Here is a 57,671-nt window from a genome sequence, read left to right as displayed (position 1 = left end):
CTTCAAAACTTCCATGTCAAAGGAAGTTCCATATGGAAGGCGGGTCGCCATACATGGCATGGACGGACGGGATGCAACGGAAATTCCTAAGTCAGCTGCAAATGCCTTGACATCCTTTTTCTCCAGTCCGCACTGTGCAAGTGGACTGACGACACCCAGCTCACGGAGTGCCTGGATACCTGGGCGGTACACATGCAGGTCGCTCTCATTGGTTCCGTCCATCACGCACGGAATCCCCTCTTCTTTTGCAAAATCCAGAAGTGTCGCGAACAGGTGGTGTTTGCAGATATAACAGCGGTTGACCGGATTCGTCCGGATGGCTTCCAGCTCCATCTCATTGACCTGGATAATTTTATGGATCGCGCCCAGCTCCTTTGCCACCCGCTCCGCGATCTCCAGATCACAGGCTGGGTGCAGCATGGTGTGAAATGTCACGGCATAAACCGGCATTCCCGTCTTCTTCGCCGTATCACACGCCAGCTTGAGAATCAGGCTGCTGTCCACACCGCCCGAAAAGGCGACACAGACCGGTGCTTTCGCTTTTTCTGCCATGAACTGTTTTAAAGCTTCTCTTTTTTCTGTCTCTGATATCATTGGTTTATTTTCCATGGTTCTTGATTCTCCTCTTAATTATCTAACGAGAATGCACTGTGCCGTTTTTCAATCTCAAAAGTGCCTACTGTAAACTAATACTTCCGTCTTCCATTACTCCGTGGAATACTTCCATGAAGCGCTTCCCTGTCTCCCGGCAGATCGCGCGCACGCTCTCATACTCCGGATAGCACGTATCCACGCCGCCGCGCTTGCAGATTTTTACCTTTGCTGCCCCGTAACGGGTCTGGATCTCCTTTACTTCCCGTGGCAGTATCGTCCTCTCTACTGGATAACGGCGCACACCAATCGTGGTCGTACAGGAGAATACAAGCTGTTCTAATTCTTCTCGTTTTTCTGCCGTTGTCAGTACATGAAGCACATACGCCGGACGGTTTTTCTTCATATATGCCGGTGTGTACCACACATCTCTGGCGCCCGCTTCCAGAAGCACCTCCATCGCATATCCCAGCGCCTCGCCGGTGCAGTCGTCCAGGTTTGCCTCCATGACCCACATGGAGCTCTCGTCGTGACCGTCTTTTCCGGTTTCTACTTCCACCGTTTTATCCGTCAGAAGCATCGCCCGCAGGATATTCGCGTGCGCGAAATCCTTATTTCCGGCGCCGATACCGATCTTTTCGATCTGGTACTTCTTCGGAAGCGCCGCTTCTGTCCGGAATGCCGCCGCGATCGCCGCGCCGGTCGGCGTTACCATCTCTCCTTCGACATCCCGAAGCGTCAGTTCCAAGCTCTGTGCTGCTGCGATATTTGCCGTCGCCGGAACCGGAACCGGCATTAAACCGTGCTGGCAGCGTGCGAATCCATGACCTTCGGAAAGCGGCGATATCACCACGCGGTGGATTCCCAGATCCTCCAGGCAGAATGCCGCACTGATAACATCCACAATCGAGTCAATTGCACCAACTTCATGGAAATGAACCTCGCTGACCGGGATTCCGTGTGCTTTCGACTCTGCCCCCGCTACAATCTCGAACATCCGGCGCGCCAGGTTTTTAACGCGGTCAGATGCATCCAGACGATCGATGATCTCGAAAATGTCATGGATGTTGCGGTGGATGTGAGGATGCATATGATCGTGGGTGTGAGCGTGATCATGGCTGTGCTCATGGTCGTGAGTGTGTTCATGATCGTGATGATGCTCATGGTCGTGCTCATCATGGCTATGTTCGTGCTCATGACCATGTTCGTGGTCGTGATGATGCTCGTGGTCGTGATGATGCTCGTGGTCGTGATGATGCTCGTGGTCGTGATGATGCTCTTCTTCCTCTAAATGTACATCGAAATCATACGCATCGATTCCACATTTCTTCGTCCGCCCAAAATGCAGATGATACCCGGATACGCCCAGACTGTCCAGTGCCTGTACCAGTTTTTCCCGGCTTGCTCCAAGATCCAACAGTGCGCCAACCGTCATATCTCCACTGATTCCAGACGCACAATCCAGATATAAGATTTTCTCATCCATTTTTTACTTCTCCTTCCAGTCTTCTCTCTTTTGATACATTCCCGCTTTTCCGCTCTCATGCATCTATTGTCCTGTTTATTTCCACAATAACACAAACTTTCTATCACTCTGCCGTCTTCTTCGGCTCCCGCACCGCCAGGCGGTTGATCTGCGCCGCCAGATATGCTGCGCCGTAGCCGTTATCTATATTTACAACCGAAATGCCGTTCGCACAGGAATTAATCATCGTGATCAATGCCGACAGTCCATGAAAACTTGCACCATAGCCGACCGAGGTCGGAACCGCAATGACCGGATTTTCCACCAGCCCGGCGACAACTGTGCCAAGCGCGCCTTCCATTCCCGCCACCGCAATCACGCAGTTTGCCCGCGCAATCGCCTCGCGTTTGGATAAAAGGCGATGGATGCCCGCCACCCCTATATCATAGTAGCGCTCCACGCGGCAGCCGAAAAATTCTACCGTTTTGGCAGCTTCCTCCGCAACCGGGATATCCGCGGTTCCGCCTGTGCAGACTGCCACCAGCCCTTCCAGCTTCCACGGTGTCTCCGATGATTTTCTCGCCTGCAAAATTTTTGAAACCGGATCGTATTCTATCTCCGGGATGCGCGCCCGCACTAGATTCCACTGCTCTGGCGTCGCCCGCGTTCCGAGTACTTCCCCATTTTCCCGGTACAGCGTCTCGAAAATATCCGCCAGATAGGCATCCGGCTTTCCTTGGCAGAACACCGTCTCTGGGAATCCCGAACGCAATTTCCGGTGCAGATCCAGCTTCGCATACCCTAAATCTTCGTAAGGAAGATTCTTGAACGCATTCTCCGCTTCCTCAATACTCGTATCCCCCCGTTTTACCTCTTCCAACAGCTTCCGAACATCCATTTTTCCTCCTCCTTACCAAATCCCGAATTATTAATCTCTTACTATCGCCCATCTTCTTGTCCTTTGGACAAGAAGCATCCCTCGCTCTTATGAGCTCGGTCAATCCCGATTTTCTCTGTCAATATGTGCACTGGCTAAACTGCTGCCATCTTTTCCTGCAATGCCTTTAAATCAATCCGCCGCGTGCAAATCCGCTTCAAAAGAGATTCCGAATGGCTCACAATCACCATTCCCAGCTCCCGCTCCTTTGCCTCCTGCAAAAGCGCCTGCCAGATCTGGCTCTGGGTCACTGCGTCAAACATCGCGGTAATCTCATCCGCCAGCAAATACCTCGGATTTGCCGCCAGCGCTCTGGCAATACAAAACCGCTGCAGTTCGCCTCCGGAAAGCTCCGATGGGAACCGATCCAGCCATTCTTCCCGGATGCCAAGCCGTCCCCGGCTCTCCTCATCCACCTGACCGCCTTCACTGAGAACCTGGCGCATCCGCCAGCGCGGGTTGACCGCCTGCTCCGGGTGCTGCCAGATTAACTGCACCGGCATACAGCCCCGGATATTCTCAATCGGTATGCCGTCAATCTCTACCATTCCCGCCTCCGGTCTCTCATATCCCGCCAGCAGGCGACACAGCGTCGTTTTTCCATATCCGCTCGGCGCCACCAGCCCCACGCGCTCTCCCGGCTCAATTTTCAGGGAAATACGCGTCAGCACGTGGCGCCCGCCATTTTCATATGAAAAAGATAGGTTTTCTGCCTTTAGTGACATCTCATTCTCCTCCAAAAAATTCATGTTCCGGCAGCGCCCGGTAGAGCGCCTGCGTGTATGGCTCTTTCAGATTCCGTCCCTCCCGGAAGTTCTCCGGCTTTACTTCCTCCAGAATCGTCCCGTCATAAAACACCAGAATCCGGTCCGCCATCTCAATCGCCAGTTCCAGATCATGAGTAATCAAAAGCACCGCTGCCCCGTCCTGTGCCATCTCTTTTAAATGACGGATCACATGGCGCGCGGTCATCGCCTCCAGCCCCGGTGTCGGTTCATCCGCCACAATCAGCCTCGGCTCCTGCATCAGTGTCGCTGCCATCAGGACGCGCCGCGCCATGCCGCCCGACAGCTCAAATGGATAACATTTTTCCACTGATTCATCCAGCCCGTACCGCTTCAAAAGCTGGCGGCATTTTGCCCGCGTCGCTTCATCTTTTCTGCCGCCGCAGATCTGATCCCCGACCCGCATCAACGGATCGAGGTAGGAAACCCCCTGCGGAATCAGGGAAATCCCATTGCCCCGCAGCCCGGCAAGCCGCGTCTCATCCAGAACCTCTCCCTGATAGGAAATTTTTCCTTCCATCCGGCAGTTGTACGGCAAGATCCCCAGAATCGCGTGCGCCAGCAGGCTTTTTCCCGAACCACTCGCCCCGACCACCGCCGTCAGCTCCCCACTGAAAAGTTTGCAGGAAAGGTCGCGGAGCGGATGGAGTTCGCGCCGTCTAAGCCCACGCGCGTACTGCGTAAAATATAAGTTTAGATTTTGAATTTTCAATATCGGCTTTTCCATGGAATCACGATTTTCACGCAATCTCCGTTCTTTGAGAACGTCTGTCTGTTCCAAATCTGATAGCCGCATCGTTTTTGATTGTTTCTGTCTTAATCGCATCATTTTATCAAAATATATGTTTTTCTGCCTCATTCCCAGCATCCTCTACTCATGCACGCTCCCCGGATCCATCAGCCGCCCCAGGCTCTGCCCGATCGCCTGAAATCCCAGCGTTACCAGCACCAGTGCCGCGCCCGGAAAGAGCGCCAGCCACCATTTTCCGGTAATCAGGTACGACATACTCTCGGATAAAATAACACCGATCGCCGGTTGCTCGGAGGAAAGGCCGAAGCCCAGAAAGGTCACGCCCGCCTCATGAAGAATCGCATGGGGAAAGAGAAGAATTAACCCGGTTACAAATTGCCGCGATACCTGCGGTACTATGTGGTTCCAGGCAATCCACCAGGGCTTTTTCCCCAGTTTTTCGGAGATCCGCATATACGGACTGTCCCGGATCTGTAAGATTTCCGCCCGCAAAAGCCTCGCCAGGGACGCCCAGTGCGTCAGGGCAATCCCGGCTGCTACACCCCGGAATCCCTTTCCCAGACTGTAGGAAATCAGGATCAGGAGAAGCATGTGCGGGATTCCCATTACCAGATTAATCAGCCCGCATACCAATGAATCCATCAGGCCCCCGCCAAGCGACGCCAGCAATGCAAGCGCCAATGCCACCGCGGCGCTGATCGCCGCGGTCAGAAGCCCCAGCCGGATGCTTAAAGAAAGCCCCGCAACCGTCCGTTTCAGCATATCCCGCCCCATCCAGTCGGTTCCAAACAGCCCGCCGGTTCCCGGAGGCAGGTTTTTTCTCGCAAAATCGACCTGCTGTGCGGCATCCTCCCAGACGATTCCAAGCACTGTCACCAGAATCAAGAAAAGGAGGGAAATTCCCAGCAGCCAGAGTGTTTTCTTTCTCATGCCCTACCTCCTTTCCTAAGTCTCGGATCGACCAGCCGGTACAGCCCATCCGCCGCTGCATTTCCTGCAAATACAAGCACGGCACTGATGAGTGTAATTCCCAGCAGAAGCGGGATATCGCTTCCCAGCCCCGCCGTGACCGCCGCCCGTCCGAGTCCCGGATAGGAAAAGACCTGTTCCACCAGCACCGAACCGCCGAAAATCTCGCTGATCGAGCCAAATTGCAGCGTAATTACCGGGAGAAGCAGGTTGCGGAGTCCATGCCGGAAAATCAGCCGCCAGCCGCTCTCGCCCCGCGCCCGCGCATAGAGTACGTAATCACTTTCCAGAATCTCAATCACTTTTTCGCGCGTGTGCATCGCAATCGAAGAAATCCCTGTCAGTCCCAGCGTACACGCCGGCAGAAATGCGTGATACAGGCGATCCGCCAGGCTGACCTCGTCCGCCGCCATTCCCACCGGGACACTGAACCCGATTGGGAAGATGGGAAGCTGCACTGTAAAGAGAAGCAGCAGCACCAGCGCCAGCCAGAAGGACGGCGTTCCCGCGATCACGATGCAATAGCCCGTAATCAGGCGATCCACCCACTTGCCCCGTTTTGCCGCCGCTGCAATTCCTAAAAATATCCCCACGATTCCCGAAAACAGCCACGCAGACAGAAGGAGCCACACTGACGCAGACGCCTTTTCCGCGATCACCTCCAGCACCGGTCTGCGGTACAGAAGGGAAATGCCAAAATCACCATGACAGATGCCCGAAATCCAGCTAAAGAAGCGCTTCCAGACCGGCACACCAACGCCCCAGTACGCCTGCAGCTTCTCGATCTGCTCCGGCGCCATCGAGCCGAGCGCCGTCTGCCCGACATTCGTCTGCAGCGGATCGACCGGAGACATCGACACCAGCAGAAACGATACCAGACTGACTGCCAAAAGCAGCAGAATCAGGTGCAGCAGACTGCGCCCAAACCATTTCATCCTACTCATAGTACCACCGATCGACATTGTTGACGATGGACCAGCCGTGACCGTGCGGATGCACCTTCTGCTCTGCGACATGAAGCCCGTCTCTCACCCAGTACAGATGATCGACATTTACCAGCCAGATCCACGGAAGATCACCCTCGGCTGAAACGCCCGTCTCGCCGTCCCACTGCGCCGTTTTCCACAATTCATACGAACTTTCCAGATCCGGTGCTTCCAGGGCCTCATCCATATAAGCGTCCACGGTCTCATTCGCATACGGCGAATATTCTGCCAGCCCCGTATCTGCCTTTGTATGGTAAATATTATAAAATTCCATCGGCGTGTGCGCGCCCCAGCCCCAGAGAAGCGGCTGCGACTGTGCCTCGTCATACGCAGTATCCCAGCCGGTGCCGCGGATCGATGCGTCAATTCCAATCTCTTTTAACTGCTGTGCCGTATCGGCTGCCAGCGCCTGACGCACCGAATCCCCGGTCGGATAGAGAAATTCCAGAATGGCTTTCACTCCATCCTTTTCGCGGATGCCGTCAGCATTTTTCTTCCATCCCGCCGCATCCAGCATCTCTTCCGCCTTCTCCACATCATAGGAAATTTTCTCCATTTCATCGTTGTACCACGGCATCTTGTCACAGACACTATATGCCGGGCTGCCGTAACCATTTAACACATGATCGATCATTTCCTGCCGGTCAATCGCCAGGTTGATCGCCCGGCGCACCTGCACATCCGCGGTAAAATCATTGCCGATTTTTACGCCATCCCCCCGTACCGTCTCCGGCACTGCCGGGAGGTTAAATCCACGGTTGTCCACCGTCTCACAATCCAAAAGACTGAATTCTGGAACCGACTGGTCTGCATAGGACGCCGCCGTGTACGCCACATCCACCTGCCCGGCGCGCACCGCCACAAATGCCGCATCCTCTTCCATAAAGAGAATCGTGACCTGCCGCATCTTCGGCGCATCCCCATAATAATCCGGGTTGGCTTCCAGAATCACCTGCTGCCCCTTGTCCCACTGTTTCAGGATATATCGCCCGGAACCGATCGGATGTGTGCCGTAATCCGTTCCATATGCATGCTCCGGCACAATTCCCGTCACCGCCATCGTGTATGACCAGATAGCAAACGGGCGTTCCATCTCAAACACAACCGTCACATCATCGATCGCCTCCGCCTGTTTCAGCATTGAAAAATCGTTGACGGAACTCGTCTTTTTCAATGTGTTATAAGTGAATGCCACATCCTCCGCGGTCAGCGCCTCGCCATCCGTGAATTTCGCATCGTCGCGGATCGTCACCGTCCATGTCATTCCATCCTCGGAGGTCTCCACATCCGTCGCCAGATCATACCCGATACTCAAATCTGCTTCTGTCACCGTCAGGGTGCTCTGGATCAGCGGTTCATGCATATGCTCGCCCGCGCCCCAGCCATATGCCGGATCAAAGCCCGCCTCCGGCTCTGAAGTCGGCGGCATCGCGATAATAACGCTTGTTTGGGTATTTTCCGTCTGTTCTGCGCCGGAACCGCCTTTCTGTGCCTGATTTCCAGCGTTTCCGCATCCGGAAAGCATGACTGCCGCCGCTAAGGCAGTAACGCCAAGTTCCCTGGCTTCTCCGAACACCTTTCCAATGATTTTGCCTGTATTTTCTCGTTTTTTCATATTTTCTGTTGTACCCCTATATTTTTCTTTATGAAACAAAAGGATATCAGAAAAGTGCGATCCCTACTGAACCGCTGTACCTTCCTGGTATCCTTCTCCATTTTTCTTATTTATTTTATGTGCGGCTATTTAACTCGCTTCTCTGCCAACAGCATAGACACCTGATTCCTATTTTTTCGTTCCCCCGCTTCTGCAAGGCAGCATCTGCTTGTGCAGCGCTGTTTTCTTTTTCTTATATACATTTAGACTCATTTTAGATGTCTGTTATCTTATTATTATTCCGTCGGCGTCGTCTTTCTCACATTCGTCTCCAGGAAACGGTTATATCCGAGCCAGCCCGGATTCTCCCCGCCGCTCTTTAAGACTTCCAGCATCGTCTCCATCTTCGCATCGGTATTGTCCGCGAAATTCAATGCCAGCGCCTCCAGAAGCGCCGGTTTCTTCGGGGAACCGTACTCTAATTCGCCGTGGTGCGCAAGGATGCAGTGCTTTAACTCCGCCGCTGTCTTTGCCGGGAATCCCGGAATCTCCTTAATACGGTCTGCAACCATCATCGTGCCGATCACGATATGACCTAAGAGCTGACCGTCGTCCGTATAATCATTTTCCGGAAACGCGGATAATTCCTGCACTTTTCCGATGTCGTGGAACAGCGCCGCCGTCAGAAGCAGATCGCGATTCAGCGCCGGATATGACTTCGTGTAGAAATCACAGAGTTTCATAACACTTAACGTATGTTCCAAAAGTCCGCCCACAAAACCATGATGCACACTCTTCGCCGCCGAATGGAAGCAGAATTTCTTCACAAACGCCTTATCTTCCAGGAAACAGCTGGATGCCAGCTTTTTCAGGTACGGATTCTGGAAAGACTGCACCAGAGCCGTCAGATCCTGATACATTATCTTGATATCCTTTGAGCTGACCGGAAGGTAATCACTTTCCTGATACTCGCCCTCGTCTGCCTTGCGTATGCGCTTGATATTTAACTGGTTGGAACCCTGGAAAACCGTCACATCGCCGTCCACATAGACGTACTGCAGCGGCTCAAAATCATTGATGCCCGGAGAACTTAAATCCCAGATTTTGCAGTCTACCGTGCCTGTTTTATCCTGAAGCAGCACGGAAGCGTACTCTTTTCCGTTTTTCGTCACCGCGTGCTGTTTCGTCTTACATAAATATACGTCCGAGACTCTCATTCCTTCCCGGAACTGTTCAATATATCTCATTCTGCCTATATCCTCCTGAATTTCTATCTGGCGCGCAGAGATACCAAAAATGGAATTTCCGTGTATCCGTCGCGCCCTTTCCGCATCACATTTACCGATACAGACACGCCGCTCGCGGAATTTTCAATCTGCGCCTGGAGATCTTTGAAACTTCCGATCTCCTTTGTGCCAAATTTCACAATAATATCGCCGGGCTGGATGCCAGCGTCATATGCCGGGCTGCCGGAGACTGCCTCCGTCACGTAAACGCCCGCCGGAATGCCGCTCCCCTGCATCGCACGGCTCACATCCTGTCCCAGGATGCCCAGATATGCCGCCGAAGCGCCATTCGTCAGCCGCTCCAGAATCGGCTTGTAGCTGGAAATGGTGTACGCCGCCGTCCGATCCGTACAGCTCTCGCTGCGGCAGGACTCCGATGTCCAGCCGACCATCTCTCCGGCTGTATTGATCAAAAAGGTACCCGTCTGCGAATTGCTGCTGATATCCGCATACAGGATCCGCGTCAGTCCATCTGTAATCTGCACATTGCGCGCCACGTAGGATACCGTTCCGAACGAAAGCGAATGCACCTGTCCGGACGGACCGCCGATACCTACGAGGACATCGCCTGCCTTGACCGTATATGAATTGGCAAGTGAAAGCACCTGCACCTTTTTCCGCTCTTCTTCCGGCAGATTGCCGGACGGCACCGCCACAACTGCCATTCCGAGCACTTCGTCAATCTGGCGCACTGTACCAGCGATCTTCGTTCCATCCGAAAATCTCACATTGATCGAATCTGCCGCCCGCACCGCATCGGCGTAAGTAAAGATCAGAAATTCTCCATCACTCTCCGCGATGACTGCACCTGCATAATCACCCGTATTTTCCACCGGGTTTCCAAATATATCCGTATCCTGTTTGCCGGAGCTGACCGTCACGATCGACTTATCACCCTGTTCCCCGATTCCACGCAGCACCGACGTCATCGAATTGAAATTGTCTGCGGAAAACTGATAGCTGGAAAGCGCCTCGCTGACCGCCTCATCAATCTCCTGCTCCATTTGTTCCGGCTGCGCTGTCATATCCGCATCTGCACCGTCCGACGGCGAAACAGAGTCCGGATCGTCCTTGGAAAACTCGACTGAGGATGTCTCCTGCATCCCATTTTCCTGAAAACACCGATCCGCAAACGGCTTTACCGCCGCAAACGAAACCGCCGCGACTCCTCCAAATACGGCTGACGCGCATACAAAGAGAGCCACCCGCTTCGCAATCTGTTTTCTGGTCAGCGGCGGCTTCACTATCGTTTCTCTCATGAATTCCCGTTTTTCCTTTTTTTCAAGTTCTTCTGAATCCGGCATTTCACTTTCCCCTTTGCATAACATATCCTAATTATACTTTCCTTCTTAAGGTTATGCAAGAAAAAAGTGCGAATGCTTGGCTAGACAGCGGGGAATGTGATATAATGTGAACACTTGACGAGGTCTTTTCGAGTCTAGTGAGAACTTATACCTGACCACTTAATGAGATCTTTCACGAATTCAGTGGTCACGGTATCATGTGAACACCATTTAAATAAGAGGATTACCACAACATGAATGAAAAAGCATTAAAAACTCTCGAATATACAAAGATCATCGACCAGCTCACGGAGTACGCCTCCACGGAGATGGGAAAACAGATGTGCCGGGAACTGCAGCCGTCCTGTGATCTGGGGACGATCCGGCAGAGCCAGACGGAGACGACCGATGCCCTGACGCGCGTCCGCATGAAGGGAAGTCTCTCCTTCGGCGGCGTGAAGGATGTGCGTGGTTCCATGAAACGTCTGGAAATCGGAAGTTCCCTGGGGATCCCGGAGCTTCTCGCTGTCAGCTCCCTGCTGACAGTCGCTGCCCGCGCGCAGAGCTACGGACGCCATGAGAAATCCGAAGAATTTCCAGATGATTCCCTTGATGAGCGCTTCCGCGCCCTGGATCCGCTGACGCCGGTCAACAATGAGATCAAGCGCTGCCTGCCATCCGAGGATGAGGTCAGCGATGACGCAAGTCCGGGACTTGCCAAAGTGCGCCGCTCCATGAAGATCGTGGGCGGACGCGTCCATACCCAGTTAAATTCTATTTTAAATTCCAGCCGAACCTATTTACAGGATGCCGTCATCACAATGCGCGACGGGCGCTACTGCCTGCCGGTCAAGGCTGAGTATAAATCCCAGGTCCCAGGCATGGTACATGACCAGTCCTCGACCGGTTCGACTGTATTTATCGAGCCGCTCGCGATCGTCAAGCTGAACAACGAACTGCGCGAGCTGGAAATCCAGGAAAAACGGGAAATTGAATTTGTTCTGGCAGCTCTTTCCAGCCAGCTTATGCCTTACACCGACGCGATCCTCTCGGATCTTTCGATTCTGGCAGAGCTCGATTTTATTTTCGCAAAGGCAGCTCTTTCCCGCCACTATAACTGCGTGGAACCGAAATTTAACAACAAACGGTATATCAATATCAAGGACGGACGCCATCCGCTCTTAAATCCGAAACAGGTCGTTCCGATCAACATCTGGGTTGGCGATTCGTTTGACCTTCTGATTGTGACGGGTCCAAACACGGGTGGTAAAACCGTTTCTTTAAAAACCGTCGGACTCTTTACCCTGATGGGGCAGTCAGGACTCCATATCCCGGCATTTGAGGGATCCGAGTTGGCTGTTTTTGACAATGTATTTGCCGACATTGGCGATGAGCAGAGCATCGAGCAGAATCTGAGTACATTCTCCGCCCATATGACGAATATCGTTTCGATTTTAAATGAGGCGGACGCCAATTCGCTCTGTCTCTTCGATGAGCTCTGTTCCGGTACCGACCCGACCGAGGGCGCGGCGCTGGCGATTGCGGTTTTAAATTTCCTGCACAACATGACCTGCCGGACGATCGCAACCACGCATTACAGCGAATTAAAAGTCTTTGCGCTGACCGCGCCAGGCGTTGAAAATGCCTGCTGCGAGTTCAACGTCGAGACTCTCCGCCCGACCTACCGCCTGCTCATCGGTATTCCAGGAAAAAGTAATGCATTTGCCATTTCCCGCAAGCTGGGGCTGCCGGATTATATCATCGACGAGGCGAAAAACCAGATGGAGCAGAAGGACGAATCCTTCGAGGATCTGCTTGCCAATCTGGAAAACAGCCGCGTGACCATTGAAAAAGAGCGCGAAGAGATCGCCTCCTATAAACAGGAAATTGAAACGCTGAAGAACCGCCTCCAGCAGAAGGAAGAACGTTTCTCCGAGCAGAAGGAAAAAATGCTTTCCAAAGCCCGCGAGGAAGCTCAGAAGATCCTTCAGGATGCGAAGGACACCGCCGATCAGACGATCCGCAACATCAACAAGCTTGCCAAGTCTTCCGGCGTCAATAAAGAACTGGAAGCTGAGCGGACCAAGCTACGCGGCAAGATCCAGGATGTAGACAAGAAACTGGCAGTTAAGAAAACCGCCGCACCGAAAAAAGCCGTTTCCGCGAAAAAGCTGCGTCTCGGCGATACCGTGCGCGTTCTCTCGATGAATTTAAAGGGAACCGTCAGCTCCCTGCCGAACGCCAAGGGCGATCTGTATGTACAGATGGGAATTCTGCGCTCCCTCGTCAATATCCGCGATCTGGAAATGGTCGAGGAAGCATCCATCACCGGACCGGGACTTTCCGGCACGCATACGGGTGGTTCCCGCGGATCCGGAAGCGGAAGCAGCAAGATCAAGATGTCCAAGTCCTTCAGCGTATCGCCGGAGGTCAACCTGATTGGCATGACCGTCGATGAGGCGATCCCGGTACTCGACAAATACCTGGATGATGCCTACCTGGCGCATCTTCCGCAGGTCCGCGTCGTACATGGTCGTGGAACCGGCGCTTTGAAAGCGGGCGTACACCGCCACTTGAAGAAATTAAGCTATGTCAAGGAATACCGGCTTGGCGAGTTTGGCGAAGGCGATACAGGCGTTACAATCGTGACATTTAAATAAGAAATATCCATAACTGTGAAGGTACTGAACAGTTACAAATATCCAAAAAAACAGGAGGAATCAACATGGCTGAAAAGCAGCGCATTCTCATCGTAGATGACGACTACAACATTGCTGAACTAATCTCACTTTACCTGACGAAAGAATGTTTTGAAACGAAAATTGTCGGAGACGGGGAAGAAGCTCTCCGGGTATTTCCCGAATTTCAGCCCAACCTGATTCTCCTTGATCTGATGCTTCCGGGCATCGACGGCTATCAGGTCTGCCGGGAACTGCGAAGTACCTCCCAGGTGCCAATCATCATGCTCTCCGCCAAGGGCGAAATCTTTGATAAGGTGCTGGGGCTGGAGCTGGGCGCCGATGACTACATGATCAAACCATTCGATTCGAAAGAGTTGGTTGCCAGAGTCAAAGCCGTTCTGCGGCGCTACCAGCTGCCGGTGCAGATGCCTGCATCGTCCGTGACCGAACAGCATGGCAATTTTGTCGAATATCCGGATCTCATCGTCAACCTGACGAACTACTCCGTCATTTACAACGGACACTCGATCGAGCTGCCGCCGAAGGAACTGGAACTGCTCTATTTCCTCGCGTCCTCACCAAACCAGGTATTCACAAGGGAGCAACTTCTCGACCATATCTGGGGATATGAATACATCGGCGACACGCGGACGGTAGATGTCCATATCAAGCGGCTCCGTGAAAAAATCAAGGGCAACGACAAGTGGGCGCTGACGACCGTCTGGGGGATTGGATATAAATTTGAGGTAAAACGGTAACTGTTAGTAAAGGAACTGAACTGTTACGTGAAGAGGTAACCGGAGGTTTACCATGAAATCAAACCACTACACACATTCTCTTTATTATAAACTGCTGATCGGCTATCTCATCTTCGGTCTGCTTGGATTCATCACGATCGCGACCATCTCATCTGAGATGACCTACCACCATCTGGTGGAACGCGAATCGGAGGTTCTGTATGACGAGGCGACCATGATTGCCGATCGGTGCAGCAAAGCCTACGAGGGCAAAACCATCAATCTCGACTCGGCATACCCACAGCTCGAGGCGGTTTCCGCCTATCTGCAATCGGATATCTGGATCCTGAACCATGAGGGCACCATCGTTGCGGACAGCAGCGACAGTCGTACCGGCATCGCAATCGACGATTTCGACCCGACCGCACAGGGCAACCGGCTCTATTCCATCGGACAGTATTACAACCTGTTTGACAGCAAAGTACTCTCCGTTTCCGCCCCGATCACAGGCAATATGAAGACCTACGGCTACATCGTGATTCATATGCCAATCCAGAACATTGAGGCGGAACAGAACGGATTTCTAAATATTATTTACATAACATCGATCATCCTGTTCTTCCTATCCCTGGTGGTGCTTCTTGTTTTTACAAAAGTGGTCTATTTCCCGCTCAAAAAGATTACGGTCGCAGCCAATGAATATGCAGCCGGAAACCTGGCACACAATATCCCGATTACCACCCACGACGAGATCGGCTATCTCGCCAGCACATTAAACTATATGTCCAGCGAGTTAAATGAAATGGAACAGTACCAGCACAATTTCATCGCGAACGTATCGCACGATTTCCGCTCGCCGCTGACCTCCATCAAGGGCTATCTCGAGGCGATTCTCGACGGCACAATCCCGCAGGAACTCTATCATAAATACCTGCACATCGTCATTTCCGAAACCGAACGCCTCAACAAGCTGACCCAAGGCATGCTGACACTCAACTCCTTGGACAGCAAAGGCTACTTAACCCGGACAAATTTCGATATCAACCGGACGATCAAGGATACCGCCGCAACCTTCGAGGGCACGTGCAGCGCGAAAGGCATCACGTTTGACCTGACCTTTGCGGATAGCATCCAGATGGTCTACGCCGATCTCGGAAAAATCCAACAGGTTCTCTACAACCTGATCGACAACGCGATCAAATTCAGCCACGAGGATTCGATCATTTACATCCAGACCTCCATCCGGTATGAAAAAATCTTCATTTCCGTCAAAGACACCGGCATCGGCATCCCGAAGGACAGCCAGAAGAAAATCTTTGAACGTTTCTACAAGACCGACTTATCGCGCGGAAAAGATAAAAAGGGCACCGGGCTGGGGCTTGCGATTGTCAAAGAGATTATTCAGGCACATGGGGAAAATATCGACGTTGTCAGCACCGAGGGCGTGGGGACGGAATTTATTTTTAGTCTGCCGAAGGCGACGGCGCTATAGCAAATTGAAACTGTCAAATCCCTTCGCAATTACAGCAAATCTTCCATCTGGCATCCCAGTGACCGTGCAAGCGCACGCACGGTTTCTGCGGATGCTTTTTGAATCTTCTTTTTTCCCTGTTCATACTGCTGAATACTCCGCAGCGTAACCCCCGATTGCTCTGAAAGATCCTTTTGGGTATATCCCGCCATCTTCCGGATCCGCCGCAACGCGTTTTTTCCCTGCTCTTTTCTTCGAATGATTCTGTCTGCCGCCTCAACAAATTTATCCTCCGGAGCTTCATGAAGTGCCGGATACATTTCCACAACCTCCCGGACCGGAAGCCCTGCTTCAATTTCCTTAAATTTCTTCTCACTGTACCACTGATAATACGCCAGTATCCAGCCACTCCAATACTCTCTGGAACAGGTAAATTCTACCTGCGGTTCCGGCAGTTCGTCCTTTTTTCCCGCTTTTCGAAGCACTTCCTCCGCAAGCTCCGTTCCAGAAAAGCCGCTCACTACTCTTGGTACACCTTCCCCAAATTTTTCTGCATACCCAGTTGTAAGAAACAATTTCCAAAAATCTTCCAGATCCATCCCACAGGCATTGACCGCATAATCTGTCATTTCCCCCAGATTTCTCATCGCATCATCCAGATATTCAATCCCATAAGCGCTCATCCTCAGCCGACACCTCCCCTCGAATCAAATCCCGCATATAAATACCGTCGATATCATCCTCTTCCACCTTTTTCCGGTATGCATTTCTAGCTTGCTCATCCCTGGCTCTTCGTTTTACATAATATTCCACTGAATCTACTCCTTCATAAGAAAGAAAGTGTATCGCCTGAAATGCCTTCTGACTCTTTAATACATACTGCTCTCCCAATTTTCCCAACCGCATCGCATACGAAAGCTGCTCTAACGATATTTCATTATTTACAAACGCCCTTGCAAATGAAAAATACGAATCATCCGCCCGGTACCCAATCACCACATCATATCCGTCCACATCCGGGAGGAAATGTTCCAGCAGCCACTCTCTTCCCCGTTTCATGACCGCCGAAGAAAGGCGGATTTTCCGGTATTTCATCAAAATCGCCAGCCAATGAAGAACGCTGTAGTGCTTCTCCATCAAATTTAAAATCAAAAGACCGGTTTCATCCATTTCATACTGATTCACATAGCCGTCCTCTCGCTCGGCGCACGACCACTCCTTCGCCAGCTCCAGACTCTCCGTACAATAAAAGCCCTGTCCGTAGTCATTATAGACCTTTCCCTGACCATACATAGGAGTAGAAATAATTTCCAAGGAACCGTGATATAAAATTTTTCTCATTCTGAGGAACCTCCTTATCTATTATGGGAGCAAGTAGAAACATGTGGTATATAAAAAATAGATTCGTTTTAATAAAAATAACTCTATAGAGATATTTTTATTAATATTATATCTCTATAGAGTTATTTAATCAATTTTTATTTCAGATCTTAAAAAGATATGCCACCTTACAGTACGCACCTTACACAAACTGTAACTGTCCTTTCACGATGTTTCGAATTACACCTACCGCGCCTCTTCCCCCGGAAAATGCGCGTCGGACCGCTTCAGAATCTCCCGGGCAGTCTTTGTCTTTCCAAGACCACCAAAGGTACAACGCAGTTCCAGCGGCAGTGACAGACCGATCTCATAGATTGCGCCTATTGTCTCATCCAGCGGGATCACCTTGTCATAACCTGCCAGAATCATATTGGCGCTGGCGAGCGCATTGCTTCCTCCCATGATATTTTTGCCGAGACATGGCCATTCAACACGGTTTCCGACCGGATCGCAGGCAAGCCCTGTGATATTCTGAAGCCCTACGGACGCCGCATCCAGCTCCATATTCAAAAGTCCGCTGGCAAATCCCATATCCGTTCCGTGTCCCGTGTGCGATGCCGCCAGCGCACCATTGACATCAAAATCAACAATCGCTTTTTTCACCGGTGCATCCAGAGATTGCCGGATCATGGAGGCGATCCGCGCCGCCCCCGCCACATGGGAACTGGAAGGTCCGCGCATCACCGGACCGAGTACATCATTGAAGATACTGCAGGGTAGTTTTTCCATGGTTTGTCCTCCTTTTTGTATCAATCATTCCATGTTTTTTATTCATCATTTTTGATTCGTGTTTTTGTAAAGGAAAAGGGAACGTCCAACTTCAACGTCCCCTCTCGTTTCTATCGTCCCATTAAAATAAATGGAATTCTGGATACTACCGGAACATTCGTAATAATCGCTAATGCTGCCAGCATCGCTACCAGGAATGGTATTGCATTTCGAACCGTATCTCCAAATTTACATCTTGCAATATTGGTTGCCGTGTATAAGCAGACACCTACCGGCGGAGTTGCCAGACCGATGGTCAGGTTCAGGCAGACAATCATACCAGTCTGAATCGGGTCAACGCCCAGGCTTGCCATCGCCGGTGCCAGAATCGGCGCTACCAGCATGATTGCCGGAGCACTATCCATAAACATACCAACAACCAGAAGAACCAGATTGACCAGTAACAGTTTCACTGCTAAAGAAGTATGAAGACCAACCAGCATATTCGTTACAGAAACTGCCCATCTCTCATTGGAGATAACCCATCCAAACAGATAGCAGCCGCCGACAATCAGCATAACCGTACCACTGTCGATCGCGCTGTCGATAATCGATTTCCAGAGCTCTTTCCAGCCAACGGTCCGGTATACAAATGCCGACAAAATCAGGGAATAAAGAACCGCTGCCGCCGCTGCCTCGGTCGGAGTAAAGAAACCACCCATGATACCGCCAACAACGATGATCGGAAGTCCGATACATGGAAGTGCCTGTCTGGTTGCTTCCCATTTTTCCTTCCAGCTTGTCTTAGGACCTGCTGAAAAATCACGTTTCACTGCAAATACATAAACAACCAGCATCATGATAATACCCATCAGGATACCCGGTACTACTCCGGCGATAAACATATCGCCAACGGATACCTTCGCTGCCGCACCGTAAATAACGAATGCCAGACTCGGTGGGATAATCGGGCAGCAGCAGGATGCACACGCGGTCAGACCTGCTGTAAACGCCGGATCATACTTTTCATCCTTCATTGCCGGAATCATCAGGCATCCAACTGCCGCCGTACCAGCTACCGCCGAGCCTGAAACTGTACCAAACATCATACATACCAGGATGTCTACCATCGCCAGACCACCCTTGATATGTCCAACGAATGCCTGTGCGAAACGAACCAGACGCATGGTAATACCGCCGTGATTCATAATATTTCCTGCCAGAGCGAAGAATGGAAGACAAAGCATGGTAAAACTATTAATACCATAGATAATTCGCTGCGGAACCAACGCCAGGTTGGCATCACCGGTACTTAAAAGCGCATAGGAGACCGTCGCTACGATCAATACAAAAGCAATCGGAACGCCTAATGCAAGAAACAAGAAAAAGCTTCCAAATAAAATTATACTGCTGAACATATTGACCTCCTACTCTTCATCCCCCGGAAGAGGAATCTTTTTCGCTTCCCCGTAACATATATTTTCAAGAAGCTGCACAAATGTATAATAAATCATAATGAGACCGCTGACCGGAAGGGCTGCATAAAAGAGCGCCAGCGAAACCTTGATCGTCGTTCCCAGATGTGGAATCTGTGCAACTGTATAGTTCCAACCTGAAATTGTAAATAAAACAAGTGCAAATAATAAAATCACATCCGCCAGAACCAGCATAAACTGACGTGTTTTTCCATGGCACAAGTTAATTACCATGTCAACACCGATATGAAGCAGATGACGGCTTGCTACGGCACTGCCAAGCATCGTGGTCCAAACGAAGATATAACAGGAGAACTCCGTTGCCCATGGCATCGTAGCTCCAAACCATCGCAAAATAAACTGGCCGATTACCGCGATACATAAAGCAATTGACGTAACCCCTAATGCAACTCTGGCAACCGTATTGATCACGTCGCCAATCTTGTGAAGTTTTTCAATCAATCCTGCCATTTTTCTCCCCTCTTTGTAAATGTACTCCCGAAAACAGGCTCCGGGAGTACATGATAGTTCAAAAATTATTGTACTTTATTTCGCTGCGCGAACCATCTCAACCAGACCTTCCCAGGTCGGATGTGCCGCGTACATTTTATCATATACCGGAGCAACTTTTTCTTTCCATGCATCAATATCAGTCGGACGTGTTACGGTATAACCTTTTTCTTCATACTCAGCAATCTTTGCCTCGTCATTTTCCAGGAACCAAGCTCTCTGCTCTTCGCCTGCTTTTATAGCTGACTCTTTCACGAGTTTCTGGTCTTCTTCGCTTAAACCCTCATACCATTTTGAAGAAGCAACAATGATACCGCTGGAATAGTAATGATGAATATCGCAGATATTATTAACAACCTCAATATAACCATCTGCTACTGCATATAATGCACTATTGTCTGTTCCATCTACAACGCCATTCTGAAGTCCTGTGAACTGCTCGCCAGATGCCAATGCAACCGGTGTAGCACCAAGTGCTTCGTAGGTTGCCACGCAAACTTCATTCTGCATGGTTCTCATACGAACGCCCTTCATATCATCTACGGTATTAATTGTCTTATCTTTAGTCAGGATATTTCTCCAGCCATCCTCATGGAAACCAAGTCCTGTAATTCCATCAACCGCGCTTAACTGTTCCAGAAGGGAATTGCCAAATTCTCCCTCCAGCGCTTTATTGACATTATCCTCATCCTCAAACAGGAATGGAAGCTCAAAAATGCCTAAATCTGGTACAAATCCGCCCAGTGCACCAGTTCCTACCCAGCCGATTTCCAGGTTATTATTCTGAACCATCTCAACACACTCAACCTCGTCGGTTGTCATATCGCCTGCATAAACCTCTACTTTAATCCGTCCGTTGCTGCCCTCCTCGACCAGCTTTTTAAAAGCATTCGCACCGTAATCATACGGAGAACCGGTTCCACATACATGTGCTACACGGATCGTCATCTCCGCTCCGGAAGTATCTACGCTGGAACCACTATCTGCTGCTTCGGTTCCGGCTGCAGATGCGGATGAAGAAGAATTTCCGCCTGAACACCCCGCCATTGCCATCGCTCCGATTACCAATGCCATCGTACCGCAAAGCCATCTCTTTTTCATAAAGTATCCTCCTTTATACTGTTTTTATGTGAACTCCCGAGGTACTTCTTTCCCTCAGAAGTACCTCCCTGTACCTTTAAACTCTTATTTTGTTTCTATCGATTTAGCCTAATAAGAAACCTTCCGGGAATGGATCGTCCGGATCGAATAACCATGTACTCTCTCCCATTACAAACGCCCGTCCGCTGATCTCCGGTACTACTGCCGGAATTCCTGCCACCTCTGTCTCTTCAACGATATGGCAGTGGAATAAACTTCCAATCAGGCTCTCATGCACAAACGACTGTCCGACTGCCAGCTTTCCTTCCGCATGAAGAAGTGCCATCTTCGCTGATGTACCGGTTCCGCAAGGGCTTCGGTCAATCGCTGCCGGGGGAATGACAACTGAATTTTTTACGTCCGAAACCCCTTCTGTACCCGGTTCGAAAAATTCCACATGCGTTACCTGGTTCATGATTTCCAGATACGGATGCTTGACTGTTACCTGCTCATTGATAAACTTTTTAAGATAATTTCCTTTTTCGACAATCTCTTTTGCATTTTCTTTATCCAGCTTTAAGCCCATTGCCGATGCCGGTACTAACGCAAATACATTTCCACCGTATGCGATGTCTAACGGAATCTCACCATATCCAGGAACCTGTACCTTTACATCCCGATTCATCACAAATGCCGGGGCATTTTTAAAGGATACCCGCACCGCCTTGCCATCTTTCACCTCAATTTTCACTTTTACCAGTCCAGATGGTGTATCTAAGGTCGCATATGTATACGGTTCCTCCGCTTTTAAGAGTCCGCTTTCAATCAGTGCCGTTGAAACTCCGATCGTATCATGTCCGCACATCGGCATCCAGTTTCCAACCTCGTAATATAAAACACCAAAATCTGCCTCCGGATTGCACGGCTTGGTAACAATCGTTCCGGACATTACGTCATTTCCTCGCGGTTCAAAACAAATTGCTTTTCTCATCCAGTCCTGTTCCTGCATCATATAGAGCATCTTTTCTTCCATCGTGTTCCCCGGAATTTCCGGAAATCCCGATAAAATGGTTCGGGTTGGCTCTCCCTCTGTATGTGTCTCGATGCAGGTTACTGCCTTTCTCCCCTTAATCTCCTGCAAACAAAATTCATTCTTTTTTTCCATAGGCTCCTCCGTATTAAAAATTTTGTCCGTTCTCTTTCAGTTTTCTGAAATCTCGTTGTTAAAATCATATCATGACAAAAACTTTCAAAAAACATCATTTTTAATACAAAGTTTTTTGTGTTTTGGTTATTATGATGCATGACGTCAGTTAATGGTAGATACTTTCGGTTCTATCATAGTATACTTTTGGATACTTTTTCTATTTTCAAAGTTTTTCCACTTGCAATAATCATAACAACATTTTATTATGCTTTATATATTATCAGTCTATTAAAAATAGTTTAAAACAATAGTTGGACTATAGTCTAGTATTGATTCCATTTTGTTTTCACTAATTGAATACTCACGGGAAAGGAGGCATCTTCATGAGTGCTGAAAATCTTTTTACAACATCACGAATTGAAAACGTCAATCAGATCATTGCTGAACTTTACGACGATTCAATTCTTCTTGAAAAACGGATGGAGAGTTTTTTCCTGAACCTGAACAATATTGTTTTTTTTGAAAAAGCAAATTTTTTGTTTTACCAAAAGCAGGGACAGAATTACAAAACCCATTCCATCTACACCATCAACTGGAATGATGAACAGAAACGGCGATATCAGGAAGAATACTGCCATATGGACGATGTTCTGTCGATTCTGGACTCCGACAGTAATGTAACTTTCCTGACCAACCAGCTGTTCAATCAGGAGGTTCGAAAAAATTCTCTTTATTTTCAGGAATTTCTACTTCCCATGGGGCTGCATGATTCCATTGAAACGAATTTTTCGATTCGGAACCGGGATCTGCGGGGTGTGTTTTCCATCCACCGATCCAACGATAAAAAAAATTTCCTGCCAGATGAATTGAGCCTTGTCCGGTTATTCCAGCCGCATTTCTGCAACGTATTTAAAAATTACGGGCGGGAGCTCAACATCGGACGGGCATTTCATGTACTGGAAAATTACAACTGCATCGGAATCGGCTGTTTTGACGATAAACTGAATTTTATCGGGTGCAACACAACCTACCGTACATACATGGAGAATCATGGATTTGCAGATTTATCCAACAACCCCATTTCCAACTGTTTTCGCTCTCTTTGCCGTCAGCTGCTCCGTTCTGGAAGCATTACCGGACAAAATATCGAATACAAGATGGAAAACAGCCCTTTGTTTCTGGAGGTAAGCCGCTCCCATCTTAAGGAGGGACCAGACAACGACTGCTTTGTATGTCTGTTCTTCGATTTATCCTATGTGATGGATCGTACTCTTTCCCAGATCAGCCGGGATTTTTCCCTGACGAACCGAGAAGTAAATGTTTTAAGCCTTTTACTGCGCGGCTATTCCAACGATCAGATATCTTCCACCCTCTTCGTCAGCATCCCTACTGTCAAAAAGCATCTGGCTTCCATTTATTCCAAAATGGAAATCAAGAGCCAGAAGCAAATTCTGGAACGCATTCATTTCTACGACAAATAATTTTCGCATTAATCTTGTTTAACCACGAAAAAAGGGAGTCCGCTCATCCTGGGCTTCTCTTTTTTCGTTCTTGAGCTCCCAATGAATCAAAAATTAAACTACCGTCATCTTTTTCTCTCACTTCATTGTCTGATACTCATTTTTATCTCAGTCGAGAAGATTCCCACCTCTTCAGGTGGTGTGTAATAGCAAATTTATCTCAGTGGGAGTTGGGTCTCCGACTGAGATAAACGCTCCGCGAGGATGCGCAGTGATTCTGATAGGAATATGTCAGCTTCGCTGACCAGAATCACGCGCCAAGTCTCACGGACGTTCGACTTGAATCTATTTTCATCTTGACACTGAAACGTGAAACTGCTACAATCCAACTATGCAAATCACATTTGATTTGTGATAAATCCATTTTAATATGTATATTTTATTTCATTCATAAATATTCAGGAGGTTTTGATATGTTATTTCTCAGCGAACAAGAAATGTGGCAGTCCGTCACCTTAGAGGATGTCATGGACGCAATCGAAGATGCGTATGCGATTCACAAAAGCGGCAATTATAAGATGCCGGATCGTTTTATCGCACAGCGTGATAAAAATATGATGCTCTATATGCCGTGTTTTCTGGATTCCGTCATCGGTACAAAGATGTTATCCGAATTTCCGGACAATCCCTCTCTGGGAATTCCGTATCTGAACGGACTTATGATTTTAAATAACGCAAAGACCGGTCTGCCGAAGGCGATTATGAACGGAAGTGTCCTGACCGCAATGCGGACCGGTGCGGTCGGCGGTGTCGCACTGCGCTATCTGGCTCCAGAGGATGCTGCCTCAGTTGGTCTGGTTGGCTGCGGTATGCAGGGACTACACCAGCTTCTCTATGCCTGCGAGGTGCGCCCGATCACAGATATTTATCTGTATGACGCATACGCTAAGGATCTTTCCGGCTTTATCGAGCGCTTATCGGCGCGTCTGGCATCGTTTGGAAAAAACGACATCCAGATTCATACCTGCGCGGATACCCGTGAACTGGCTGAGCACAGCCGCGTCCTGATCTCCGCCACCCAGGCGGTCGATCCGGTCTACCCGGATGATGAAGAGCTGCTTCGCGGCAAATGCTTTGTTGCCATCGGCTCCTGGCGTCCGGAACGGCGCGAACTGCCGGATGCGGTGTGGAAACTCGTCAAGAACGCGTACACCGAGCTTCCGTATGCCTGCGAGGAGAGCGGCGATCTGAAAATTCCGCTGGAAAAGGGCGTTCTGACACAGAAGCGCGTCCACTTTATCGAGGATCTGATCGAAGATACCAAGCAGGGACATCCGCATGAGCAGAACGAGACCCGCTGCTTTAAATCCGTCGGCATGGGACTCTTTGATGTGCGGACGGCACAGCTTATCTATGAAAAAGCATTGGAAAAAGGAATTGGACAAAAACTTAATTTCTAGGAAAAATGGTTGGAATAGAAAAGGCTGTATCACCTACCGCGCGCTTCCATGCGGCAGGCAATACAGCCTTTTTCTTATTGTTATATGTGCATTCATTTTCCAGCATTTTTCTGAATCTATAGACTGGCAAATTTTTCGCTCCATATTCTTCTCTACTTATTTATATAACGGATACTTCTCACACAGCTTCGTCACTTCCGCACGGATGTAATCTGCCTTGTTCTCGAAGTCGGTAGCTGCCAGCCAAATGCACTCTGCGATGACTTCCATGTCTTCTTCTTTGAGTCCACGGGTGGTAACAGCCGGAGTACCGATGCGGACACCAGAAGTAACAAACGGGCTTCTCGGGTCGTTCGGAACGGTATTTTTGTTCAGGGTAATGTATACTTCATCGCAGCGGTTCTGCAGCTCTTTACCGGAAATATCCATGCCGCGCAGATCAACTAACATCAGGTGGTTATCGGTTCCGCCGGTCAGAATCTTGAATCCCTGCTTCTGAAGTGCGGCTGCCAGCGCTGCTGCATTCTTCTTTACCTGAAGCTGATACTCTTTAAATTCTGGTTTCAGCGCCTCGCCGAAGCAGACTGCCTTGCCAGCGATGATGTGCTCTAACGGACCGCCCTGGGTTCCCGGGAAAATCGCCTTGTTGAAGTTGAACTTCTCAGCTGCTTCCTTATTTGCCAGAATCAGACCGCCTCTCGGTCCGCGCAGTGTCTTATGAGTGGTTGTCGTAACAACATCTGCATACGGAATCGGGCTCTGGTGAAGACCGGCTGCTACCAGACCAGCGATATGAGCCATATCGACCATCAGGTATGCGCCTACTTTGTCTGCAATTTCACGGAAACGTTTGAAATCAATCTCTCTTGCATAGGCACTTGCACCTGCAATGATCAGCTTCGGTTTTGCTTCCAGTGCAATGCGCTCTACCTCTTCGTAATCAATCACGCCATTGTCATCGACACCATACGGCACAATGTTGAAATATAAACCGGAGAAATTGACAGGGCTTCCGTGTGTCAGATGTCCACCGTGATCCAGGTTCATGCCCATAACAGTATCACCCGGTTTCAGCATTGCGATAAATACCGCCATGTTTGCCTGCGCGCCGGAATGCGGCTGTACGTTTGCATAATCACAGCCAAACAGTTTTTTCGCTCTCTCGATCGCGATGGACTCTACAACATCGACACACTGGCATCCGCCGTAGTAACGTTTTCCCGGATATCCCTCCGCATATTTGTTGGTTAATACCGATCCCATCGCCATCATAACCGGCTCCGATACAATATTCTCCGACGCGATCAGCTCCAGGTTTCTTCTCTGACGGGCTGCCTCTGCTTCAATGGCTTCTCCCACTTCCGGGTCTGCCTCTGTAATGAACTTCATTACCTCATCTACCATGTCTGTTTCTCCTATTCTTTTTCTGTCATCCATACAAAATCATCAAGTGGATTTTTCATATATAAATATAAAAACCACACTTTTGTCTCTCCGGATTTTTTATTTAAAAAAGCCTTTTTCAGGTCTCATTAAATACTGTCACCAGACGCTTCTTATGCCAGCAGCGCTTCCGCCATCTGCTCCAGCGACGGAATATCGCTCTCCTTGAGCGCCCCGCGAACCGTAACGACCGGTTCAACCACCGTGATCTCCTTCATCGCATCCAGCATTCCCTTCATCGTGCGCGCTGCACTCGGCGCCCAGGAACCGTTTTCAATCAGGGCAACGGTGCGTTTCTGGTAATTCTTGCTCTGTAAGTGGTGCAGGAAATCTGCCATAACCGGCATCACACCCGCGTCATAGGACGGTGCTGCCAATACAATTTTTCCATACCGGAATGCATCTTCCAGCGCCTCCGCCATATCACCGCGCGCCAGATCCGCGATTGCCACCTTCGGGCATCCTTTTTTCTCAAGAATTTCCTTGCATTTCTTCGCCGCATCCTCGGTGTTGCCATGCAGGGACGCATATGCGATAAATACACCCTCAGACTCAACGCCGTAGCTGCTCCAAATCTGGTATTTTTCAAGCACATGACCGATCGTCTCTTTCAGAACCGGTCCATGCAACGGGCAGATAATCTGGATCTCAAGACCGGCTGCTTTCTTAAGAAGTGCCTGCACCTGCATTCCATATTTTCCTACAATATTGAAATAATACCGTCTCGCCTCGCAGTCCCAGTCCTCATCCACATCAAGCGCACCGAACTTGCCGAAACCGTCGGCGCTGAACAGCACCTTGTCGCAAGAATCATAGCTTACCATAACTTCCGGCCAGTGTACCATCGGTGCCATGATGAATGTCAGCTCATGGCGTCCCAGTTTCAGGGTATCGCCCTCCTTGACCGTCAGCACACGGCTGGTATCAAGATCAAAGTACAGTTTCAGCATCGGAAATGTCTTCGCATTGCCTACCAGTGTGATTTCCGGGTACCGTTCTACGACTGCCTGGATACTTGATGCATGATCCGGCTCCATGTGGCTGATTACCAGATAATCCGGGGTTCTTCCAGCCAGTGCGGTTTCCAGATTTCCCAGAAATTCCGTCTGTTTGCGCTTGTCTACCGTATCCATGATCGCGATCTTTTCATCCATAATCACGTATGAGTTATATGAAATACCATTTGGCACCTGATGCTGCCCCTCAAACAAGTCAATGTCATGGTCGTTTACACCGATGTAGCGAATATCTTCTGTGATCATTTCCTGCTTCCTCCTGTTCTTTTCGCAGCTGCTCCATCTCTTTACAGCTGCCTCTTTTTGTTCTCACAGGCATCCCGCATCCTGCTGTCAGCCTGCCTTATGATTTCATCCGTTACCTCTGACTCTGAATCAGTCTTTCTCCTCAATCGCCATAATCATATCCACGCGTCTCTGATGGCGTCCGCCCTCAAATTCTGCGTTGATCCACTCGTCAACGATCATCTTCGCAAGCTCACTTCCTACCACGCGGGCGCCGAAGCAGAGTACATTGGCATCGTTGTGGCGGCGGGACATCACCGCTGTGTACGGCTCGCTGCATACGCAGGCGCGCACGCCTTTTACCTTGTTAGCTGCCAGTGAAATACCAAGACCGGTACCGCAGATTGCGATACCCAGATCGGCTTCGCCGGAAACAACTGCACGGCCTACCTTCTCTCCGTAAACTGGATAATCACAGCTCTCGCTGCTGTCTGTACCCAGATTTAACACTTCGATTCCTTTTTCTTTCAGGAAATCCACAATAATGTTCTTCAGTTCTACCGCCGAATGGTCATTTCCAATCGCAATTTTCATCTCATCTTCTCCTCATCTGACTGACTTCCGGAACAAATGATATAGTCCGGTCATTATGGAATCATTTTAGTAAAGTTGCCGGGCAATGTCAAGACTGTGAAAATCTCAGAAATACATAAAAAGAGCGCAGAGGAAGCTCTTTCGCACTTCTCCGCGCCCTATTGTTTCTTCTATATAATAGTTATAAATCCGCCGTAAGACGTTTTCCGCTTACGCGCTATGGACAGCCGAAGCCGTCAGCTTGCCATCCGAAAGCCCGATCTCTATCGTATCGCCCGCACGGACGCCGTCCGCCAGAATCAGCTTCGCTGCCAGTGTCTCAACGTTCTTCTGCAGGTACCGTTTCAGCGGTCTTGCACCGTAAACCGGATCGTAGCCATTTTCAATGATGAAATCCTTTGCCTCGTCCGTCAGGGCAATCTTTAATTCCTTATCCGCCAGACGTTTGTTGACATCTGCAATCAGAAGCTCAATGATGCCTCCGATGTTGCCTTTCGTCAGCGGCTTAAAGAGAATAATCTCATCCAGACGGTTCAGGAACTCAGGACGGAAGTGAGCTCTCAAGTCATGCATAACGGAGCTTTCCGCCTCCGGCTTGATCTGTCCCTTTTCATCGATGCCGTCCAGCAGATACTGGGAACCGATGTTGGAGGTCATAATCAGGATCGTATTCTTGAAATCGACAGTTTTGCCGGTCGAATCCGTGATACGTCCATCATCCAGAACCTGCAGCAGGACGTTAAATACATCCGGGTGCGCTTTCTCAACCTCATCGAAGAGGACAACGGAATACGGTTTGCGCCGTACTGCCTCGGTCAGCTGACCGCCCTCGTCATATCCGACATATCCTGGCGGCGCTCCGATCAGACGGGAAACGGAATGTTTCTCCATGTATTCACTCATATCGATACGAACCATGTTGTTCTCATCATCAAACAATGCCTCCGCCAGCGCTTTTGCAAGCTCTGTCTTGCCGACACCGGTCGGACCTAGGAACAGGAACGAACCGATTGGTTTCGTCGGATCCTTGATGCCCGCTTTGGAACGGATAATCGCCTCCGTTACCTTGGTAACGCCCTCATCCTGTCCGATGACACGTTTATGCAGCAGTTCGTCCATATGCAGGGTCTTGCTGCGCTCGCTCTCGGTCAGTTTGGCAACCGGAATACCGGTCCACTTCGAAATAATCCGGGCAATCTCATCCTCGGTGACACTCTCATGTACCAGACTGAGATCCTGATTTTTCACTTTCTCTTCCTCTTCCGCCAACTGTTTCTGCAGTTCCGGCAGCTTGCCGTACTGGAGTTCAGCCGCTTTGTTTAGGTCATATGCCTGCTGCGCTGCCTGAATCTCGCCATTTACATGCTCAATCTCTTCACGCAGTTTGGACAGCTTATCAACGGAAGATTTTTCATTCTCCCACTGGGCTTTCTGGGTCGAAAAGCTGCTCTTGAGCTCTGCCAGTTCTTTCTGCAGTTCTGCCAGGCGATCCTGACTTAAGCGGTCAGTCTCTTTCTTAAGCGCAGCCTCTTCAATCTGCAGCTGCATGATACGTCTCGACAGTTCATCCAGCTCTGCCGGCATTGAATCCATCTCTGTCTTGATCATCGCGCACGCTTCATCAACCAGGTCGATCGCCTTATCCGGAAGGAAACGATCCGTAATATAACGATCCGAGAGGATTGCCGCCGATACAAGCGCAGAGTCGGTAATCTTGACCCCGTGGTAAACCTCATATCTCTCTTTCAGACCACGCAGAATGGAAATCGTATCTTCCACGGTCGGCTCATCAACGTGAACCGGCTGGAAACGACGTTCCAGAGCTGCGTCTTTTTCGATGTATTTACGGTACTCATCCAGGGTCGTCGCACCGATACAGTGCAGTTCACCTCTCGCCAGCATCGGCTTCAGCATATTCCCGGCGTCCATCGCGCCCTCGGATTTGCCCGCGCCGACGATCGTATGCAGCTCATCGATAAACAGAATAATCTGTCCCTCGCTCTTCTTGACCTCGTCAAGCACCGCTTTCAGTCTCTCTTCGAACTCGCCGCGGTACTTCGCGCCCGCCATCAGAGCGCCCATATCCAGGGCAAACAATTTCTTGTCCTTCAAGCCCTCCGGGACATCGCCGCGCACGATACGCTGTGCCAGTCCTTCGACAACGGCTGTCTTACCGACGCCAGGTTCACCAATCAGAACCGGGTTGTTTTTCGTCTTTCTGGAGAGAATCATAACCACGTTACGGATCTCACCGTCACGGCCGATGACCGGATCGAGCTTCTGATCTCTCGCACGTTCCACCAGATCGTAACCGTATTTATTTAAAGTGTCATACGTTGCCTCCGGATTATCGCTGACAACACGCTGGTTGCCGCGCACTGTCGAAAGCGCCTGCAAAAAGCTCTCTTTCGTAATGCCGTAGAGACGGAACAGTTCCTTGACCGCCTTATTCGGCTGTTTTAACATCGCCAGAAATAAGTGCTCGACGGAAACATACTCGTCACCCATCGCCTTGGCTTCGTCCTCCGCGTTCACCAGCACCTTGTTGGCATCGTTGGAGAAATACACCTGACCGCCGGATACCTTCGGCAGCTTTCCAATCGCCTGCTGCACCTCATCACGGAACTGGTCGCCCGAGATTCCCATCTTTGTTATTAATTTAAAAATCAAGCTGTCTTCCACAGTCAAAAGACTGTACAGCAAATGTTCCTGATCAATCTGCTGGTTTCCATATTCATACGCCAGCTTTTCCGTATTCTGAACGGCTTCCAGAGACTTCTGGGTAAATTTACTGATATTCATAAATCATGCCTCCCTTCGAACCATAACTATCTATAATTTATTGAACTGATTTTCTTTTTTGTTCTAGCAGTAATATAACACTTGTTATTAGCACTGTCAAGAGGAGAGTGCTAATTATTTTGTGAAGAATTTGTGAAAACATTTTTTTGAAAAGCGGCACACCGCATTCTCATCACTAAGTAGCGAGAATGCGGTGTGCCGTTCTTCAAATCCTATTTTGTAAAATATTTCTCTTTAATGATCTCCACCGGCATCTGCTGTCCTGTCCAGAGTTCAAAGGATGCAGCTCCCTGATAGAGAAGCATGTACATACCGTTGCTGGTCTTGCAGCCTGCCGCTCTTGCTTCGCGCAGTAAACGGGTCTCCTGAGGATTGTAGATGACATCGAATACGAACAGGTCTTTGTGGAACATCGTTGTATCAGTAATGATCGTATTGTCCGTCTTCGGAGCCATGCCGACGGAAGTACCATTTACCAGAATCGCGCTGTCTGCGATGGACTGGCGCAGGATCTCCGGATCGGAGTAATCATGCAGGGTTACCTTGCATCCTGTGCGCTCGTTCAGTTTCTTTACAATCTCCTCGGCTCTCGGATAGAACGCGTCCTTGACGTTAAATACGTTAATTTCTGCCACGCCGTCTAAAGCTGCCTGTACAAGAATCGCGGTTGCGGCGCCGCCAGCGCCTAAAAGCGTCATTTTCTTGCCAATGATGTCTACACCATTTTCTGCAACTGCACGCATAAATCCGACGCCATCGGTCGTATAAGCAGTCAGAACACCGTCGTCGTTGACAACCGTATTGCAGGCGCCGGAAATCTCGGAAGCCGGTGAAACCTTGTCTGCCAGCTTGCACATGATATTTTTGCCCGGCATCGTGATATTCCAGCCGCGCGCGCCCATCGTCCGCAGTCCCTCAACCGCCTGCGGCATCTTCTCTTCCGGCACATCAAACGCCAGATATGTATAATCCAGACCCAACTGGCTGCACGCCTCGTTGTGCATCTCCGGCGAAACACTGTGTGCGACCGGGCTTCCCAGTAAACAAAGTAAACCTGTGTGTCCTGTGATATGATTCGACATCTTTTTCCCCTTTCGTTTTCTCTGTCAGAACTTTCTGAGCAGTCACATTATTTAAACTTCTTCACCTGTGCAATGATCTCCTCGCAGATCTCATTCGCTGATTTTCCATCGGTCGCGATCACAATATCCGCTGCCGCTTCATACGCCGGTCTGCGCTTCTCCATCAGCTCGGAAACATATTCCACTGTCTTATTATTTTCCAGAAGCGGACGGTCATGGTTCTCTTTGACACGCTCCAGAATCGTCTCCGGCTTCGCGGTCAGAAGTATAATCTTGCCGCTCTTTCGCATCTCCTGTACATTGATCTCGCGCATCGCTACGCCGCCGCCGCAGGATACAATCTTGTTCTTCTCGTTTCCTACCTCCTTGAGCAGGTTTGTCTCCTCGTTGCGGAAATATGCCTCGCCGTGCAGATCGAAGATCTCGGAAATGCTCATGTTGTTCTTTTTCGCGATCATTTCATCCATTTCCAATACATCCATCGCAAAGGTATTCTGCAGTGCATTCGAAACGGTGCTCTTTCCGACTCCCATAAATCCGATCAGGAAAATATTGAACCCAAACAGCTCATGGGACTGAATCCGTTTGCTCCGGTAGAGGACGCTGTCGTAAACTGCCATGATTGATTTTTTGTATTCATAATCATCCAGCTTCGCAAGCATCTTGCTCTTCTTGCGCTCTTCTTCCTCTGCCTGGTAAATCGGAAGTCCGTTTTTCTGTTTATAATTTGTAATCTCCTGGATAATCTGGCAGCGCATCCGCAGGGCGTCGATCAGAATCTCGTCGCACATGTCCAGATCATTTCGCAGCTTCTTTAATTCATCCATCTGTCTCATCCTTCTCCACTTGTATTCATTCAGATCACTTTTGCACTTTACATTGAAAGTGTGTTTTATTATTATACCCGAATCAGGATATGAACGCAAGTGCTAATGCGGAATAGCAGGTATAACTGTGGGGGATAGGTGTTGCTGTTCGAGCTATATTTTTATTAGATTCCCAGCTTCTCCTTCATGTAATCCACCGGTGTTGATTTTCCTGTATACAGTTCAATCGCGATCAGCGCCTGGAACAGCATCATGCTCATGCCGTTGTATACGCGGGTGCAGCCAGCTTCTTTGGCCTGCTTCATCATCACGGTCTCACGCGGTGCATATACCGTATCAGTTACGATCAGATCCTTGCGGAAATAGGACGGATCCGGGATATTGGACAGATCCTCCAGCGGGTGCATACCAACGCCGGTTGCATCACAGAAAATGTCTGCTTCGTGCATTTTCTCTTTTAAGAGTGCCAGATCACCCAGGTCATGCATCTCGGCCTTGCAGTTAGAGTTCTTGTTGATGATATCAACGATCTCCTCGCCGCGTGCATAGAATTTATCTTTGATATTGAAGATATGCAGCTCTGCAATGCCGTCCAGTGCGCCGCGTACTGCGATAGCGGTTGCTGCACCGCCAGTACCGATGAGAACCATCTTCATTCCCTTGAAATCAATGCCTTCTTCCTTGATTCCCTGCCAGTAGCCCATACCGTCAGTGTTGTAACCCTTCAGGTATCCGGTTACATTGCCGTCTTTGTCACGGGTGTTGACTACAGTGTTGATCGCGCCGCACAGCTTTGCAGCCTCGTCTACCTCATCCAGATATTTGTGAACGACGGTCTTGTTCGGCATGGAGATGTTGGAACCCAGCATCTTCAGCGCACGGATACTCTCAACCGCTGCTTCCAGGGTATCGTTGTCTACCTCGAACGCAAGCTGGATAACATCGTCGCCATTCTTGTCATAGGCAAGGTTGTGGGTGGTCGGAGACTGTGTATGACGGATCGGGTAAGCCATTAATCCTACTAATTCGGTATGTCCTGTAATGTTTGGCATGATAATTTCCTCTTTTCTTTTCTATTTTTTATAATCAAATAAAACGATATTATTCGTTCAGCGAACAGTCAGAATCTTTCAAATACGATATTCAATTTCTTACTCCAACGGTGCCAGCTCTAAAAATCCTCTCGCTTCCAGCACGTTCAGAATCGCACGTCCTTCCATCGTTCCCTCCATGATACGGCGGGCGCGAACAGAGTCTCCGATCGGGTAAATGAAGGTATCTGTGTTGTCAAATGCCTCTTCAAGCTGTGCCAGAATCGGATTGTTGGCGCGCATTCCCAGACAGTTGAAGCCGAGGTCAAAGTTCAGATCCTCGATCGTGCCATCCGGCAGCTTCACGGTAAATGCGTTTTCTTTGACTTCCTGCAGTGCAGTATTCACATACTCTTTCACACCATATTTGTCGTGTGTCTCACGCATGGAACATTTCGTGATCGGATCTGCCAGCATCCCAATCTGCGGGAGCATATCCACGATGGTACACTCCGCGCCGCGCGGTGCGAAATACTCCACAACATCCAGACCAACGGAGCCGCCGCCGACTACAACCACTTTTTTGCCCTTGCAGAAATCTTCCGGGTATTCTCCGGCTTTTACTTTCTGAATCATCTCGAAAATGGTATCGACATGACCGGCTGCGATGTTTTCCTTGAGTCCCTTGATCGGCGGAACGACTGGAACGGAACCGGTTGCGTTGACAATGATATCCGGCTTGAACTGTTTGATCTTGTCCACGGTTGCCTCGCAGTTCAGGAAAACATACAGGTTTTTCAGTCTCTTCGCACGTGCTTCCAGATATTTCGGGAAGTCTTTCATACGGTTCTTGCTTGGCAGGTCGGAGATGAAGGTAGAAAGTCCGCCTAATTTACCACTCTTTTCTAATAAGAATACGTTGCATCCAACCTCGGCTGCCGTGCAGGCTGCTTCCAGACCGGCTGTACCGCCGCCGACTACAACTACGTTGCAGTTTTTATTGACTTTCAGCTTCTTGTAGATATCGCCCTCCGGAACAGCCGGGTTGACGGTACAGCGGATCGGGCGGTTGACGCCGATTCGGTTGCCCGCACAGCCGACGTTACAGGAGATGCATTTACGAAGAATCTCTTCCTCACCGTTCTGCACCTTGCTGACCCAGTTCGGTTCTGCAATGAGTCCGCGTCCCATGCCGACAATATCGACATCGCCGCTCTCCAATACTTTCTCAACGACCTCCGGATCGCGGTAGTTGCCCGCATTGATAACCGGTTTACCAAATTTATCCTTCACGGCTCTTGCCATGTAGGAACGCCAGCCATCCGGCAGGAAGTTCGAGTCAATCTGATACTGTAAGGACGGGTTCAGACCGCAGGATACATCGTACATATCTACGTACTCATCCAGATATTCGAGGTATTCCAGTGTGTCTTCCAGCGTGTTGCCGCCCGGCACGCGCTCTTCCGCAGAGATACGGACGATGATCGGGAACCACGGACCTACATTTTTCCGCACCTCTTCCAGAACCATCTTCGGGAAACGGAGACGATTCTCGACAGAGCCGCCGAATTCATCGGTTCTTTTGTTGTAATACGGGGAAATAAACTGACTCATCAGATAAGAATGACCGCAGTGGATCTCAATCGCATCAAATCCGATCGCCTGTACACGTTTCGCCGCCTCGCCGTATTTTTTTACGGTCGTCAGGATCTCTTCCTTTGTCATCGGACGCGGAATCTCGCCGCCTGCCTTGGTCGGGATATTGGAGGAAGACACCGTCTCCATACCGGTTCTGGCAGAGGATGCAGAAGCACCCGCATGGTTGACCTGAATCGCTACCATCGCGCCATTCTTGTGAAGATTCTCGACTAACTGATAATAACGCGGCATAAAGCTGTCGTGATCGATGCGGATCTGGCTTGTGCCATTGGAACCAACCGGATATTCAATATTGGCATTCTCCAGAATAATCAGACCAGTTCCTCCCTTGGCACGCAGGGAATAATAATTCATATGGCGGTTGCTCATCTCACCGCTCGTCTCGCCATAGTTAGTACCCATCGGCGTCATGGCAACACGGTTTTTGATTGTCATGCGCTTAATGGTAATCGGTTCAAAAATTTTCGGGTATTTGCTCTTCATGATGAAATTCTCCTTCTCCATTGCATGAGAGGCATCCCTGTGTTTGTGACACTTTTATCTTAACCGTTTTGCTTAAAAATTAACAATATCTTTCAAGTAAATTTTCAATACGTTTTTGCTATCGGTTTCCCGTTCCGCCTGCAGACCGTCCTGACGCGCCTGCTGTTTCATATATTCAATAAAGCGTTCCACCGCCGGAAGCCGGTAGCGTTCTTTCATCCAGAACATAAAAATCTGGTGATAAATGTCCAGATTTTCAATCGGGTGAATGCAGACTCCCTGAGAAAGCTCCAGAATGTCCGTGCGCGGCATCAGTGCGATGCCAAAACTCTCCCGCACCAGCGCGACGATCGAATATTCGTCCGGGCACTCCACAATGATATCCGGCTGGATGTTGTATTTCGCATAGAGCGCGCGGGTGCGCGTCCCCATCCAGGAGTCCTTATCATATCCAATTACCGGATACCGGTTCAGCTCCGCAAATGGAATACTCTCCCGCTCTGCCAGCGGATGATCCTTCGGCGTGATGATGACAAGCTTCTGGTTCGCCACCGGGAAAAATTCCATGTCATCCTTTTCCAGACAGCCGCCAAAGCCTACATCTAATTCACCCGTTTTTACCTTTTTGGCAATCGCCGGTGTGTGATTCTGCCAGAAATTAAACACAACCTTTTGATTTTCCGGCTGTTCTAAAAAGAGCTTGACCCGGTGCGGGATATAGTGGCCGGCCAGCGGAAACACGTAACCGATGTCGATCTTTCCCCCATTCATCGAAATTTCCCGCATTTTCCCGACCGCTATGTGGCAGTCTGTGAGAATCCGGTCCGCGTACTCCAAAAACATCTTCCCCGCCTTCGTCAGGGTCACCCCGCGTCCTTCTTTTTCAAAGAGCGTCACGCCCAGCTCATTTTCCAGTGACGCCATCGACCGGCTCAGGGATGGCTGTGATATATATAATTCTTCCGCCGCCTGATGATAATTTTCCAGATTCGCTATCTTCTGAAAATATAAAATCTGATTCAATGTCATTCCTAACGTCCCCCGTCTTTATGTATCTTCGTATTAACTCTTCGCAATATCAGCCGTAAATGCATCACACCAAACTTCCATAATCGTTACTGTTCACGCATACGTGCCCAGTAACGGAATTTGCCGTGGCTTCGCATTTAAATACGGCAAATTCCTGCTGCCACCACGTTTTCTTACGGCACTTTCGGTTCCAAAAGTGCCTACCCGTGAACAGTAACCCATAATCATATTTATAACACATTAATGCTTAAAATGCATTGGTTTTTTGCTATAAAAGTATTAGACTTCGGCTATAATAATTATTAGAATAAAGGCATCAAACGTGTTATTTTTCTAACACTAAAACAGAACTTTTTATATCGGCATCTCCTTTGTGTTTGTGACAGAACATCAGCCATCATCCGCCCGGTTTCCGAAACGGCAGCCCGACAGGCGGATCTTGAATTAAGGAGAAAATCATGAACAAGAAATATCTGCCAAGTGCACTTATCATGTACTTAAACTACTTTATCCATGGCGTCGGCTGTTCGATTCTCGGACAGGCAGTCATCAAGGAAGCGCTTGCCGCAGCCTGGGGCGTTGAGGCAATGGCGATCACCGCGATTTCCGCTGCTTTAGGACTCGGACGTCTGATTGCACTTCCATTTGCCGGACCACTTTCCGACAAACTGGGACGCCGCATCTCAACCGCGATCGGCAGCGCCTCCTATGCGGTTTACCTGATTGGACTTGCTTTCGCTTTCAGCGCCGGACAAAACGGCGGCTATCAAATTGCTTATGTATGTGCAATCATCGGAGGTATCTCCAACTCGTTCCTTGATACCGGTATCTATCCGGCGGTTGCCGAGATTATCAGCAGCGCTCCGGGTGTCGCTACCATGGGAATCAAATTTTTCATTGCGATCGCGCAGATGCTTCTGCCGTTCGTACTCGGTGTTGCTGTGACAACCACCGCCACCGGCATGGTATCTTACAATCCGTTATTTATCGGATGCGGTATTATTTACGCTGTTTTATTTGTACTTATTTTCCTGTTCCCGCTGCCAGATTCTGAGCAGAAGGCAGAGGGCAAATCCGAGGGACTCATCGCCAGCTTAAAACACACAAATTTTTCGTTTGAGTCCATCGCCATGATCGTGATTGGTTTCACCTGCACCGGTACCTTCCAGTTATGGTTAAACTGCGCGCAGAACTTCGCAAAAGAAAATGCAGGCTGGGCGAACCCGTCCATCATGCAGACCTACTATTCCGCAGGTACCCTGATGGCGCTCGTTGTCACCTCCCTGCTGACCCGTAAAATCAAGGATGTACGTTTCATCCTCGTTTACCCGGTTATCTGCCTCGTTACTTTGGTTGCCGTACTCATCGGTCACAGCCAGACCCTTATGATTGCAGGCGCTTTCATCATCGGCTGGGCAGGCGCGGGCGGTCTGTTACAGATTGTAACCTCCGTCTGCAACATGCTGTTCCCGAAGATCAAGGGGACCGTAACCGCACTGGTTATGATTGCTTCTTCCTTATGTAATTACACAATTTTGACTGCCGCTTCCAAAATGGCACCATCCCATGTTATGATAATGAATATCGTACTGACTGCCATCGGCGTTCTCTTAGGACTCTTTGTCAATGCCCGCTACGCGAAAATGGTGTCTCTGGCAGAAAGCGACAAATAAATATTTATTGATAAAATGAAAGGATTCTCTGATTATGAATACTATCAAAGTTAGAAATATCGAAATTGGCTCCGGCACACCGAAGATCATCGTTCCGATCGTAGGCGTTACCAAACAGGAAATCATCGACGAGGCAAAAACGTTTGATTCTATTCCGGTTGATGTGGTAGAATGGCGTGCAGACTGGTTCGAGGGTGTCTTTGATTTTGAGAAGGTAGAAGACGTCTTAAAGGAACTGCGTGCCGTTCTCGGCGAGACTCCGATTCTGATGACTTTCCGTACCTCCAAAGAGGGCGGCGAGAAATCCATCGAGCCGGAAGATTACGCAAAGCTGAACATCAAGGCAGCTCAGACCGGCTATGTCGATTTCATTGACGTAGAGATCTTTACCGGCGACGCGATTGTAACCAAGATCATAGACGGTGCACATGCTGCTGGCGTGAAAGTCATCGCTTCCAACCATGACTTCCACAAGACGCCGGAGAAATCCGACATCATCTACCGCCTGCGTAAGATGCAGGATATGAATGCAGATATCCCGAAGATCGCAGTTATGCCGCAGAACAAGAAAGATGTTTTAACGCTTCTCTCTGCCACCGAGGAAATGACTTCCCTCTATGCGGACCGTCCAATCATTACCATGTCGATGGCTGGCACCGGCGTTATCAGCCGTCTCTGCGGCGAGGTATTTGGTTCTTCCATGACCTTCGGCGCTGCCAAGAAGGCATCCGCACCGGGTCAGATGGGCGTAAAGGATCTGGAGACTGTACTGGGACTGCTTCACAGTGCGATGTAATATCTGGCTTATCCAGTTATTCGGTTACTGTTCACGCTAACGTGCCCAGTAACTGAATTTGCCGTGGCTTCGCATTTAAATACGGCAAATTCCAGCTGCCACCACGCTATCTTACGGCACTTTCGGTTCCAAAAGTGCCTATATTATACTTTTAGCCACCTATTTTTTTACTCCCGGAAATCCCTGTGCCTGCGGGTACGTGGGAATTCTCCGCGAGGCACTCAAGACCTGCTACCTCCATCGCAGGTCTATTATTGTTATCAAGCGGCACATCCGTTTTCAAACGTGCCTGCATAAACAGCAACCTATTATCCGTATTTACAAGGGGATTATTCATGAAAAAAACACTTCACTGGCTGGATGAAAACCTGGAAGAATTTCTGCTGGTTGTCATGCTGGCTGCGATGACACTCATTATGGGAATCCAGATATTTTCCCGCTACGCGCTTGGGCAGTCTCTGTCCTGGTCCGAGGAGGTTACCCGTTTTCTCTTTATCTGGAGCGGTTTTTTAAGCGTCAGCTATTGCAGCAAAAAGTGCCTGTCTATCAAGATCGAACAGTTCGTCGCTGCCTTTCCACGCAGAGGTAAGGCTCTTTTTAAGGTTGTCAACCACACCTTTGAGCTGATTTTTTTCCTTTATATGATCCCATTTGCATACTCTTACATGATGTCCGCCATTCACAGCGGACAGTTATCCCCCGCCTGCGGGATTCCGATGTACTATATTCAGGCAGCGCCGTTTGTTTCCTTTCTTCTGGTAACATTCCGCATTCTGCAGCGCTGGATCATCGAATTTAAGGTTGCCCGCGGCGAAGATGTCTACGATCCGGCCCACCCGGAGCGCAATACACCGGAATCCTTTATCCATGCAAATGCAGATATGCCGGAAAAGGAATCCAATGAAATCGAATCTCTCATCGAGGCAAATACACCATCTGGAAAGGAGGAACACTGATGCCTGCTGCTCTCTTATTTGTTATCTTTGTCGTGCTGCTTGTCATCGCAATCCCGGTATCGATCACGCTCGGTATCGCCTCGGTTCTCCCTTCCGTTTTTGACCCGTCCTTCACGGTCGGCGCTAAGTATCTGATCCGCGCCATGTTCGGCGGACTGGATTCTTTTCCCCTGCTCGCCGTGCCGATGTTCGTCTTATCCGGCATCATCATGGCAAAAGGCGGTATTTCCAAGAAGCTGTTTGACGTATTCGCCTTCTTTCTTGGCAATTTTACCGCCGGTATGCCATGCGCGGTCATCGTGACCTGCCTCTTCTACGGCGCTATCTCCGGCTCTGCCCCGGCAACCGTTGCAGCCGTCGGAAGCATGACGATCCCGATTTTAAGCGCCCTCGGCTATGACCGGACTTTCTCTACCGCGATCGTGGCAGTCGCAGGCGGTCTGGGCGTTATCATTCCGCCGAGTATCCCGTTTATCATGTACGGCATGGCGTCCGGTGCCTCTGTCAGCAGTCTGTTCTTAGCCGGCGTCATTCCGGGTCTGATGATTGGTCTGCTCCTGATGCTGTATGCCATCTATCACTGCCGGCGTTACGGCGAAGATAGAGAAAAAATCCACGCTGAAATCCATCTGCTGCGCGAAAAAGGGCTGTTCCGGGTGCTGCGCGAAAGCTTTTTCGCTCTCTTAAGCCCGGTCATCATCCTTGGCTGTATCTACAGCGGCATCGCCTCCCCCACGGAAGCAGCAGTTATCTCCGTTTTCTATGCCCTGTTTGTCAGCCTGTTCCTCTACCGGACCATGAAATTCCGGGATATCCCGCCGATTTTTGTGGAAGCGATCCGCACATTCACACCGATCCTCTTTATTCTGGCAGCTTCCACGGCATTTTCCAGAGTCCTGACCCTGATGCAGGTGCCGCAGGCGGTCAGCAGCTTTATCCTGGAACATTTCAACAGCCCTGTCATGATCCTGCTTGTCATCAACCTGTTCCTGCTTATCGTGGGAATGGTCATGGATACAACCCCGGCGATCCTGATTCTGACCCCGATCCTGCTCCCGATCGTGACAGCGATCAACATGGATCCGGTCCAGTTCGGTGTGATCATGGTTGTCAATCTGGCAATCGGCTTCGTAACCCCGCCGATCGGCGTCAACCTCTTTGTCGCCAGCTCCCTGACCGACGTCCCGATCATGGCGATCGCCAAAAAAGCGATGCCGATGATTGGCTTGTTTCTGGTGGCGCTGCTGCTGATTACGTTTATACCGGCTTTGTCGCTGGGATTGTTATAATGCTGAATGGACGCTTGGAAATGTTGAAGCTCTGAAAGATTTCATATAACGACCTGCTTCACGCTTTCAGGCTGTGAATGGAATATTTCACATATGAAATGGATATTTTTAAATTTGAAAGGATCTCCCATTATGATTTATATTTCAAACCTAGTGTCCCGCCGATGCCGGACTTCTTTCCGATTCGCTGCGGCGCTCATTTCTTCGTCGGTTCTTTTATTCGGCGCCTCGCTCGCGCTGAGCGGCTGCGCCTCCAGCCAGAAAGAACAGCGCTATTCCTGGCCACTGGCGACCGCCAGCCCGGAGGACACGGTAACGCAGCTGTTTGCCGAAAAATTTGCGGAGGAAGTACATGACTTAAGCAACGGCGCAATGCGGATTCAGGTTTACGCCAACTCCACACTCGGCGGTGACCGCGACCTGCTCGAAACGTGCGCGGACGGCGATATCCCATTTGTCGTGCAGAACACCGCCCCTCAGGTTTCTTTCATGAAGGATCTCGCCGTTTTTGACCTTCCATGCGTCTTTGATTCGCTGGATGACTGCCGCAAAAAGCTGGATGATCCGGATTTTTACAATCTCATCAGCCAGGTGTACACCGACGGCGGTTACCACCTGCTCGGCATGGCAGATCAAGGATTCCGCATCATGAGCACAAATAAACCGGTTTACTCTCTGGCGGATTTCAAAGGGCAGAAAATCCGTACCATGGAAAACAGCTATCATCTCGCATTCTGGAAAGCAATCGGCGCCAATCCGACGCCAATGACCTTCAGCGAGGTGTATATCGGTCTCCAGCAGCACACGATCGACGCGCAGGAGAACCCGTATGAGGTCATCGTCTCCAACCGTCTTTACGAACAGCAGGATTATGTGGTCGATACGAACCACCTGCCACATCTGATCTCCCTGATTGTCAATGACGATTTCTTCCAGAACCTGACTCCGGAAGAACAGGAAATCATGACGCAGGCAGCCAAAACCGCGACCGAGTATGCCAGAGAACAGTCCGACGCGCGCATCTTTGACCGTATCGCTACGATCGAAGCGAGCGGCACCGCGATTTTAACTCTCTCGGATGAAACGCGCGATGCCATCCGGGAGGCGGCTGGAAGCGTATATGAGAGTATCCGTGAGAATATTGATCCGGAAATTTATGACGCATATATGAAGCCATAACCTCATCTTCTTTTACCATCTGCAAAAAAAGTTCATACAAAATTCAAAAGCGGATATACCGGCCATCTGGTCAGTACATCCGCCTTTTCTCATGTTTCAATCATTCCACGAAACTTTTTATCTGCCTTGCGGACAGCATCCCGTTTCACTTCATCCTGGCACTGCGCTTCAATTATTTAGCTTCTTCTGCGTCAGCCTCTTCATCGGTCTCCGGTACATTGTTGTGAACCGCTGTGACGGTAGCAACTACTGCCTCCAGATCGGTCAGAATATCAACGTCTTTATCTTTTGCGATCGAAAGGTCTTTGACACGAATTGTATCACCAATCTCCATCTCACCAACATCAACTTTGACTTTCTCAACCAGTGCAGCCGGTAATGCGCGGTACGATACTTCTTTCAGTACCTCCTGCAGAACGCCAGTTTCTACCTTGTCGTGGTTCTCGAAGATAATCTCAGCAACGGAATGAACCTTCTCATTGCTTACCAGCGCCTGGAAATCTATTTCTACAACCTGATTTGCCATTGCATCATAGTCAACTTCCTTGATCAGGACATCGTAGACTTCGCCTTCTACATCCAGCATAATCTGTCCGCCCTTGGTCTCGTTCTTCAGCAGACGATCCACGTCTTTCTTTTCCATCTTAACAGGAATGGAGCCCTGAATCTTCTTGCCAAATACGTTGCCTGTTACATAACCTTCTCTTCTGAGTCTCTTTGCCTTAACATCCATGCTTCTTTTTTCAGCTTTTAAAGTAGTCATTTGTCTTTTCCTCCAAAAATCTGATCTGCGCCTTCCGCACGCCCTGTGTGGAAAACACATTGTGCTTAGCAGCCCTCAGCCATGGGGTTTTGTTAAGTATCTATCTCCTTGTTACGGCTCATATTATAGCAGGGTTCTCTGAAAACGATTCACTAAAAATAAAAATATTTCGGCTTTATTTTCAGCATTTTTAAGGTTGAAATTTAGAATTTGTATATTTTTCTTTCTGTCTTTTTTATACAAGAAGTATCTCCCTAAATCCGCCACCCGGTTTCAGGGCACACACACTTTTAAATCCACACGCCACCGCCAGCTCCTGCGCCTGCTTAAACCCATATCCGATCGTGTCGGTACTGTGGCTGTCGGAGTTGATGAGGATACGTCCGCCGCAGGCACACAGCTCTTTTAACAGAGCTGCGGACGGGTACGGCGCACTCCGATAGCCGCGGGACATGGCGCCTGTGTTGATCTCAAACGGAATCCCCAGAGCCGCCAGTTTGTGCATCGCCGTGATCGCCGGTTCCAGATAGGCGTCTTTCGTCTCGTCAAAATGTTTATATCCCTCGTTAAATTTTGTCAACAGGTCAAAATGTCCGATGAAATCGCATTTTGTCCGGTCATAAATCTGCGCCTCTGCCTCGAAATACTCCCGTGCAAACGCGTACCAGTCACCATGCCACAGCGTCTCGACTGCTTTTACCAGTTTCTCTTCCGTATCATCCACACAAACATACTCGCCATCCTTGATGAGCGCATGGGTCGAGCCGATCGCGTACTCTGCTTTCTGCACCGGTCCCAGTCCATCCAGCTCGATCCCGATATAGAGATTCATCTTTCCCCGGTATTCCTCCCGGAGTTCTTGAAGTTCTTCGGTATACTGGCGAAGCTTCTCGTCGTCCATCCCGAATCCCGGCTCAAACATCGAAAAATCAGCATGTCCTGAAACACCAAAATCGGTCATTCCCATCCGGTATGCCGCCTCCACCATCTCCCGCGGTGTACTCTTTCCGTCGCAGAACGTGGTGTGGGTGTGAAAATCTGTATGAAGCATCGGTAATCTCCTTTCTTATTTCACTCTGTCAAAACGTTTCTGCCTCTTCACAGCTGCGGGCAAACATCCTTGCGGATTTGTCTTCAACAAAGGATTTATCGCAAACTCCGCTCCGCCATCTGCATCCGCTTTTCAAACTGCTCGTAAAAGTCCTTCTCTCCATCATACGGAAGCAGATAGAACAGTTTCATAATCAACAGATTGCGCCGTTTTTCGCGCTCGGCTGCCGCAGTGGCACGGTTTTTCTTCTGTATCTCCTGTTCCTCCGGCGTTCCGATGCATGGTTCTGCCAAAAGGTTCTGCGCCGCCTCCGTTTCCGCCCTTCTTATATCTTTTAAGAAATAATGCCACCGGCTGATATACGCCTCATACCGCTTTAAATCTGGCGTATCGATCCATTTTTTCACTTTGACTTTCGTCCGGTTTTCCTTTTTACACTCATGAATCTGGAGAAAATACTGGAAACTTCCATTTTCATAAAAGCGCCCCAGTGGAAACAGGCGGCAGATACCCGGCCGGTATGCATGGATCCGGCAGCGCCCTGCTTCATCGAGAAACCCACAGGCTTCATCCGCCCCGCTCCGGAGAGCCAGATTCGGCAGAATCTGTCCGTCCACGACGTTCCACTCCACCTTTTTCTCCTCCAGCAGATGTTCCAGCGTGTCCCCGCGCAAGGTGGTCAGACGGTACACATCATATGGATCCAGCACGATCGAATTACCCATTCCGTGGCAGCACGCCGAACAGCCCCGGCAATCATCGCATCCGGCTTTTACCATATCGTCCCGGCTGTACAGCTTTCCATCTGAAATCTCCGCCATCGTTACATTACGTTCCATCTCTACTTCTCTCTTTCTGCCTCAATCCGATCTAAAATCTCCCACAAATGTTCCAGATCCGCCTCTCTGGTCGCCCAGCTCGTCGCAAAACGGACAACGGTGTGATCCTCGTCATACCGCTCCCAGAAGCTCACGGAAACCTCTTTTTCAATCTGCTCCATCCGGTCATTTTCCAAGATCACAAACTGCTGGTTGGTCGGGGACTCACGGAAAAACGTATAACCGCGCTGTTTTAACCCTTTCTTTAAAGCTGCCGCCATCTCTACCGCATGGCGTCCCAGGCGCTCGTACAGCCCGTCTGTAAACAGCACATCAAACTGGATTCCCAGCAGGCGTCCCTTTGCCAGCAGCGCGCCCTGCTGCTTGATCCGGGTAATAAAATGCGCCGGAACATTCTTCTTCTCACCAAATACAACTGCCTCTCCGCAGAATGCGCCCATCTTCGTGCCGCCGATATAAAATACATCACACAGATGCGCGATCTCCGAAAGACTCAGGTCATTTTCCTCCCCCGCCAGACCATATCCAAGACGCGCCCCGTCCAGATAGAGCGGGATTTCATACGAACGGCAGATCTCCGAGATCGCCTGCAGCTCCTTCCGGCTGTATAAGGTTCCGTATTCCGTCGGATGGGAAAGATACACCATTCCCGGAAATACCATATGATCATGGTTTGCGTCCGCCTCGAAATTTTGCAGATATTCCTGCAGATCCGCCGGATCAATCTTCCCATCTTTTTCCGGAAGCTGCAACACCTTATGCCCGGTGTACTCGATCGCCCCGGCTTCATGAATACTCACGTGCCCTGTCTGCGCTGCTACTACGCCCTCATACGGTGCAAGCATGCTACTGATCACGGCCGCATTCGTCTGGGTACCGCCCACCAGAAAATAAACCTCCGCCTCCGGGCATCCGGTCGCCTCCTGTATTTTTCTGGCGGCACTCTGGCAGTACCGGTCCATGCCATATCCCGGCAGACTCTCCCGGTTCGTCTCCGCCAGCTTCTGGAGTATCTCCTCGCAGGCGCCCTCTGTATAATCGCTTGCAAATGAAAGCATCGTAGTATCTCCTCCTGTTCTTTCTTCGAGCAAACACAATCCTGCGTTCTCGAAATTGTTTGTATTTTTATGTCCTCACCAGTGCCAGAGAAGCCCCCGCATCAGCATCGCCGTCAAATTTGCTGCACTGTGAAATAACACAGGTTCCCACAGACGGTTCTTTTTTTCATACAGCCACGCCAGTATAAGTCCCATGAGCGCCGCATAAATCCCCTGCGCCCAGTTTCCATGCACCAACCCGAAAAATGCCGCCGACCCAAGTGCCGCCCAGAAAAATGGGAGCGCCATACGCAGGCGCTCAAATATAATGCCGCGAAACAGCAGTTCTTCGGAAAGTGGGGCGGCAATGCCCATGAGAAAGAACTGCTGCCACAGGGCGCCGGAAAATAAAGCGGCGGTGCCCTCCGACGCACCTTTTCCCAGAGCTGCCGCAAGCATATCCCCCTGAGGCATTTTCAAACACAGAGACACCGCTTCAGCTACCTGCCCAGTCATCCGAACCTTTTGCACTGCAATATGCAGCACTCCCAGGAAAATCTCCTTTTTTTCTAATGCCCAGAAAATCATGTTAAACACAGCACTGAACGCAGCTGCCCCCAGCAGGATTTTCCACACATCCGGCACTTTTTCCCAGAAATATCCACATTTTTCTTCCTTTGTCGTCTTTATCTGTGGAGAGACCTGCTCTTTCATCCCGTCTGCCTCTGCTATGCGCCTGTTCTCTTTCTTTTTCTGGATCCTCCGCCAGTAAAATGGATAAATCACAGCAAATGTAAGAAACGACGACACGGTTCTTCCCACATTTCCCTCCAGATGTCCCAGCGCCTCCACACATCCGCCGATTAAATCGCTGATGACGCACGGAAAAAACATCTGCCAGACGATACGCCAATCCGCTGTCTCCTGCCGTTCTTCGTCCATTTTTCTGCCTCCTGTCATCCTTTTCCTATCTGCATCTGTTTCCATGACTTTTTCAGACTTTCTACTCCACGCCTGCCTTCGCGCAGATATCCTGCAGACAGCACTTGTCACAGTACGGCTTCGTCCGCGCCGTACAGACTTCACGCCCGTGATACACCAGGCGGTGGCAGAAATCGCTGCCCTCCTCCGGTGGAATCAGCTTCCAGAGTGCCATTTCCACGCGCTTCGGGTCCTTGATTCCTTCCACCAGCCCTATCCGGTTTACCAGGCGGATGCAGTGCGTATCCGTGACGATCGCCGGTTTTCCAAACACATCCCCCATAATGAGGTTGGCACTCTTTCTGCCGACTCCCGGAAGCTTTAACAGAGCGTTAAAATCATCCGGCACATGCCCGCCGTACTCGTCGCGCAGCACCTTCATACAGGCGCTGATGTCCCGCGCCTTGCTGTGTCCCAGACCGCACGGCTTCACAATCGCCTCGATGTCTTCCACCGGGGCATCCGCCAATGCCGCCACATTTGGATATTTCTCAAACAATCCCTTGACTACCACATTGACACGCGCATCGGTACACTGCGCCGCCAGACGGACACTGACCAGCAGCTTCCACGCCTGATTGTAGTCCAGCGTACAACCCGCATCCGGATATTCTTTTTTCAGGCGGTCAATTACCTCTAATGCAAGCTCTTCCTTTGTCATGTTCCTGTCTCTCCTATCTTCTATCCTTCACTTTTCAATTTACAGTCTGTCTTTGTAACAGCTGACACAACACTACAACCACTGCTGCATTCTTCCAGCCTCATACGAATCACAGCCGCTTCTGCAACTTTTTATTCTCATACGAACCGCATATGCTTACTATTCTTCCGCGTCCGCATCCTTCTTTCGTTTTCCGCCGCGCCGTACCTTGGAAAGTACCGGCTTTTCTTCTTTCTGTTTGACACGCACATAGATGATCGACAGAATCTTATTGTGCGGATTGCGCGCTGACCGAACCTCAACGGAATCAAACAGCTCGATAAACTGCTTCAACTTCGTGCATTTATAATTTCGCGGGTCAAATCCCGGCACACGCTTTGGAAGATTGTCTCCCAGCTCCGATAAATCCACCCATCCGTCATCGTCCGCATGTGTATTGATGATCGAGATAATCTCTTTCTCCATCTCCTGCATGTTCGGAATATTGCTGACTGCATTCGGATCGCTTTCTTTCTCTGCCTCTTTTCTGGAACCATCCGCCTCACTCTCCTTGCGCGTCTGCGGCAGGGACGGATTCTGCGACGGATTTTCATCGTTTAATAAAATATCCAGGAATTTAAATGTCTCACACGCCGAAACAAATGCATTCGGCGTCTTGCGCTCTCCCATGCCGATCACCGTCATGCCTGACTCACGCAGGCGCAGCACCAGCTTCGTAAAATCACTGTCCGAGGTGACGATACAGAAGCCATCCACATTGCCCGAATATAAAATATCCATCGCATCGATGATCAGCGCCGAATCGGAGGCATTTTTCCCCTGCGTATAATTGTACTGGAAAACCGGCGTGATCGCATAGTCGCGCAGGTTCTTCATCCACGCCCGCACGCTCGGCGTCTGAAAATCGCCGTAAAGGCGCTTGTATGTCGCACTTCCATAATTGCTGACCTCATCTAAAATCAGCTTGATATACTTGCCGGACACATTTTCCGCATCGATCAGTACGGCTATTTTTTTGTCATCCATCTCCTGTTTCCTTTCTCAAATACCGCTCAAAATATTCTCTGCCGCTTTCATCAGGGCGCACTTTCCTTTGAAATAAAAAGGCACCGGAACTTTCGCACGGTCGCATGATCGTGACTCTGAAAGCCTCCGGTGCCGGAATTTTTCATTTTCACACCGCCGAAACGGTCGTGATCGACAGCCGATACAGCTTATCTATAAGTGTATCACGTTCATGAGAAATCAGCAAATATTCTTTTTATTGTATTATGGTTTCACTGCATATCCGTCGTTCTCTTACATCACTGTCAAAATCAACAACAGGGTAGAACTCTCACGAATCCTACTCCAAAATTACTAACGTAAAGCCAGCTACGGCTTAAACCATAGCTTAATGTCAAAGAGGAAAAAACAAACTCTTGAATATTAAAATTCTTCAACAAAAATCCTCTAAGACAATAGATATTTCACTATCTCTTAGAGGATATTTCTTCAAAACTTGTTCCGCTGTATGAATCATATCATTACCTCCACATACATCATCACTTCATCCCTTACTCCAAGTTTAACCGCATACTCAATCAATCTTGAAAGATTCTTTTCCTTCGAGGACATATATTCCTTGATTGCTGTCTGATATAACTGAATTTCATATTTCTTTCGATCTTTAATCAAATCACAAATACATCTTTCCTTGTCATACACTTTAACCAAATTACCGCTGCTTGACGGGATTTCACAGGTCCCCATATCAAGAATCTCTGGGTTTGCGTAACGAACTTTTTTGTTTTTCTTTTTGATATGTGTTGCATTATATCCGGTAGGAACAGTGAAACAAATATGACTGTATTCTCTGTCGATAAGACCATGCAAATAAAGGGCGGTCTCGCCCGAATAAATAATATTCTTATTTCGTTGCTGGAGTACAAACAACTCATCTGGCCACACATTATCTAAAATATAAATGCCATGTGCCACTTTTTCCATATCATGCTCTCTGACGTATTTTGAGACAGATGGCTTTGATACACCTGATTCAACGGCCTTCGATGTAATCAAATATCCATTGTCTTTTTCAATTAGCGATTCCAAAATATCTGATATTGACATAGTTGTCCTCCTTATCCTTGATATTTGCTTTTGTGCTTAAATTATATTATATTTAAGCGTAAAAGTAAATTCAATCCTTATATGCTTGCAGAAGTAAAAGATAACACAGCCGAATAATTTCACAAAAAAGCGACAGTCTGATTTACATTTTGTATTTCAGGAAACTGCCGCTTCTTTTTCTTCCTTATTCTGTTTTTCTTCCTCCAACTCTCGGAGGACTTCATCGCCGTACTTATCAATCATCCGTACCAGAAAATCAATGCACCGTTCAAATTCAATATTCTGTTGCATAAGCTCCTCCCGTCATTGTTTTGATCTGAGCTTATTTTACAGAACCTACCGGAAAACCACATTGAATAGAAATTGATTGTAAATTGACACAATCACTTTAAAAATATCCGCATTTTCTTTAATCAAATATATGTTCGTGTTATGATAGATATACTCAATCTTAACTAGCTATGACGGAAAAACCAGCCTTCCAAAACTTAGAAAAGATCACTTGCTATAGAATTGTAATTTGCTTCTTCTTTGACCCCTTATAAACACAAAAGCTGAACAAATAGGATTTTTCGTCCTACTTGGCAGATTATAGTTCTCTCCTACTTCGATTCCACATTTCCTTTTGATTTGAGAAATATATAAATTTGAAACCTTCAAGCCAAATTCTTTCAGCACATAATCTTTGATTTCCTGATAGGTCGCTTTCGGCTCTGCACTGGTTGCATCCAGCTCGTTCAGGTCTAAATCGATCTCTATCGTGTCATCTGGTTTTTGCGCGAGCAACGAGGCAAGCCGAGATGCTTGCATCTCGATTTGCCGACTGCCGCGTTCATCGAGACAAGTACTCTTGTCTCAATGTTGGGACAAAAGAACTACCGTCTCCACATGCCCGCTCATCCCGAACATATCACAGCATCTCACGCGCTCCACCGCGTATCCTCTTTCATTCAGATACTTCACATCGCGCGCCAATGTGGCGGAATCGCAGCTGACATAGACTACCCGCTTTGGCTGCATCCGGACGATCGTGTCGAGGCAGACGCTGTCACAGCCTTTGCGCGGCGGATCGACGACGATGACATCGGCATAGACCTGATTTTTTTCATACTCCCTTGGAAGTACCTCTTCAGCTTTTCCGACGAAAAACTCGACATTTTCCATGCCATTTAATGCCGCGTTCCGGCGGGCATCCTCGATCGCCGGAGGGACGATCTCTACACCGTACACTTTCTTCGCTTTCTGCGCCAGAAACAGGGAAATGGTTCCGATTCCGCAGTACAGATCCCATACAGTCTCCCCACCGGTCAGCCCCGCGTATTCCAGCGCCGTTCCATAGAGTTTTTCCGTCTGCACCGGATTGACCTGATAGAAAGAAAGCGGCGAAATCTGGTACGATACATTTCCGATTTTATCTGTGATATAGCCTGGTCCGTATAAGTTTACAAGCTCCGCACCAAGAATCACGTTTGTTTTTTCCTGATTGATGTTGTAGGAAATACTGGTCATGCCAGGGACTTCTTTTAAGCGTTCCACAAAAATATCCGCATGCGGCAGCTTCTTTCCATTGATGACGAGACAGACCATCAGCTCGCCGTTTGAAAATCCCTTCCGAATCAATGCATGGCGAATCAGACCCTTGTGCGTCTCCTCGTCATATGGCGCAATCTGATATTCTTCCATGATTTTCTTGATAATATCCAGAATTACCGCATTTTCTTCGACACCCAGCAGGCAATCCTCCGCTTCCACAATATGGTGGGTGCGTCCCGCGTAAAATCCGGCAATGATTCTTCCATCCTTATCGCGTCCAAACGGAAACTGTGCCTTGTTGCGGTAGCGCCACGGTTGCTCCATCCCCAGGATCGGCTCCATCACGATGGTTTTATCCACAATCACACTATCCGCCCGCTCCGGCAGCCGCAGGTTCTCCATCCCGCCGATCCGGCGCAGGTTATTGTAGACCTTGCGCTCCTTAAAATGAAGCTGCGCCTCATAACTCATCATCTGAAGCTGGCAGCCGCCGCACTGTCTTGCGACCGGGCATTCCGGCATCACGCGGTCTTTGGATGCTTCCAGCACCTCCATCAGACGGGCAAAACCATAGTTTTTCTTCATTTTCATCGCCCGCACCCGGATCCGATCCCCGATCACGGCATCTTTTACAAACCAGATATAGCCGTCCTGCTTTCCGATCCCGGCTCCATCTTCGCTCATATCTTCGATTGTCAGTTCAAATTCATCATTTTTCCTGATTTCCACGTTTTTTGTACTCCTCATTTTCTTTATTTCGCATCCAGATAATGCGCCCGCTCTCCGCCAATATATTTCAGCCTCGTTCTCGCACACGTCACATGGGCGCCGCCGATCGCACGGATCGAGGTCCGCACCGGAACTGCAACCGGGCGCAGGTGCATACCGATGAAAGTGTCTCCGATATCGATGCCCGCGTGTGCCTGAATCCGCTCTACGGCTGTCGGATGTTCAAATCCCGCATAGGCTGCCGTTGCAAAGGAACCGCCTGCTTTTAGCTGCGGCACGACGTTTACCATCTCCAGACCATATTTTTCCGCCGCTTCTTCTTCCACAATCAGCGCCCGGTTCAGATGTTCACAGCACTGTGCCGCCAGATAAAGCCCCTGCGACTTGGTGACTGCATACAGCTCCTCAAACACCGCTTTTCCGATCTCGGCGCTGGAATAGGAACCGATCTTATGCGATGCAATCTCGCTGGACGAGCATCCGACCACCAAAATCTGTCCCGGCTTCATATTTGCCGCACTGAGAAGTTCCTCTGCGGCAATCCGTACCTCCTGGCGCAGCTCCTCTAACTGTCCTGCTGTCTCTATTTCTTTTGAAATTCCTGTTGCACTCATCCTGCTGCCTCCTGATTTAATGCCAGAAAAAGCCGCGGACCAAACAGGCTGAGCCCGCCGCAGCTTTTCCAAAATTTTTATTTACATTCCCTTACTTCCGGTAAAACTCCTGAATCCGATCCAGCCTCGCCGTCATGCCGCCCAGCAGCATATCCGCCGCCGCAAATGCCGCCATCGTCTCAACCACGACAACCGCTCTCGGCACAATGATCGGATCATGGCGTCCCTTGATGCTGATGCCGATCTCCTCGCCGCTCTTATTGACGGTTCTCTGCTCTGCGGCAATCGACGGGGTCGGTTTAAATGCCGCACGGAACACAACTTCGCTTCCATCCGTCATACCGCCTAAAATGCCGCCTGCATGGTTCGTCGCCTTGCCAACGCTTCCATCCGCCTCCATGACAAATGCGTCGTTGTTCTCGCTTCCTGCCATCTGCGCCGCATGGAAACCCTCTCCGATCTCGAAGCCTTTAACGGCACCGATCGAGCAGATTGCCTTTGCCAGATTCGCATTAAATTTATCAAAAACCGGTTCACCAAGCCCTGCCGGAAGACCGGCAATCACGCATTCCACGATACCGCCAGCAGAATCTTTCTCCGCCATCCTCCTTTCCAGATACTGCTCTGCCTCTGCGGCTGCGGCAGCATCCGGCATATACAGCTTATTCTTTTCACATTCTGCCAGATCAAACCGATCCGGCGCCACTTCCACCGGTCCGATCGCTTTCGTGTATGCTTTTACCCGGATGTTCAAGGATTCCAGCAGCTTTGCCGCGATAGCGCCTGCTGCCACTCGTCCGATCGTCTCGCGTCCCGAAGAACGTCCGCCGCCCCGGTAATCCCGGAAACCGTATTTTTCATCGAAGGTATAATCTGCATGTCCGGGACGGTAATAACTGGCGATCTCACTGTAATCCTTCGAATGCTGATCCTGGTTCCGCACCAGCATCGAGATCGGCGTGCCCGTCGTCCGCCCTTCAAAAACGCCTGACAGGATCTCCACCGTATCGCTCTCGCTGCGCTTCGTCGTAAAACGGCTCTGCCCCGGTTTGCGGCGGTCCAGATAACGCTGAACGTCTTCCTCACAAAGCGCAAGCCCCGCCGGACAGCCATCTACGACCACGCCCACGCCTGCTCCGTGGGATTCGCCCCACGTTGTCATTGTCAGTATTTTTCCGTATGTTGACCCTGCCATTCTCGCTATTAACTCCTTCTGCCATTTAGTCTGCTTTCTTTCCTCTCGTAGGTACCTTTGTAATCACACAGCAGTTCGGCTCATTCACCGAAATACTGCGTCCGCTCATCACCAGCAGTTTCTCCTTATATTCCACCTGGAAGAAAGAAATGCTGTTACTGCCGTGGTTGATCGACGCCAGATGGTTTCCATCCGGGAAAATCGCGATATCCTTCGGGTAATCTCCACTGATCGGCAGACAGCAGAGCAGCTTCAACAGCCCCGTCTGTGCATCGCGCTCGTAGACACTGACTGAATTATCGCCCGCATTGCTGCAGAACAGATGTGTCTCGTCCTCGGACATCCGGATCGTGCACGCTGCAGTCAGCTGGCTGGTGCGCTCCGGTGCGGTCGATGGAATCGTCTGGATCTTCTCGATCTTCGGCACACGATCGCCCGTTTCATACGTGTATACATCAATCACATTTTTGATTTCATACATCAAATATAAGAATTTTCCATCCTTGCTGAACATGAAATGTCTCGGACCAGATTCCAAATCACAGCGGATCGCGTCCACCAATGAAAGGGTTCCCTTCTCGCCATCAAACCTGTAAATCTTGACCTGGTCAATTCCCAGATCGGCTACCAGCAGGAATCTGCCATCCGGCGTGCGCTCCGCACAGCTCACATGCGGGCGGAACGTACGCTCTGCCACGCTTCCAAGTCCCTTGTGATAAACGCCGTCGGTCACTTCCCCGATAGAACCGTCCGGTTTCAGGCGGACCACCGTCTCCTTGCCGTCATGATAGCCGGATACGAAGATAAACTTGTCCTCCGCATCGGTCGCAATATGGCAGCCGCGCATCGCCTTGATATTTGCGCTGTTCACACGGCTGAGTGCGCCGTTTTCCAGAATCCGGAACGCCACAACGCCCTCGTCCGCGATGGAATAGAGCATCCGCCCGTCATGTGAAACAGTTAAATAGGAAGAGTTGTCCACTTCCACCTCGCACCGGTAGATAAATTTTCCCTTTTTTACATCCACATCATACACGGTAATTCCCTTTGCCTGACCGTTGTATGAGTAAGAACCCACATATGCCATATACTTATCCTGCATGAAATGTTCCTCCTTTGATCCCCCAGAACCGTTATAACGGTTTCTATCAAATTATCTGCCCCTATTTTATCATCATACCGCCATTTTTGCACCCTTTTTTCACACAATTTGAGAGCCCCCGGATTTTCCCGTTTTTTTCCTTGACACCTTCCCCACATTCTGTATAATAGATACTCGGAAGCAAGTTTATTATTTCTAAACAAAAAGATTAATTTTACATTCATTTTAGAATTTCTAAACTTTCATCTTACTTTTGTATGTTTCTAAAAAACGCCGGACGGATGGTTTTCCCACCCGGTTTTTATAAAAAAGGATGTGCCCTGGCACATTCGGGCGTCTCGCGCGGTCGCTTGCGACATGTTTCTGCTTCGCGCAAGTGCGCATCCTCGCGGAGCGTTTTTTGTTTCATAGGACGCAATTTCCTATGAAACCAGGAAAGGAGGTTCCCTCTGTTGAGTATAGGAGGAAAATTAAAGGAACTGCGAATTTTAAAGGGTCTGACGCAGGAAGAGCTGGCTGACCGCGCAGAGCTTTCGAAGGGATTTATCTCCCAGGTAGAGCGCGATCTGACCTCCCCGTCCATCGCTACTTTGATGGATATTCTCCAGTGTCTCGGCACAACCATAGGGGAGTTTTTCAACGAGGCTCCGGAAGAGCAGATTGTATTTGAAAAAAACGACTATTTTATCAAGGAAGATCCGGAACTAAAAAATGAGATTCAGTGGATCATCCCGAACGCCCAGAAGAACACGATGGAACCAATCCGCCTGACACTCGGTGCCGGCGGCTCCACCTATCCGGACAGCCCACATGAGGGTGAGGAATTTGGCTATGTTCTTTCCGGCAGCATCCTGATTCATCTGGGGAACCGGACGTACAAAGCCAAAAAGGGCGAATCTTTTTACTATACGAGCGACAAGACGCATTACCTTGAAAGCCGCTCCGGCGCGACGATCCTCTGGGTCAGCTCGCCGCCAAGTTTCTAATACTACACATTATTTTACTATTTACGGAGGAAACGCATGAGCCAGCCATTAATCGATTTACAGCATATCTCGAAACGCTTTGACGACACCCTGGTCCTGGATGACTTGAGCCTTTCAGTAAAGGAAAATTCCTTTGTAACGCTCTTAGGTCCCAGCGGCTGCGGCAAGACGACCACGCTCCGCATCATCGGCGGATTTGAATCCCCAAATACAGGAAAAGTAATTTTCGGCGGCGAAGACATCACCAAACTTCCGCCAAACAAGCGCCAGCTAAACACCGTATTCCAGAAATACGCACTGTTTCCGCATATGAGCATCGCAGATAATATCGCATTTGGGCTAAAAATTAAGAATAAATCAAAAGCATATATTGATGACAAAATTAAGTACGCTTTAAAGCTTGTAAACCTAAACGGCTTTGAGCATCGCAGCATTGACTCTTTGAGCGGCGGTCAGCAGCAGCGTATCGCCATTGCGCGTGCGATTGTCAACGAGCCAAAGGTCCTGCTTCTCGATGAGCCGCTTGGTGCCCTAGATTTAAAACTGCGACAGGACATGCAGTATGAGCTGATCCGTCTGAAAAATGAGTTAGGCATCACTTTTATCTATGTTACCCACGATCAGGAAGAGGCATTGACGATGTCCGATACCATCGTTGTCATGAACCAGGGTTATATCCAGCAGATGGGTTCCCCGGAACAGATCTACAACGAGCCGGAAAACGCATTCGTTGCCGACTTCATCGGCGAGAGCAACATTGTGGACGGTCTGATGATCCACGACGAGCTGGTTGAAATCTTCGGTGCGAAATTTGCCTGCGTCGATAAGGGATTCGGAACAATCCAACCGGTAGACGTTGTCATCCGCCCGGAGGACATCGACCTCGTAAAACCGGAGGAAGGCACGCTGCAGGGCATTGTCACCCACCTGATTTTCAAGGGCGTCCACTATGAGATGGAAGTCACCACACCGGACGGCTATGAATGGCTGGTTCACAGCACGGATATGTTCCCGGTCGGCGAGAAGGTCGGCATCCATGTAGACCCGTTTGACATCCAGATCATGAACAAGCCGGCGTCAGAGGACGAGGAAGCTGTGGGCGTCAATGAATAGAAAGGAGTCGGACTTAGCATGAAATCAAACGTGAAACGGCTCTTCGCCGGTCCTTATATTCTCTGGATGATTGGTTTTACCATCATCCCGCTCCTGCTGATCGTATACTACGGTC

Annotated in this window: 53 protein-coding genes (2 of these 53 cut by a window edge); 13 read left to right on the top strand and 40 right to left on the bottom strand. The window is 49.5% G+C overall.

The window, feature by feature from the left end; all coding sequences use genetic code 11:
* The 10 genes from larE to DW931_RS11935 form a co-directional block, all read right to left on the bottom strand.
* Positions 1-609, bottom strand: the 5' portion of a protein-coding gene (gene larE, locus DW931_RS11980) for an ATP-dependent sacrificial sulfur transferase LarE (RefSeq protein WP_207663589.1). The gene continues 246 nt to the left of window position 1, outside the view; only the first 609 of its 855 coding nucleotides appear in the window; its start codon is at positions 607-609; the stop codon falls past the left edge of the window.
* Between the two features lie 67 nt (positions 610-676).
* Entirely contained in the window at positions 677-2,077 is a 1,401-nt protein-coding gene (larC, locus tag DW931_RS11975; RefSeq protein WP_118482022.1) for a nickel pincer cofactor biosynthesis protein LarC, read from the bottom strand.
* 103 nt (positions 2,078-2,180) lie between these two features.
* A complete protein-coding gene (larB, locus tag DW931_RS11970) occupies positions 2,181-2,954 on the bottom strand; it encodes a nickel pincer cofactor biosynthesis protein LarB (protein ID WP_118469270.1) in 774 nt (257 codons plus the stop codon).
* A 134-nt stretch (positions 2,955-3,088) separates the two neighbouring features.
* Positions 3,089-3,718, bottom strand: a complete 630-nt coding sequence (locus DW931_RS11965; protein WP_118469272.1) for an ATP-binding cassette domain-containing protein — start codon at positions 3,716-3,718, stop codon at positions 3,089-3,091.
* A gap of 1 nt (position 3,719) precedes the next feature.
* Positions 3,720-4,607, bottom strand: coding sequence for an ABC transporter ATP-binding protein (locus DW931_RS11960; protein ID WP_227589743.1), 888 nt, complete (start codon positions 4,605-4,607; stop codon positions 3,720-3,722).
* Positions 4,608-4,649: 42 nt separating this feature from the next.
* On the bottom strand, positions 4,650-5,459 hold the full coding sequence (locus DW931_RS11955) for an ABC transporter permease (protein ID WP_118469274.1): 810 nt from the start codon (positions 5,457-5,459) through the stop codon (positions 4,650-4,652).
* A complete protein-coding gene (locus DW931_RS11950; RefSeq protein WP_333549120.1) occupies positions 5,456-6,442 on the bottom strand; it encodes an ABC transporter permease in 987 nt (328 codons plus the stop codon). The genes DW931_RS11955 and DW931_RS11950 overlap by 4 nt, the downstream gene beginning before the upstream one ends.
* Positions 6,435-8,099 carry an ABC transporter substrate-binding protein gene (locus DW931_RS11945; protein ID WP_118469276.1) on the bottom strand — a complete coding sequence of 555 codons (1,665 nt, stop codon included), beginning with the start codon at positions 8,097-8,099 and terminating at the stop codon, positions 6,435-6,437. Before DW931_RS11945 ends, DW931_RS11950 begins: the two co-directional genes overlap by 8 nt.
* Before the next feature lie 275 nt (positions 8,100-8,374).
* Complete coding sequence (locus DW931_RS11940) at positions 8,375-9,325, bottom strand: HD domain-containing protein (protein ID WP_118469278.1); 951 nt, start codon at positions 9,323-9,325, stop codon at positions 8,375-8,377.
* A gap of 23 nt (positions 9,326-9,348) precedes the next feature.
* Positions 9,349-10,623, bottom strand: coding sequence for a S1C family serine protease (locus DW931_RS11935; protein WP_243036945.1), 1,275 nt, complete (start codon positions 10,621-10,623; stop codon positions 9,349-9,351).
* 278 nt (positions 10,624-10,901) lie between these two features.
* Here DW931_RS11935 and DW931_RS11930 point away from each other — a divergent pair, with 278 nt between their 5' ends.
* The 3 genes from DW931_RS11930 to DW931_RS11920 all read left to right on the top strand — a co-directional run bounded on the left by DW931_RS11930 (position 10,902) and on the right by DW931_RS11920 (position 15,557).
* Positions 10,902-13,307 carry an endonuclease MutS2 gene (locus tag DW931_RS11930; protein WP_117796702.1) on the top strand — a complete coding sequence of 802 codons (2,406 nt, stop codon included), beginning with the start codon at positions 10,902-10,904 and terminating at the stop codon, positions 13,305-13,307.
* 65 nt (positions 13,308-13,372) lie between these two features.
* Complete coding sequence (locus DW931_RS11925) at positions 13,373-14,086, top strand: response regulator transcription factor (RefSeq protein ID WP_107001860.1); 714 nt, start codon at positions 13,373-13,375, stop codon at positions 14,084-14,086.
* A 52-nt stretch (positions 14,087-14,138) separates the two neighbouring features.
* A complete protein-coding gene (locus tag DW931_RS11920) occupies positions 14,139-15,557 on the top strand; it encodes a HAMP domain-containing sensor histidine kinase (protein WP_107001859.1) in 1,419 nt (472 codons plus the stop codon).
* A gap of 29 nt (positions 15,558-15,586) precedes the next feature.
* Here DW931_RS11920 and DW931_RS11915 read toward each other — a convergent pair whose 3' ends face one another.
* From DW931_RS11915 to DW931_RS11885, 7 genes are all read right to left on the bottom strand, one after another.
* On the bottom strand, positions 15,587-16,219 hold the full coding sequence (locus DW931_RS11915; RefSeq protein ID WP_022358806.1) for a helix-turn-helix domain-containing protein: 633 nt from the start codon (positions 16,217-16,219) through the stop codon (positions 15,587-15,589).
* Positions 16,200-16,877, bottom strand: coding sequence for a DUF3990 domain-containing protein (locus DW931_RS11910; protein ID WP_107001858.1), 678 nt, complete (start codon positions 16,875-16,877; stop codon positions 16,200-16,202). Before DW931_RS11910 ends, DW931_RS11915 begins: the two co-directional genes overlap by 20 nt.
* Before the next feature lie 225 nt (positions 16,878-17,102).
* The gene (locus DW931_RS11905) at positions 17,103-17,645 is read right to left on the bottom strand and encodes an L-serine ammonia-lyase, iron-sulfur-dependent, subunit alpha (protein WP_118469280.1); all 543 of its coding nucleotides are present in this window, start codon (positions 17,643-17,645) and stop codon (positions 17,103-17,105) included.
* A 110-nt stretch (positions 17,646-17,755) separates the two neighbouring features.
* Positions 17,756-19,042: a TRAP transporter large permease gene (locus DW931_RS11900; RefSeq protein ID WP_118469282.1), complete on the bottom strand. Its 1,287-nt coding sequence runs from the start codon at positions 19,040-19,042 to the stop codon at positions 17,756-17,758.
* Positions 19,043-19,051: 9 nt separating this feature from the next.
* Complete coding sequence (locus DW931_RS11895) at positions 19,052-19,570, bottom strand: TRAP transporter small permease (RefSeq protein ID WP_118469284.1); 519 nt, start codon at positions 19,568-19,570, stop codon at positions 19,052-19,054.
* A gap of 75 nt (positions 19,571-19,645) precedes the next feature.
* Complete coding sequence (locus DW931_RS11890; RefSeq protein WP_022358811.1) at positions 19,646-20,710, bottom strand: TRAP transporter substrate-binding protein; 1,065 nt, start codon at positions 20,708-20,710, stop codon at positions 19,646-19,648.
* A 103-nt stretch (positions 20,711-20,813) separates the two neighbouring features.
* Positions 20,814-21,854: a proline racemase family protein gene (locus DW931_RS11885; protein ID WP_207663588.1), complete on the bottom strand. Its 1,041-nt coding sequence runs from the start codon at positions 21,852-21,854 to the stop codon at positions 20,814-20,816.
* A 365-nt stretch (positions 21,855-22,219) separates the two neighbouring features.
* Here DW931_RS11885 and DW931_RS11880 point away from each other — a divergent pair, with 365 nt between their 5' ends.
* Complete coding sequence (locus tag DW931_RS11880) at positions 22,220-23,317, top strand: helix-turn-helix transcriptional regulator (RefSeq protein WP_118469285.1); 1,098 nt, start codon at positions 22,220-22,222, stop codon at positions 23,315-23,317.
* Between the two features lie 452 nt (positions 23,318-23,769).
* Positions 23,770-24,756 (top strand): ornithine cyclodeaminase family protein, encoded by a 987-nt coding sequence (locus DW931_RS11875; protein ID WP_118469287.1) that lies wholly within the window; start codon positions 23,770-23,772, stop codon positions 24,754-24,756.
* Positions 24,757-24,912: 156 nt separating this feature from the next.
* On the opposite strand, the gene glyA is transcribed toward DW931_RS11875, so the two are convergent.
* From glyA to DW931_RS11830, 9 genes are all read right to left on the bottom strand, one after another.
* Positions 24,913-26,160, bottom strand: coding sequence for a serine hydroxymethyltransferase (gene glyA, locus DW931_RS11870; protein WP_022358816.1), 1,248 nt, complete (start codon positions 26,158-26,160; stop codon positions 24,913-24,915).
* A gap of 152 nt (positions 26,161-26,312) precedes the next feature.
* The gene (locus tag DW931_RS11865; protein WP_118469289.1) at positions 26,313-27,461 is read right to left on the bottom strand and encodes an FprA family A-type flavoprotein; all 1,149 of its coding nucleotides are present in this window, start codon (positions 27,459-27,461) and stop codon (positions 26,313-26,315) included.
* A gap of 129 nt (positions 27,462-27,590) precedes the next feature.
* Positions 27,591-28,034: a ribose 5-phosphate isomerase B gene (gene rpiB, locus DW931_RS11860; RefSeq protein ID WP_022358818.1), complete on the bottom strand. Its 444-nt coding sequence runs from the start codon at positions 28,032-28,034 to the stop codon at positions 27,591-27,593.
* Positions 28,035-28,244: 210 nt separating this feature from the next.
* Entirely contained in the window at positions 28,245-30,836 is a 2,592-nt protein-coding gene (clpB, locus tag DW931_RS11855; RefSeq protein ID WP_107001854.1) for an ATP-dependent chaperone ClpB, read from the bottom strand.
* Between the two features lie 212 nt (positions 30,837-31,048).
* On the bottom strand, positions 31,049-31,918 hold the full coding sequence (gene aroE / locus DW931_RS11850) for a shikimate dehydrogenase (RefSeq protein ID WP_118469291.1): 870 nt from the start codon (positions 31,916-31,918) through the stop codon (positions 31,049-31,051).
* A gap of 47 nt (positions 31,919-31,965) precedes the next feature.
* Positions 31,966-32,745: a shikimate kinase gene (locus DW931_RS11845; RefSeq protein ID WP_107001851.1), complete on the bottom strand. Its 780-nt coding sequence runs from the start codon at positions 32,743-32,745 to the stop codon at positions 31,966-31,968.
* A 164-nt stretch (positions 32,746-32,909) separates the two neighbouring features.
* Positions 32,910-33,797 (bottom strand): shikimate dehydrogenase, encoded by an 888-nt coding sequence (locus DW931_RS11840; RefSeq protein ID WP_022358823.1) that lies wholly within the window; start codon positions 33,795-33,797, stop codon positions 32,910-32,912.
* 99 nt (positions 33,798-33,896) lie between these two features.
* Complete coding sequence (locus DW931_RS11835) at positions 33,897-35,918, bottom strand: FAD-dependent oxidoreductase (RefSeq protein WP_118469293.1); 2,022 nt, start codon at positions 35,916-35,918, stop codon at positions 33,897-33,899.
* A gap of 72 nt (positions 35,919-35,990) precedes the next feature.
* A complete protein-coding gene (locus DW931_RS11830; RefSeq protein WP_118469295.1) occupies positions 35,991-36,947 on the bottom strand; it encodes a LysR family transcriptional regulator in 957 nt (318 codons plus the stop codon).
* Positions 36,948-37,405: 458 nt separating this feature from the next.
* Here DW931_RS11830 and DW931_RS11825 point away from each other — a divergent pair, with 458 nt between their 5' ends.
* From DW931_RS11825 to DW931_RS11800, 5 genes are all read left to right on the top strand, one after another.
* Complete coding sequence (locus DW931_RS11825; protein WP_118469297.1) at positions 37,406-38,620, top strand: MFS transporter; 1,215 nt, start codon at positions 37,406-37,408, stop codon at positions 38,618-38,620.
* 31 nt (positions 38,621-38,651) lie between these two features.
* Entirely contained in the window at positions 38,652-39,416 is a 765-nt protein-coding gene (aroD, locus tag DW931_RS11820) for a type I 3-dehydroquinate dehydratase (protein WP_338126570.1), read from the top strand.
* A 335-nt stretch (positions 39,417-39,751) separates the two neighbouring features.
* Positions 39,752-40,372 carry a TRAP transporter small permease gene (locus DW931_RS11810; protein WP_117796717.1) on the top strand — a complete coding sequence of 207 codons (621 nt, stop codon included), beginning with the start codon at positions 39,752-39,754 and terminating at the stop codon, positions 40,370-40,372.
* The gene (locus tag DW931_RS11805; RefSeq protein WP_118469303.1) at positions 40,372-41,661 is read left to right on the top strand and encodes a TRAP transporter large permease; all 1,290 of its coding nucleotides are present in this window, start codon (positions 40,372-40,374) and stop codon (positions 41,659-41,661) included. Before DW931_RS11810 ends, DW931_RS11805 begins: the two co-directional genes overlap by 1 nt.
* 132 nt (positions 41,662-41,793) lie before the next feature.
* Positions 41,794-42,840: a TRAP transporter substrate-binding protein gene (locus DW931_RS11800; protein ID WP_118469305.1), complete on the top strand. Its 1,047-nt coding sequence runs from the start codon at positions 41,794-41,796 to the stop codon at positions 42,838-42,840.
* Positions 42,841-43,012: 172 nt separating this feature from the next.
* Here DW931_RS11800 and DW931_RS11795 read toward each other — a convergent pair whose 3' ends face one another.
* The 14 genes from DW931_RS11795 to DW931_RS11735 all read right to left on the bottom strand — a co-directional run bounded on the left by DW931_RS11795 (position 43,013) and on the right by DW931_RS11735 (position 55,457).
* On the bottom strand, positions 43,013-43,603 hold the full coding sequence (locus DW931_RS11795) for a 50S ribosomal protein L25 (RefSeq protein WP_118469307.1): 591 nt from the start codon (positions 43,601-43,603) through the stop codon (positions 43,013-43,015).
* A 235-nt stretch (positions 43,604-43,838) separates the two neighbouring features.
* Complete coding sequence (locus DW931_RS11790) at positions 43,839-44,654, bottom strand: histidinol-phosphatase (RefSeq protein WP_118469309.1); 816 nt, start codon at positions 44,652-44,654, stop codon at positions 43,839-43,841.
* 95 nt (positions 44,655-44,749) lie between these two features.
* Positions 44,750-45,493 carry a YkgJ family cysteine cluster protein gene (locus DW931_RS11785; protein WP_118469311.1) on the bottom strand — a complete coding sequence of 248 codons (744 nt, stop codon included), beginning with the start codon at positions 45,491-45,493 and terminating at the stop codon, positions 44,750-44,752.
* A gap of 2 nt (positions 45,494-45,495) precedes the next feature.
* Entirely contained in the window at positions 45,496-46,551 is a 1,056-nt protein-coding gene (locus DW931_RS11780) for an aminotransferase class I/II-fold pyridoxal phosphate-dependent enzyme (protein ID WP_118469313.1), read from the bottom strand.
* Positions 46,552-46,626: 75 nt separating this feature from the next.
* A complete protein-coding gene (locus DW931_RS11775) occupies positions 46,627-47,472 on the bottom strand; it encodes a CPBP family intramembrane glutamic endopeptidase (RefSeq protein ID WP_181986254.1) in 846 nt (281 codons plus the stop codon).
* Between the two features lie 61 nt (positions 47,473-47,533).
* Entirely contained in the window at positions 47,534-48,172 is a 639-nt protein-coding gene (nth, locus tag DW931_RS11770) for an endonuclease III (protein WP_117796723.1), read from the bottom strand.
* Between the two features lie 159 nt (positions 48,173-48,331).
* On the bottom strand, positions 48,332-49,198 hold the full coding sequence (locus DW931_RS11765; protein WP_118482016.1) for an NYN domain-containing protein: 867 nt from the start codon (positions 49,196-49,198) through the stop codon (positions 48,332-48,334).
* A 492-nt stretch (positions 49,199-49,690) separates the two neighbouring features.
* Positions 49,691-50,284, bottom strand: coding sequence for a type IV toxin-antitoxin system AbiEi family antitoxin domain-containing protein (locus tag DW931_RS11760; RefSeq protein WP_118469317.1), 594 nt, complete (start codon positions 50,282-50,284; stop codon positions 49,691-49,693).
* A gap of 156 nt (positions 50,285-50,440) precedes the next feature.
* A complete protein-coding gene (locus DW931_RS16415; protein WP_255646893.1) occupies positions 50,441-50,575 on the bottom strand; it encodes a hypothetical protein in 135 nt (44 codons plus the stop codon).
* A 207-nt stretch (positions 50,576-50,782) separates the two neighbouring features.
* Positions 50,783-51,094, bottom strand: coding sequence for a hypothetical protein (locus DW931_RS16300; protein ID WP_243015257.1), 312 nt, complete (start codon positions 51,092-51,094; stop codon positions 50,783-50,785).
* A gap of 45 nt (positions 51,095-51,139) precedes the next feature.
* Complete coding sequence (gene rlmD, locus DW931_RS11750; RefSeq protein WP_347559447.1) at positions 51,140-52,546, bottom strand: 23S rRNA (uracil(1939)-C(5))-methyltransferase RlmD; 1,407 nt, start codon at positions 52,544-52,546, stop codon at positions 51,140-51,142.
* A 23-nt stretch (positions 52,547-52,569) separates the two neighbouring features.
* Positions 52,570-53,160, bottom strand: coding sequence for a TIGR01440 family protein (locus DW931_RS11745; protein WP_022358840.1), 591 nt, complete (start codon positions 53,158-53,160; stop codon positions 52,570-52,572).
* 91 nt (positions 53,161-53,251) lie between these two features.
* Entirely contained in the window at positions 53,252-54,355 is a 1,104-nt protein-coding gene (gene aroC / locus DW931_RS11740; protein WP_118469318.1) for a chorismate synthase, read from the bottom strand.
* A 25-nt stretch (positions 54,356-54,380) separates the two neighbouring features.
* A complete protein-coding gene (locus DW931_RS11735; protein ID WP_107001837.1) occupies positions 54,381-55,457 on the bottom strand; it encodes a lactonase family protein in 1,077 nt (358 codons plus the stop codon).
* Positions 55,458-55,909: 452 nt separating this feature from the next.
* Here DW931_RS11735 and DW931_RS11730 point away from each other — a divergent pair, with 452 nt between their 5' ends.
* The 3 genes in view from DW931_RS11730 to DW931_RS11720 are tightly spaced (at most 36 nt apart) and all read left to right on the top strand, a layout consistent with a single transcriptional unit that may run on beyond the window.
* The gene (locus DW931_RS11730) at positions 55,910-56,443 is read left to right on the top strand and encodes a helix-turn-helix domain-containing protein (RefSeq protein WP_022358843.1); all 534 of its coding nucleotides are present in this window, start codon (positions 55,910-55,912) and stop codon (positions 56,441-56,443) included.
* 36 nt (positions 56,444-56,479) lie between these two features.
* Positions 56,480-57,556, top strand: a complete 1,077-nt coding sequence (gene potA, locus DW931_RS11725; protein WP_118469320.1) for a spermidine/putrescine ABC transporter ATP-binding protein — start codon at positions 56,480-56,482, stop codon at positions 57,554-57,556.
* A gap of 18 nt (positions 57,557-57,574) precedes the next feature.
* A protein-coding gene (locus DW931_RS11720; RefSeq protein ID WP_022358845.1) for an ABC transporter permease crosses the window boundary here: on the top strand, positions 57,575-57,671 show its beginning. It continues 725 nt past the right edge of the window; only the first 97 of its 822 coding nucleotides appear in the window; it begins with the start codon at positions 57,575-57,577; the stop codon falls past the right edge of the window.

Source organism: Clostridium sp. AM43-3BH (assembly GCF_003479985.1).
GTDB classification, from domain to species: domain Bacteria; phylum Bacillota; class Clostridia; order Lachnospirales; family Lachnospiraceae; genus Otoolea; species Otoolea fessa.
Note: the sequence above shows the minus strand (reverse complement) of the source record. Positions and strands in the feature narration are given on the sequence as shown.

Excerpts from the sequence above, each read along its gene's own strand:
- larC (WP_118482022.1), bottom strand. The coding sequence starts at position 2,077 with ATGGATGAGAAAATCTTATATCTGGATTGTGCGTCTGGAATCAGTGGA.
- larB (WP_118469270.1), bottom strand. The coding sequence starts at position 2,954 with ATGGATGTTCGGAAGCTGTTGGAAGAGGTAAAACGGGGGGATACGAGT.
- DW931_RS11965 (WP_118469272.1), bottom strand. The coding sequence starts at position 3,718 with ATGTCACTAAAGGCAGAAAACCTATCTTTTTCATATGAAAATGGCGGG.
- DW931_RS11960 (WP_227589743.1), bottom strand. The coding sequence starts at position 4,607 with ATGATGCGATTAAGACAGAAACAATCAAAAACGATGCGGCTATCAGAT.
- DW931_RS11955 (WP_118469274.1), bottom strand. The coding sequence starts at position 5,459 with ATGAGAAAGAAAACACTCTGGCTGCTGGGAATTTCCCTCCTTTTCTTG.
- DW931_RS11950 (WP_333549120.1), bottom strand. The coding sequence starts at position 6,442 with ATGAGTAGGATGAAATGGTTTGGGCGCAGTCTGCTGCACCTGATTCTG.
- DW931_RS11945 (WP_118469276.1), bottom strand. The coding sequence starts at position 8,099 with ATGAAAAAACGAGAAAATACAGGCAAAATCATTGGAAAGGTGTTCGGA.
- DW931_RS11940 (WP_118469278.1), bottom strand. The coding sequence starts at position 9,325 with ATGAGATATATTGAACAGTTCCGGGAAGGAATGAGAGTCTCGGACGTA.
- DW931_RS11935 (WP_243036945.1), bottom strand. The coding sequence starts at position 10,623 with ATGAGAGAAACGATAGTGAAGCCGCCGCTGACCAGAAAACAGATTGCG.
- DW931_RS11930 (WP_117796702.1), top strand. The coding sequence starts at position 10,902 with ATGAATGAAAAAGCATTAAAAACTCTCGAATATACAAAGATCATCGAC.
- DW931_RS11925 (WP_107001860.1), top strand. The coding sequence starts at position 13,373 with ATGGCTGAAAAGCAGCGCATTCTCATCGTAGATGACGACTACAACATT.
- DW931_RS11920 (WP_107001859.1), top strand. The coding sequence starts at position 14,139 with ATGAAATCAAACCACTACACACATTCTCTTTATTATAAACTGCTGATC.
- DW931_RS11915 (WP_022358806.1), bottom strand. The coding sequence starts at position 16,219 with ATGAGCGCTTATGGGATTGAATATCTGGATGATGCGATGAGAAATCTG.
- DW931_RS11910 (WP_107001858.1), bottom strand. The coding sequence starts at position 16,877 with ATGAGAAAAATTTTATATCACGGTTCCTTGGAAATTATTTCTACTCCT.
- DW931_RS11905 (WP_118469280.1), bottom strand. The coding sequence starts at position 17,645 with ATGGAAAAACTACCCTGCAGTATCTTCAATGATGTACTCGGTCCGGTG.
- DW931_RS11900 (WP_118469282.1), bottom strand. The coding sequence starts at position 19,042 with ATGTTCAGCAGTATAATTTTATTTGGAAGCTTTTTCTTGTTTCTTGCA.
- DW931_RS11895 (WP_118469284.1), bottom strand. The coding sequence starts at position 19,570 with ATGGCAGGATTGATTGAAAAACTTCACAAGATTGGCGACGTGATCAAT.
- DW931_RS11890 (WP_022358811.1), bottom strand. The coding sequence starts at position 20,710 with ATGAAAAAGAGATGGCTTTGCGGTACGATGGCATTGGTAATCGGAGCG.
- DW931_RS11885 (WP_207663588.1), bottom strand. The coding sequence starts at position 21,854 with ATGGAAAAAAAGAATGAATTTTGTTTGCAGGAGATTAAGGGGAGAAAG.
- DW931_RS11880 (WP_118469285.1), top strand. The coding sequence starts at position 22,220 with ATGAGTGCTGAAAATCTTTTTACAACATCACGAATTGAAAACGTCAAT.
- DW931_RS11875 (WP_118469287.1), top strand. The coding sequence starts at position 23,770 with ATGTTATTTCTCAGCGAACAAGAAATGTGGCAGTCCGTCACCTTAGAG.
- glyA (WP_022358816.1), bottom strand. The coding sequence starts at position 26,160 with ATGGTAGATGAGGTAATGAAGTTCATTACAGAGGCAGACCCGGAAGTG.
- DW931_RS11865 (WP_118469289.1), bottom strand. The coding sequence starts at position 27,461 with ATGATCACAGAAGATATTCGCTACATCGGTGTAAACGACCATGACATT.
- rpiB (WP_022358818.1), bottom strand. The coding sequence starts at position 28,034 with ATGAAAATTGCGATTGGAAATGACCATTCGGCGGTAGAACTGAAGAAC.
- clpB (WP_107001854.1), bottom strand. The coding sequence starts at position 30,836 with ATGAATATCAGTAAATTTACCCAGAAGTCTCTGGAAGCCGTTCAGAAT.
- aroE (WP_118469291.1), bottom strand. The coding sequence starts at position 31,918 with ATGTCGAATCATATCACAGGACACACAGGTTTACTTTGTTTACTGGGA.
- DW931_RS11845 (WP_107001851.1), bottom strand. The coding sequence starts at position 32,745 with ATGGATGAATTAAAGAAGCTGCGAAATGATCTGGACATGTGCGACGAG.
- DW931_RS11840 (WP_022358823.1), bottom strand. The coding sequence starts at position 33,797 with ATGCCAAACATTACAGGACATACCGAATTAGTAGGATTAATGGCTTAC.
- DW931_RS11835 (WP_118469293.1), bottom strand. The coding sequence starts at position 35,918 with ATGAAGAGCAAATACCCGAAAATTTTTGAACCGATTACCATTAAGCGC.
- DW931_RS11830 (WP_118469295.1), bottom strand. The coding sequence starts at position 36,947 with ATGACATTGAATCAGATTTTATATTTTCAGAAGATAGCGAATCTGGAA.
- DW931_RS11825 (WP_118469297.1), top strand. The coding sequence starts at position 37,406 with ATGAACAAGAAATATCTGCCAAGTGCACTTATCATGTACTTAAACTAC.
- DW931_RS11810 (WP_117796717.1), top strand. The coding sequence starts at position 39,752 with ATGAAAAAAACACTTCACTGGCTGGATGAAAACCTGGAAGAATTTCTG.
- DW931_RS11805 (WP_118469303.1), top strand. The coding sequence starts at position 40,372 with ATGCCTGCTGCTCTCTTATTTGTTATCTTTGTCGTGCTGCTTGTCATC.
- DW931_RS11800 (WP_118469305.1), top strand. The coding sequence starts at position 41,794 with ATGATTTATATTTCAAACCTAGTGTCCCGCCGATGCCGGACTTCTTTC.
- DW931_RS11795 (WP_118469307.1), bottom strand. The coding sequence starts at position 43,603 with ATGACTACTTTAAAAGCTGAAAAAAGAAGCATGGATGTTAAGGCAAAG.
- DW931_RS11790 (WP_118469309.1), bottom strand. The coding sequence starts at position 44,654 with ATGCTTCATACAGATTTTCACACCCACACCACGTTCTGCGACGGAAAG.
- DW931_RS11785 (WP_118469311.1), bottom strand. The coding sequence starts at position 45,493 with ATGGAACGTAATGTAACGATGGCGGAGATTTCAGATGGAAAGCTGTAC.
- DW931_RS11780 (WP_118469313.1), bottom strand. The coding sequence starts at position 46,551 with ATGCTTTCATTTGCAAGCGATTATACAGAGGGCGCCTGCGAGGAGATA.
- DW931_RS11775 (WP_181986254.1), bottom strand. The coding sequence starts at position 47,472 with ATGGACGAAGAACGGCAGGAGACAGCGGATTGGCGTATCGTCTGGCAG.
- nth (WP_117796723.1), bottom strand. The coding sequence starts at position 48,172 with ATGACAAAGGAAGAGCTTGCATTAGAGGTAATTGACCGCCTGAAAAAA.
- DW931_RS11765 (WP_118482016.1), bottom strand. The coding sequence starts at position 49,198 with ATGGATGACAAAAAAATAGCCGTACTGATCGATGCGGAAAATGTGTCC.
- DW931_RS11760 (WP_118469317.1), bottom strand. The coding sequence starts at position 50,284 with ATGTCAATATCAGATATTTTGGAATCGCTAATTGAAAAAGACAATGGA.
- DW931_RS16415 (WP_255646893.1), bottom strand. The coding sequence starts at position 50,575 with ATGCAACAGAATATTGAATTTGAACGGTGCATTGATTTTCTGGTACGG.
- DW931_RS16300 (WP_243015257.1), bottom strand. The coding sequence starts at position 51,094 with ATGCAAGCATCTCGGCTTGCCTCGTTGCTCGCGCAAAAACCAGATGAC.
- DW931_RS11745 (WP_022358840.1), bottom strand. The coding sequence starts at position 53,160 with ATGAGTGCAACAGGAATTTCAAAAGAAATAGAGACAGCAGGACAGTTA.
- aroC (WP_118469318.1), bottom strand. The coding sequence starts at position 54,355 with ATGGCAGGGTCAACATACGGAAAAATACTGACAATGACAACGTGGGGC.
- DW931_RS11735 (WP_107001837.1), bottom strand. The coding sequence starts at position 55,457 with ATGCAGGATAAGTATATGGCATATGTGGGTTCTTACTCATACAACGGT.
- potA (WP_118469320.1), top strand. The coding sequence starts at position 56,480 with ATGAGCCAGCCATTAATCGATTTACAGCATATCTCGAAACGCTTTGAC.